52 protein-coding genes, 1 tRNA gene and 2 pseudogenes (2 of these 55 only partly in view) are annotated in these 57346 nt (G+C 66.9%); 23 read left to right on the top strand and 32 right to left on the bottom strand.

Annotation, left to right across the window (positions count from 1 at the left end; genetic code table 11):
* The 3 genes in view from AWC07_RS04525 to AWC07_RS04515 are tightly spaced (at most 9 nt apart) and all read left to right on the top strand, a layout consistent with a single transcriptional unit that may run on beyond the window.
* Positions 1-461: the 3' end of an alpha/beta hydrolase gene (locus AWC07_RS04525; protein WP_084293597.1), read on the top strand. It extends 916 nt beyond the left edge of the window; 461 of the gene's 1377 nt are visible here — the last part of the coding sequence; its start codon lies beyond the left edge, outside the window; its stop codon occupies positions 459-461.
* 6 nt (positions 462-467) lie between these two features.
* Entirely contained in the window at positions 468-908 is a 441-nt protein-coding gene (locus AWC07_RS04520) for a DUF6653 family protein (RefSeq protein ID WP_036415311.1), read from the top strand.
* A gap of 9 nt (positions 909-917) precedes the next feature.
* A complete protein-coding gene (locus tag AWC07_RS04515; RefSeq protein WP_036415276.1) occupies positions 918-1199 on the top strand; it encodes a PspA/IM30 family protein in 282 nt (93 codons plus the stop codon).
* Positions 1200-1318: 119 nt separating this feature from the next.
* Here the strand turns inward: AWC07_RS04515 and uvrA are convergent, their stop codons facing one another.
* Positions 1319-4228 (bottom strand): excinuclease ABC subunit UvrA, encoded by a 2910-nt coding sequence (gene uvrA / locus AWC07_RS04510; RefSeq protein ID WP_036415278.1) that lies wholly within the window; start codon positions 4226-4228, stop codon positions 1319-1321.
* Between the two features lie 179 nt (positions 4229-4407).
* Between uvrA and AWC07_RS04505 the strand changes: the two genes are divergently transcribed.
* Together AWC07_RS04505 and AWC07_RS04500 are read left to right on the top strand one after the other, a co-directional pair.
* Complete coding sequence (locus tag AWC07_RS04505; protein ID WP_036415280.1) at positions 4408-5085, top strand: MBL fold metallo-hydrolase; 678 nt, start codon at positions 4408-4410, stop codon at positions 5083-5085.
* A gap of 164 nt (positions 5086-5249) precedes the next feature.
* Positions 5250-6158, top strand: coding sequence for a 2-oxo acid dehydrogenase subunit E2 (locus AWC07_RS04500; protein WP_084293595.1), 909 nt, complete (start codon positions 5250-5252; stop codon positions 6156-6158).
* A gap of 98 nt (positions 6159-6256) precedes the next feature.
* Here the strand turns inward: AWC07_RS04500 and AWC07_RS04495 are convergent, their stop codons facing one another.
* Positions 6257-6697: a universal stress protein gene (locus AWC07_RS04495; RefSeq protein WP_036415284.1), complete on the bottom strand. Its 441-nt coding sequence runs from the start codon at positions 6695-6697 to the stop codon at positions 6257-6259.
* Between the two features lie 252 nt (positions 6698-6949).
* On the opposite strand from AWC07_RS04495, the gene AWC07_RS04490 reads away from it, so the two are divergent.
* Positions 6950-8593, top strand: coding sequence for a mannosyltransferase (locus AWC07_RS04490; protein ID WP_208622353.1), 1644 nt, complete (start codon positions 6950-6952; stop codon positions 8591-8593).
* Here AWC07_RS04490 and AWC07_RS04485 read toward each other — a convergent pair.
* Positions 8582-9994, bottom strand: coding sequence for an MFS transporter (locus AWC07_RS04485; RefSeq protein ID WP_036415288.1), 1413 nt, complete (start codon positions 9992-9994; stop codon positions 8582-8584). The two genes, AWC07_RS04490 and AWC07_RS04485, sit on opposite strands and share 12 nt — an antisense overlap.
* Positions 9995-10021: 27 nt before the next feature.
* Positions 10022-12190 carry an excinuclease ABC subunit UvrB gene (gene uvrB, locus AWC07_RS04480; protein ID WP_036415291.1) on the bottom strand — a complete coding sequence of 723 codons (2169 nt, stop codon included), beginning with the start codon at positions 12188-12190 and terminating at the stop codon, positions 10022-10024.
* Between the two features lie 252 nt (positions 12191-12442).
* On the opposite strand from uvrB, the gene AWC07_RS04475 reads away from it, so the two are divergent.
* From AWC07_RS04475 to AWC07_RS04465, 3 genes are all read left to right on the top strand, one after another.
* Positions 12443-12883: a ribonuclease FAU-1 family protein gene (locus AWC07_RS04475; protein WP_036415314.1), complete on the top strand. Its 441-nt coding sequence runs from the start codon at positions 12443-12445 to the stop codon at positions 12881-12883.
* 48 nt (positions 12884-12931) lie between these two features.
* The gene (locus AWC07_RS28400; RefSeq protein ID WP_036415294.1) at positions 12932-13222 is read left to right on the top strand and encodes a hypothetical protein; all 291 of its coding nucleotides are present in this window, start codon (positions 12932-12934) and stop codon (positions 13220-13222) included.
* Positions 13223-13283: 61 nt separating this feature from the next.
* On the top strand, positions 13284-13703 hold the full coding sequence (locus AWC07_RS04465) for a hypothetical protein (protein WP_036415297.1): 420 nt from the start codon (positions 13284-13286) through the stop codon (positions 13701-13703).
* A gap of 9 nt (positions 13704-13712) precedes the next feature.
* Here the strand turns inward: AWC07_RS04465 and coaE are convergent, their stop codons facing one another.
* The 3 genes from coaE to polA all read right to left on the bottom strand — a co-directional run bounded on the left by coaE (position 13713) and on the right by polA (position 19271).
* Positions 13713-14936: a dephospho-CoA kinase gene (gene coaE, locus AWC07_RS04460; RefSeq protein ID WP_036415300.1), complete on the bottom strand. Its 1224-nt coding sequence runs from the start codon at positions 14934-14936 to the stop codon at positions 13713-13715.
* A 6-nt stretch (positions 14937-14942) separates the two neighbouring features.
* Positions 14943-16388 (bottom strand): 30S ribosomal protein S1, encoded by a 1446-nt coding sequence (gene rpsA / locus AWC07_RS04455; protein WP_036415302.1) that lies wholly within the window; start codon positions 16386-16388, stop codon positions 14943-14945.
* Positions 16389-16598: 210 nt separating this feature from the next.
* Positions 16599-19271 (bottom strand): DNA polymerase I, encoded by a 2673-nt coding sequence (gene polA, locus AWC07_RS04450; protein WP_139829536.1) that lies wholly within the window; start codon positions 19269-19271, stop codon positions 16599-16601.
* A gap of 132 nt (positions 19272-19403) precedes the next feature.
* Between polA and AWC07_RS04445 the strand changes: the two genes are divergently transcribed.
* A complete protein-coding gene (locus AWC07_RS04445; RefSeq protein ID WP_036415307.1) occupies positions 19404-19847 on the top strand; it encodes a Zn-ribbon domain-containing OB-fold protein in 444 nt (147 codons plus the stop codon).
* A complete protein-coding gene (locus AWC07_RS04440; protein WP_036415309.1) occupies positions 19844-21046 on the top strand; it encodes a lipid-transfer protein in 1203 nt (400 codons plus the stop codon). The genes AWC07_RS04445 and AWC07_RS04440 overlap by 4 nt, the downstream gene beginning before the upstream one ends.
* Before the next feature lie 91 nt (positions 21047-21137).
* On the opposite strand, the gene AWC07_RS04435 is transcribed toward AWC07_RS04440, so the two are convergent.
* Positions 21138-21752, bottom strand: a complete 615-nt coding sequence (locus AWC07_RS04435) for an ANTAR domain-containing response regulator (RefSeq protein WP_036415317.1) — start codon at positions 21750-21752, stop codon at positions 21138-21140.
* Between the two features lie 125 nt (positions 21753-21877).
* On the opposite strand from AWC07_RS04435, the gene AWC07_RS04430 reads away from it, so the two are divergent.
* The 8 genes from AWC07_RS04430 (at position 21878) to cydC (ending at position 30792) form a co-directional block, all read left to right on the top strand.
* A tRNA-Leu gene (locus AWC07_RS04430) sits at positions 21878-21954 on the top strand.
* 7 nt (positions 21955-21961) lie between these two features.
* Positions 21962-22468, top strand: a complete 507-nt coding sequence (locus AWC07_RS04425; protein ID WP_085104970.1) for a DUF488 domain-containing protein — start codon at positions 21962-21964, stop codon at positions 22466-22468.
* 50 nt (positions 22469-22518) lie between these two features.
* On the top strand, positions 22519-23847 hold the full coding sequence (locus tag AWC07_RS04420; protein WP_036410966.1) for an adenylate/guanylate cyclase domain-containing protein: 1329 nt from the start codon (positions 22519-22521) through the stop codon (positions 23845-23847).
* Between the two features lie 379 nt (positions 23848-24226).
* A complete protein-coding gene (locus AWC07_RS04415) occupies positions 24227-24817 on the top strand; it encodes an HdeD family acid-resistance protein (protein WP_139829526.1) in 591 nt (196 codons plus the stop codon).
* Between the two features lie 103 nt (positions 24818-24920).
* Complete coding sequence (locus AWC07_RS04410) at positions 24921-26378, top strand: cytochrome ubiquinol oxidase subunit I (protein ID WP_036410962.1); 1458 nt, start codon at positions 24921-24923, stop codon at positions 26376-26378.
* Between the two features lie 58 nt (positions 26379-26436).
* The gene (gene cydB / locus AWC07_RS04405; protein ID WP_036410960.1) at positions 26437-27477 is read left to right on the top strand and encodes a cytochrome d ubiquinol oxidase subunit II; all 1041 of its coding nucleotides are present in this window, start codon (positions 26437-26439) and stop codon (positions 27475-27477) included.
* A gap of 62 nt (positions 27478-27539) precedes the next feature.
* Positions 27540-29153: a thiol reductant ABC exporter subunit CydD gene (cydD, locus tag AWC07_RS04400; protein WP_084293395.1), complete on the top strand. Its 1614-nt coding sequence runs from the start codon at positions 27540-27542 to the stop codon at positions 29151-29153.
* Positions 29140-30792, top strand: a complete 1653-nt coding sequence (gene cydC / locus AWC07_RS04395) for a thiol reductant ABC exporter subunit CydC (RefSeq protein WP_036410956.1) — start codon at positions 29140-29142, stop codon at positions 30790-30792. Before cydD ends, cydC begins: the two co-directional genes overlap by 14 nt.
* Here cydC and AWC07_RS04390 read toward each other — a convergent pair.
* The 3 genes from AWC07_RS04390 to pyk all read right to left on the bottom strand — a co-directional run bounded on the left by AWC07_RS04390 (position 30781) and on the right by pyk (position 34604).
* Positions 30781-32196, bottom strand: coding sequence for a bifunctional lysylphosphatidylglycerol flippase/synthetase MprF (locus tag AWC07_RS04390; protein ID WP_036414371.1), 1416 nt, complete (start codon positions 32194-32196; stop codon positions 30781-30783). The two genes, cydC and AWC07_RS04390, sit on opposite strands and share 12 nt — an antisense overlap.
* Positions 32197-32318: 122 nt before the next feature.
* Positions 32319-33185, bottom strand: coding sequence for an acyl-CoA thioesterase II (locus AWC07_RS04385; protein ID WP_036414368.1), 867 nt, complete (start codon positions 33183-33185; stop codon positions 32319-32321).
* Positions 33186-34604 carry a pyruvate kinase gene (pyk, locus tag AWC07_RS04380; protein WP_036414365.1) on the bottom strand — a complete coding sequence of 473 codons (1419 nt, stop codon included), beginning with the start codon at positions 34602-34604 and terminating at the stop codon, positions 33186-33188.
* A gap of 214 nt (positions 34605-34818) precedes the next feature.
* Between pyk and AWC07_RS04375 the strand changes: the two genes are divergently transcribed.
* Positions 34819-35568, top strand: a complete 750-nt coding sequence (locus tag AWC07_RS04375) for a cutinase family protein (protein ID WP_036414362.1) — start codon at positions 34819-34821, stop codon at positions 35566-35568.
* Between the two features lie 25 nt (positions 35569-35593).
* Here AWC07_RS04375 and AWC07_RS04370 read toward each other — a convergent pair whose 3' ends face one another.
* From AWC07_RS04370 to AWC07_RS29680, 9 genes and pseudogenes are all read right to left on the bottom strand, one after another.
* Positions 35594-36046, bottom strand: coding sequence for a DUF2752 domain-containing protein (locus AWC07_RS04370; protein WP_084293557.1), 453 nt, complete (start codon positions 36044-36046; stop codon positions 35594-35596).
* Positions 36036-36451 (bottom strand): annotated as a pseudogene (locus AWC07_RS04365) (TM2 domain-containing protein). Before AWC07_RS04365 ends, AWC07_RS04370 begins: the two are co-directional and overlap by 11 nt.
* 54 nt (positions 36452-36505) lie before the next feature.
* Positions 36506-38257, bottom strand: a complete 1752-nt coding sequence (locus AWC07_RS04360) for a prolipoprotein diacylglyceryl transferase (RefSeq protein ID WP_085104969.1) — start codon at positions 38255-38257, stop codon at positions 36506-36508.
* Complete coding sequence (gene trpA / locus AWC07_RS04355; protein ID WP_139829525.1) at positions 38254-39066, bottom strand: tryptophan synthase subunit alpha; 813 nt, start codon at positions 39064-39066, stop codon at positions 38254-38256. Before trpA ends, AWC07_RS04360 begins: the two co-directional genes overlap by 4 nt.
* A complete protein-coding gene (gene trpB / locus AWC07_RS04350) occupies positions 39066-40352 on the bottom strand; it encodes a tryptophan synthase subunit beta (protein WP_036413275.1) in 1287 nt (428 codons plus the stop codon). The genes trpA and trpB overlap by 1 nt, the downstream gene beginning before the upstream one ends.
* A 35-nt stretch (positions 40353-40387) precedes the next feature.
* Entirely contained in the window at positions 40388-41206 is an 819-nt protein-coding gene (trpC, locus tag AWC07_RS04345) for an indole-3-glycerol phosphate synthase TrpC (RefSeq protein ID WP_036413277.1), read from the bottom strand.
* Between the two features lie 140 nt (positions 41207-41346).
* Positions 41347-42006, bottom strand: a complete 660-nt coding sequence (locus AWC07_RS04340; protein WP_051507994.1) for a TIGR02234 family membrane protein — start codon at positions 42004-42006, stop codon at positions 41347-41349.
* Complete coding sequence (locus AWC07_RS04335) at positions 42003-43571, bottom strand: anthranilate synthase component I (RefSeq protein WP_051507995.1); 1569 nt, start codon at positions 43569-43571, stop codon at positions 42003-42005. The genes AWC07_RS04340 and AWC07_RS04335 overlap by 4 nt, the downstream gene beginning before the upstream one ends.
* Positions 43572-44615: 1044 nt before the next feature.
* Positions 44616-44912: pseudogene (locus AWC07_RS29680) on the bottom strand (PPE domain-containing protein); the annotation flags it as partial.
* A 340-nt stretch (positions 44913-45252) separates the two neighbouring features.
* Here AWC07_RS29680 and AWC07_RS04320 point away from each other — a divergent pair.
* Entirely contained in the window at positions 45253-45711 is a 459-nt protein-coding gene (locus tag AWC07_RS04320) for a peroxiredoxin (protein WP_036413282.1), read from the top strand.
* Between the two features lie 7 nt (positions 45712-45718).
* On the opposite strand, the gene AWC07_RS04315 is transcribed toward AWC07_RS04320, so the two are convergent.
* Entirely contained in the window at positions 45719-46801 is a 1083-nt protein-coding gene (locus AWC07_RS04315) for a calcium:cation antiporter (RefSeq protein WP_036413284.1), read from the bottom strand.
* A 215-nt stretch (positions 46802-47016) separates the two neighbouring features.
* On the opposite strand from AWC07_RS04315, the gene AWC07_RS04310 reads away from it, so the two are divergent.
* Positions 47017-48528, top strand: a complete 1512-nt coding sequence (locus AWC07_RS04310; RefSeq protein WP_036413286.1) for a serine/threonine-protein kinase — start codon at positions 47017-47019, stop codon at positions 48526-48528.
* Here the strand turns inward: AWC07_RS04310 and hisI are convergent.
* Genes hisI through hisD form a run of 8 tightly spaced genes read right to left on the bottom strand, consistent with a single transcriptional unit; the run spans position 48525 to position 54929 of the window.
* Positions 48525-48872: a phosphoribosyl-AMP cyclohydrolase gene (gene hisI, locus AWC07_RS04305; protein ID WP_036413288.1), complete on the bottom strand. Its 348-nt coding sequence runs from the start codon at positions 48870-48872 to the stop codon at positions 48525-48527. The two genes, AWC07_RS04310 and hisI, sit on opposite strands and share 4 nt — an antisense overlap.
* On the bottom strand, positions 48869-49654 hold the full coding sequence (hisF, locus tag AWC07_RS04300) for an imidazole glycerol phosphate synthase subunit HisF (RefSeq protein ID WP_036413289.1): 786 nt from the start codon (positions 49652-49654) through the stop codon (positions 48869-48871). The genes hisI and hisF overlap by 4 nt, the downstream gene beginning before the upstream one ends.
* A 1-nt stretch (position 49655) precedes the next feature.
* On the bottom strand, positions 49656-50468 hold the full coding sequence (locus AWC07_RS04295) for an inositol monophosphatase family protein (protein ID WP_036413291.1): 813 nt from the start codon (positions 50466-50468) through the stop codon (positions 49656-49658).
* Between the two features lie 7 nt (positions 50469-50475).
* The gene (gene priA / locus AWC07_RS04290; RefSeq protein ID WP_036413293.1) at positions 50476-51210 is read right to left on the bottom strand and encodes a bifunctional 1-(5-phosphoribosyl)-5-((5-phosphoribosylamino)methylideneamino)imidazole-4-carboxamide isomerase/phosphoribosylanthranilate isomerase PriA; all 735 of its coding nucleotides are present in this window, start codon (positions 51208-51210) and stop codon (positions 50476-50478) included.
* Positions 51211-51212: 2 nt separating this feature from the next.
* Positions 51213-51833: an imidazole glycerol phosphate synthase subunit HisH gene (hisH, locus tag AWC07_RS04285; RefSeq protein WP_036413295.1), complete on the bottom strand. Its 621-nt coding sequence runs from the start codon at positions 51831-51833 to the stop codon at positions 51213-51215.
* Positions 51830-52462: an imidazoleglycerol-phosphate dehydratase HisB gene (gene hisB / locus AWC07_RS04280; protein WP_036413297.1), complete on the bottom strand. Its 633-nt coding sequence runs from the start codon at positions 52460-52462 to the stop codon at positions 51830-51832. The genes hisH and hisB overlap by 4 nt, the downstream gene beginning before the upstream one ends.
* The gene (locus AWC07_RS04275; RefSeq protein WP_036413299.1) at positions 52459-53604 is read right to left on the bottom strand and encodes a histidinol-phosphate transaminase; all 1146 of its coding nucleotides are present in this window, start codon (positions 53602-53604) and stop codon (positions 52459-52461) included. Before AWC07_RS04275 ends, hisB begins: the two co-directional genes overlap by 4 nt.
* Positions 53601-54929: a histidinol dehydrogenase gene (hisD, locus tag AWC07_RS04270; protein WP_139829534.1), complete on the bottom strand. Its 1329-nt coding sequence runs from the start codon at positions 54927-54929 to the stop codon at positions 53601-53603. Before hisD ends, AWC07_RS04275 begins: the two co-directional genes overlap by 4 nt.
* A 113-nt stretch (positions 54930-55042) precedes the next feature.
* On the opposite strand from hisD, the gene AWC07_RS04265 reads away from it, so the two are divergent.
* Entirely contained in the window at positions 55043-55453 is a 411-nt protein-coding gene (locus AWC07_RS04265; RefSeq protein WP_036409395.1) for a nitroreductase family deazaflavin-dependent oxidoreductase, read from the top strand.
* Between the two features lie 137 nt (positions 55454-55590).
* Here AWC07_RS04265 and AWC07_RS29250 read toward each other — a convergent pair whose 3' ends face one another.
* The 3 genes from AWC07_RS29250 to AWC07_RS04250 form a co-directional block, all read right to left on the bottom strand.
* The gene (locus tag AWC07_RS29250) at positions 55591-55713 is read right to left on the bottom strand and encodes a hypothetical protein (RefSeq protein WP_279628853.1); all 123 of its coding nucleotides are present in this window, start codon (positions 55711-55713) and stop codon (positions 55591-55593) included.
* Positions 55714-56083: 370 nt separating this feature from the next.
* The gene (gene nadC / locus AWC07_RS04255) at positions 56084-56941 is read right to left on the bottom strand and encodes a carboxylating nicotinate-nucleotide diphosphorylase (RefSeq protein WP_036409397.1); all 858 of its coding nucleotides are present in this window, start codon (positions 56939-56941) and stop codon (positions 56084-56086) included.
* Positions 56941-57346, bottom strand: the 3' portion of a protein-coding gene (locus tag AWC07_RS04250; protein WP_036409399.1) for an L-aspartate oxidase. The gene runs 1169 nt beyond the window's last position; the window shows 406 of its 1575 coding nt (coding positions 1170-1575); the start codon falls outside the window, past its right edge; it ends in the stop codon at positions 56941-56943. The genes nadC and AWC07_RS04250 overlap by 1 nt, the downstream gene beginning before the upstream one ends.

The following is a 57346-nucleotide window of genomic DNA, read 5'->3' as shown; positions in this document are numbered from 1 at the left end:
TCTACCCCAACGCCGGAAACAAGGCGGAAACCATCGCCAGGCTGTACGGCGGAAACGCCGACGCCTGGGCCACATTCGATCCGACGACGGTGATTATCCGGCACGGCCCGTATACCGGGGTTTCGGGTTGGTTCGCCATCTCTGTCCCCGGTCAACCGGCTTGGCGTCGGGATACCCCGATCGTCGACACCACCGCCATGCGGGTGGCCGGGCGCGATGCCGCCGCAAATCCGAGCAACCAGACGGCGGCCGCCAATGCGCTGTGCGCACTGGGCCGCACCAACGGCATTGACTGCGCGGTGGTTCCCCAACCGGGCAGGCACGACTGGCCCTTTGCGGACCAGGTGTTCGTGCGAGCGCTGCCCTGGCTGGCCGGGCAGCTGGGCACTCCGGAGGCGCCACCGATTCCATTACCGGGCACCGGCGGTGCGGCCGCGCAGGTCGTCACCGCCGGGCGGTAGTTGCCGGTGTGGTCTGTCGCGCGGGTTCGCCGGGCGGTATTCGCCCGGCACTGCAATCCCTGGAGCGCCTGGACGCGCTGGGCGAGCACGCCACTGGCGCTGGTGCCCATATGGACGCGGCGCTGGGGCCACGCCGCGGTGATCGGAGTGTGGCTGGCGATCAATCCGTTTGTCTTCGGCAAGCCGAAACACCATCGAGCATGGGCAACGCGGGCGATGTTGGGCGAGGAATTGTGGATCGCCGAGCGTCCGGCCGACGCGGCGATGCTGGTCAGCGTGCTGACATCGGCCGTTTCGCTGAGTGCGGTGATCGCCGCCCGCCGCCGTCGACTCAAGGCGGCGGTTGTCGCGACCGCGCTGCAAATGGCGCTGACCATGGTGTATTGGGCGCAGATGGTGCGTTATCGCGAGCACCGCCGACGGGCCGATGCCTTATCGCCGCAGTAACGTGGCGGCATGCCCGACGAACCACGAGCCCCCATCCCCGACTCGGCCGACGCCGGATCCGACGCCGGATACGACCCTGGATATGACGCCGGATATGACGACTCCGGGGTCCCGACCTTCGAATCCGTGCGCGAAAAGATCGAGTCCCGATACGCCGCGGCGCTCGGCGCCGCCGAACTGGACGCCGAGACATCCGAGGGCCGATCCGTCGAGGAACAGTACGAAAAGCGCCAGCGCGCGGCCGCCGAACGACTGGCCCAGATCCGGGAGTCGATGCACACCGATCAGTGACACGGCAGGCGGGTCGGGCCGCCGGATCTGATCACCGCCGTCGATGCTGGCCGACTCCGAACTTGAACCGTTGCTACGCGTTTCGGCGTTGGCAACGAATCCAGTGCCGCGGACCCGGCTCAGGCGCTGACTTTGCGCCGGCGGTTCGACCGGGGTGGCCCCGCCGGCTGCCCGGTGTCGACGACTTCGGCCAGGAATTTGCCCGTGTAGCTTTCCGGCACGGCGGCGACGTCCTCCGGAGTGCCCTGGGCGACCACGGTTCCGCCCCCCGCGCCACCCTCTGGTCCCATGTCGACGATCCAGTCCGAGGTCTTGATCACGTCCAGGTTGTGTTCGATGACGATGACCGTATTGCCCTTGTCGACCAGACCGTTGATCACCTTGAGCAGCTTGCGGATGTCCTCGAAATGCAGGCCGGTGGTGGGTTCGTCGAGGATGTAAACGGTGCGCCCGGTCGAGCGTTTCTGTAACTCGGAGGCCAGCTTGACCCGCTGCGCCTCACCGCCGGACAGCGTCGGTGCGGGCTGGCCGAGCCTGACATAGCCGAGGCCGACGTCGACGAGGGTCTGCAGGTAGCGGTGAATGCCGGTGATCGGCTCGAAGAACTGTGCCGCCTCCTCGATCGACATGTCCAGCACCTCGGAGATGGTCTTGCCCTTGTAGTGCACCTCGAGGGTCTCCCGGTTGTAGCGGGCGCCCTGGCACACCTCGCAGGGCACGTACACGTCGGGCAGGAAATTCATCTCGATCTTGATGGTGCCGTCGCCGGTGCAGGCCTCGCAGCGACCGCCCTTGACGTTGAACGAGAATCGGCCCGGTTGGTAGCCGCGGACCTTGGCCTCGGTGGTGGCGGCGAATAGGGTGCGGATCTTGTCGAACACCCCGGTGTAGGTGGCCGGGTTGGATCGCGGCGTGCGACCGATCGGCGATTGGTCCACCCGCACCAGCTTGTCCAGGTGGTCCAGTCCGGTGACCCGGGTATGGCGGCCCGGAACCTGCCGGGCCCCGTTGAGCCGGTTGGCCAATACCGCCGCCAGGATGTCGTTGACCAGCGTCGACTTGCCCGACCCGGACACCCCGGTCACCGACGTCAGCACACCGAGCGGGAAAGACACGTCGATGCCGCGCAGGTTGTGTTCGCGGGCGCCGACAACGGTGAGCTGACGCCGCGGGTCGGCAGGTCGACGGATCGCGGGAATATCTATGCTTTCCCGCCCGGACAGATAGGCTCCGGTGATCGAGTTCTCGTCGGCCAGCAGTTCGTCGTACGGTCCGCTGTGCACGATGCGGCCGCCGTGCTCGCCGGCGCCCGGCCCGATGTCGACGATCCAGTCGGCGTGGGCGATGGTGTCCTGGTCATGCTCGACAACGATCAGCGTGTTGCCCAAATCCCGTAACCGGGTGAGGGTTTCGATGAGACGACGGTTGTCGCGCTGATGTAGGCCGATGGAGGGCTCGTCGAGCACATACAGCACCCCCACCAGGCCGGAGCCAATCTGAGTGGCCAGCCGGATGCGTTGCGCCTCGCCCCCGGACAGGGTGGCCGCCGCGCGCGACAGCGACAGGTACTCGAGCCCGACGTCGAGCAGAAACCCGAGCCGCGACTGGATTTCCTTGAGCACCTGCCCCGCGATCGCCTGCTCGCGCGGACCCAGGGTGAGGCGCTGAAGAAAGTCCGCGCACTCCGCGATCGACAGTTCGCAGACCTCGGCGATCGACTTGGGGCCGAGCTCGCGTCCGGCCAGCGTCACCGCCAGAATTTCCGGCTTGAGCCGCGTGCCTTCGCATACCGGGCACGGCACGTCGCGCATGAAGCCCTCGTAGCGTTCCTTCATCTGCTCGGACTCGGTCTGCGACATCTTGCGTTCCAAGAACGCCAGCACGCCTTCGAAATCGGCGTAGTACGACCGGGTGCGTCCATACCGGTTGCGGTAGCGCACGTGCACCTGCTCGTCGCAGCCTTCCAGAATCGCCTTGCGCGCCTTGGCCGGCAGCTTGCGCCACGGAGTGTCGACGTCGAAACCCATCGCCTCGCCCAGCCCGGCCAGCATTCGGGTGAAGTACTCCGCGGTGTGGCCCGTCGACCACGGGGCGACCGCGCCCTCGGCCAGGGTGCGTTCCGGGTCGGGCACCACCAGGTCCGGGTCGACCTCTTTGCGGATGCCCAGACCGCTGCATTCGGAGCAGGCCCCGTAGGGCGAGTTGAACGAGAACGACCGCGGTTCCAGGTCGTCCACGGCCAGGGCATGCCCGTTGGGGCAGGCGAGTTTCTCGGAGAACCGCTGCTCACGGTGCGGCGCGCCCGGTTCGTGGTCGGGGAACTCCAGCACCACGATGCCGTCAGCCAAGTTCAGCGCGGTCTCCACCGAATCGGTGAGCCGCTGCTTGGCGGCGGCTTTGACGGTGAGGCGATCCACCACCACCTCGATGTCATGCTTTTCCTGCTTCTTCAGCTTCGGCGGATCGGTCAAAGAATGCACGACACCGTCGACCCGGACGCGGCTGTAGCCCTGGGCGTTCAGCTTGTCGAACAGGTCGGCGAACTCGCCCTTACGGGTGCGCACCACCGGTGCCAGCACCAGAAAGCGGGTGCCCTCCGCCATGGCCAGCACCTGGTCGACGATTTGCTGGGGCGTCTGGCGCGCGATCCGCTCCCCGCAGACCGGACAGTGCGGCGTGCCGGCACGGGCGTACAGCAACCGCAGGTAGTCGTACACCTCGGTGATCGTGCCGACCGTCGACCGGGGGTTGCGGTTGGTGGACTTCTGGTCGATGGATACCGCCGGAGACAGCCCCTCGATGAAGTCGACGTCCGGCTTGTCCATCTGCCCGAGGAACTGGCGGGCATAGGCCGACAGGGATTCCACGTAGCGCCGCTGGCCCTCGGCGAAGATGGTGTCGAAGGCCAGCGACGATTTACCGGATCCGGACAGTCCGGTGAAAACGATCATCGCGTCGCGGGGCAGGTCGAGATCGACACTGCGCAGGTTGTGTTCGCGCGCACCCTTGACGATCAGGCGCTCAGCCACCCAGGCCCTTTCACTGACGGATTCCTTCTAGAGACGGAGTTCGTTCCCATGCTATGTGCCCGTACCGACAAGCATTCGGGGACCAGTAAGGTGACGCCTATGACCTGCGCCGACAACGTTAATGCCGGGGCAGCCGCGATAGTCGCGGGTACCACCGCTTGCTGGGGAGAGTGGCGCACATGACCACCGTCGATGATGACTACACCGGACACGTCGACCCGGGGACCGCGGCCCGACGCACGCTGCCGGGCGCGACCATCCTCAAGGCGTCGGTGGGGCCCGTGGACAACAACGCCTACCTGGTGACGTGCGCTGCGACCGGCGAAACGCTACTGATCGACGCCGCCAATGACGCCGACGTCCTCATCGACCTGATCCGGCGGTATGCGCCGAAAGTTTCGTTGATCGTCACCAGTCATCAGCACTTCGACCATTGGCAGGCACTGCAGGCGGTGGCCGAAGCCACCGGTGCCCCGACCGCCGCCCACCAAATCGACGCCGAACCGCTGCCGGTCAAGCCCGATCGCTTCCTGGCCAACGGCGACACCGTCCAGATCGGCGAGCTGACGTTCGATGTCATCCACTTGCGCGGGCACACACCGGGATCGGTCGCGCTGGCGCTCGAGGGATCCGCGACCGGCGGGGTCACCCAGTTGTTCACCGGCGACTGCCTGTTTCCCGGTGGAGTCGGCAAAACCTGGCAGCCCGGCGATTTCACCCAGCTGCTCACCGACGTCACCACCCGGGTATTCGACGTGTACGCCGACTCCACCGTCATCTACCCCGGCCACGGTGACGACACCGTGCTGGGCATCGAACGCCCCCACCTTCAGGAGTGGCGCGCCCGCGGCTGGTGAACGACGCATCGCGGTGACATAGGGCAGAACAAGGCCGGAAGGCAGCGGCGGTAGGGGACCTTGTTCCCTCGTCGGCGACCCCGGCGGCGGCGCACAATCGGCACGAAGCCCGGCGTGCAGTGAGGTTAGTGCCGGTCGCGGCGCGAAGGAATGGAGCTCCGACGATGTGGGCACCGTCATCTGTCCCGTTCTCCGTGTGGCGCAAGATCGCCATGGCCACCTGGCGCCCCAGAAAGGACCCGATCATCTGGGCGACGGCCGACATCGACGCTTCGCGGCTGCTGGACTACATCGCCCGGGTTCGCGAGGCCACCGGCCAGCATGTCACCCCCGTGGATCTGGTAGGCCGGGCGGCGGGCAAAGTCGTCGAAGCGCTGCCCGGCCTCAACGGTCGCGTGGTGTTCGGCAGCTTTCTGCCATCCCCGACGATCGACTGCTTTTTCGTCGTGTCGCTGCGAACAGACGTGGTGACGGGAGTCGAAGCGGCCAGGACGGATCTATCCGGCGCCGTCGTGCGTCGCATCAATGAGAAGCCGCCCTGGGTCATCGCCAAAGAACTGGCTGATCGTGCCGCACGGATCCGCCACAACGAAGATCCACAGTTCAAACAAGCCAAGGCCATGGTCAAAGGCCTCCCGCCGCTGCTGCTACGCCCGGTGATGGATGCGATCGCGTTCGTTACCGAAAGTCTCCAGCTGCCCCTGCCCTTCCTCGGGCTCGAGGCCCGTCCCTACGGTTCGATACTCGTCAGCAACGTGGGCACCTACGGCCTGGACACCGCCGCCGCTCCCTGGCCGACGTTTTGCCACGTGCCGTTCGGGATCCTGATCGGCGCGGTGACCGACAAGGTGCTCGCCGAAGACGGTCAACCGGTGGTACGCCCGGTGCTGCCGCTGACGATCGGTCTGGACCACCGGTTCGTCGACGGTTACCAGGCGGCGACGATGGCCCACGTATTTCGCCAGTATCTGGACGATCCCGCCGCGTTCGACCCGGTCCCCCGCCCTGCGCCGCCGCGCAAGACGCGCCGGTCGCCCGTCCAGTCGAATGGGAAGCGGCCGGCGATGGCTTAGCCAGGCTTAGGCGCCCTGTTCGCCGACAGCAGGACTACAGCAGGACTACCGGTGAAAATGCGCCGAACGGAAATCCGGTCGCCGCAGCACCCAGCAGGCTAGGTGGTGTGCACGATGAGCACGTCGACCTTGGCCCGACGCGAGACGTTGGCCGGCACCGAACCCAGCAACCGCCCCGCGATTGTGCTCAGGCCGACGTTGCCGACCACCAGGAGGTCGGCCTTCGCTTCTTCGGCGAGGGTGACCAGCGCGTCGACCGGCGCGCCCACGATAGCGCGTTCCTCGACGTTCTTCGCGCCGGCGTTGTGCGCCCGCTCCTTGGCGTCGTGCAGGATCTCGTAGATCGGGGCGGTGCCCGTCACCTTGTAGCTTTCGTCCTTCAGGACGTCGGCGGCTCGGGCGTCCTCGTGTTGAGGCAGGTACGCCGACGCGATGATCAACATGGCATCGGCCCCGGCGATCTGCGCGGCCCGGTCCACTGCCCGCATCGACGAGTCCGAGCCGTCGGTTCCTACCACCACGGTCCGATAGGCGCCCATTTACCCTCCCAGTGTCGGTTGCTACGCCAACCCCAGACAGTATCGCGTTGGTTGATCTAGATAGGTCAGATTAACCACACCGCGACGGCGTGGCGCAATCCGTGTTTTGCCGGGGCCCGCGCAGCCGGCGAACACCAGTGGCTGACGACAACGCAATCAGGAGCTTAGGTGCGTACCGAAAATGCTTGTGGCACAAGATGTTCCGCTAGATGTGGCGATCAGACGGGGTGGCCCTGGCGGCGGTGCGCCCCGATGCCCGGGCCGGGTGGCGGTACGACGGCTGGTGACCGGAATCATCGCCGGCGACCTACAGTGACAGGCATCATGTCTGCACCGACACTCGATCAGGACGCGGCGCCGCTGGCGGGCGAGGCTGCGCGCTCGCAGGCCCGTGGCCGGCGCCTCGACCCCTGGGCGATCGCTCTGCTGGCGACGGTTGTGAGCGGAGCCTGGGCCAGTCGGCCGTCGCTGTGGTTCGACGAGGGTGCGACGATCTCGGCTTCGGCGCGGCGCACCCTGCCGGAGTTGTGGAACCTGCTGGGCCATATCGATGCCGTACACGGCCTGTACTACTTGCTGATGCACGGCTGGTTCGCGATCTTTCCGCCCACCGAGTTCTGGTCGCGGGTTCCCAGCAGCCTGGCCATCGGGGCCGCCGCCGCCGGCGTCGTCGTGTTCGCCAAGCAGTTTTCCGGCCGCAGCACCGCAGTGTGTGCGGGAGCGGTCTTTGCCATCCTGCCGCGGGTGACCTGGGCGGGCATCGAGGCCCGCTCCTCGGCACTGTCGGTGACGGCCGCGGTGTGGCTGACGGTGCTGCTGGTCAGCGCGGTGCGGCGTAACAAGCCATGGCTGTGGCTGCTGTATGCGCTGGGGTTGATGCTGTCGATCCTGGTCAGCATCAACTTGGGACTGCTGGTGCCGGTGTACGCCGTGCTGCTGCCACTGCTGGTCCCGGCGCACTCGCGGAAAGCGCCCGCCATCTGGTGGGCGGTCGCCTCAGCGGCCGCGGTCGGGGCCATGACGCCCTTCGTCCTGTTCGCCCACGGACAGGTGTGGCAGGTCGGGTGGATCTCGGGGCTGAACCGAAACCTCTTCCTCGACGTGGTGCATCGCCAGTACTTCGACCACAGTGTGCCGTTCGCCATCTTGTCCGGCGTGGTCGTCGTCGCCGCCGTCGTGCTGCGGTTGGCCGGCGCGCCGGGGCCCGGGCAGGGCACCCGACCGCTGCTGCTTGCCGGCGTGGCCTGGGTCGTCGTTCCCACCGCTGTCGTCCTGATCTACTCGGCGAGCGTCGAACCCATCTACTACCCGCGCTACCTGATCCTGACCGCCCCCGGGGCGGCGGTCATCCTGGCCATTTGCATCGTCACCGTCGCGCGCAAGCCCTGGCTCATCGCCGGGGCGGTGGCGGTCTTCGCCGTCGCCGCGTTCCCGAACTATTACTTCACCCAACGCGGGCCCTACGCCAAGGAGGGCTGGGATTACAGCCAGGTGGCCGACGTCATCAGTGCCCATGCCGCGCCCGGTGATTGCCTGCTGGTGGACAACACCGTGCCGTGGCGACCGGGGCCGATCCGGGCGCTGCTGGCCACCCGACCGGCGGCGTTCCGGTCGTTGGTCGACGTCGAACGCGGCGCCTACGGGCCCAAGGTCGGCACGCTGTGGGACGGCCACGTCGCGGTGTGGCTGACGACCGCCAAGATCAACAAATGCACGACGCTGTGGACGATCACCAACCGCGACAAGTCATTGCCGGATCATCAAGTGGGACAACGCTTGTCGCCAGGAACAGCGTTCGGGCGCACGCCGGTGTACCAGTTTCCCGGCTACCTGGGCTTCCACATCGTCGAACGGTGGCAGTTCCACTACTCGCAGGTCGTCAAATCAACCCGGTGAACGACGTTGGCGCTGGGTCGCGCGGTAGGAGGCAACGAGCCCGAGGGCGGCCAGCGCGGTGAAGACCGCGAACAACCAGCGAGCGGCCGCCACTTCGCCCCCCTCGGTCGTGTTGACCACGACACCGGCCAGGCCGGCGCCGAAGGCCGCCGAGATCAGCTGCACGATGTTGATGGCGGCCGCGGCGGCGCCGCTCTCGGCCCGATCGTCGACGGAATCCATCGCCCACGCGGACAGATGCGGCCAGGCGATCCCGATCCCGGTCCCGGTGATCAGCAACGCCAGCGCCCACAGCGCGATCACCCCGAGGGGCGCATCGACACGCTGGGTGACGGCGCCCAGCGCCAACCCCGACGCCATCACCAACGGCGCTGCCGCCACCACATGCCCGATCACCCGGGTGTTGTTCACCGATGCGCTGACGATCTCGCTGGCCGTCCAGCCCACCGCCAGTGACGCACCGAGGAATCCGGCGGCCACCGGCGTGAGGTTGCCTAACCGCTGACCGAACAGTGGCACATAGGTGGTCACCATCGCGGCGACCATTTGCACCGACATGGTCAGATAGATCCATTTCAACGGTCCAGGGCCAAACACGCTGTGCGGCAACACTGCTACGTGCATCCGCCAGTCGACGATCACAAAGATCCCGATCAGCAGCACAGCGGCGGCGAGCAGCCCGGCGGTCTGCACCAGGTAGCGCGGGAGTTCGGCGACACTGACCGCCAGGGCGGCAGCGCCCATCAACAACACCGACCACACCGGCACCTTGTGCGCGGCGGTCACCGGCTGCCCACCGCTTGCACCGGCCCGGCTGCTCAGCACCGCCAGCACCAACACGGCCATCAGCCCGGACGTCACCGCCATCGCAGCGAACGCCCACCGCCACAACCCGAACTGCGCGAAAAGTCCGCCCGCGGCCGGCCCGACCAGCGTCGCCACCCCCCACATCGCCGACACCAGCGCCGAGCCGCGAGTCCACAGCCGATGCGGCAGCGCGGCGTTGATCAGCGCGTAGCCCAGTCCAGCCAGCAGTCCGCCGGCCACCCCCTGCAGGGTGCGTCCGGCGACCAGGGTCTCCATATTGGGCGCGGCCGCGCACAACAGGCTCGCGACGCCGAAGACGGTCAGCCCCATCAGATACGAGGTGCGGGCGCCGACCCGCAGCAGCATCGGGTTGACCGACGTCGCCGCCACCACCGAACCCACCAGATACAGGGTCGTCACCCAGGCATACAGCCGGCTGCCACCGATTTCGGCGATGGTGCTCGGAAGGAGGCTGACGGTCAGGAACTCGTTGGTGGCGTACAGCGCGACGCCGCCGGACAGCATGGTGGCCGTCCCCAAGTGCCTGCTCAGCAGTTCGCGCCAGCTGCCGGTCTCGCTCGCCGTGTCGGTCACAGCTACACCGTAGGCACCGCGTGCGAGTCACTTGAGCCCGGCAGCGTCCATCCCACGCAATTCCTTTTTCAGGTCGGCGATCTCGTCGCGGAACCGGGCGGCCAGCTCGAACTGCAGGTCGCGCGCGGCGGCCATCATCTGCTCGGTGAGGTCCTTGATCAGGTCGGCCAGCTCGGCGCGGGGCATGTTCGAGGTGTCGCGGCCCTCGAAGACCCCCGCGCTAACCGCGCGGCCGGGCTCGCCCTGCGCCCGACGGCCCCGGGACATGCTGCGCCCGGAGCCGATCTCGACAGTTTCCGAATCGTCAGCCTCCCGATAAACCTGGTCGAGGATGTCGGCGATCTTCTTGCGCAGTGGCTGCGGGTCGATCCCGTTGGCTTCGTTGTAGGCGATCTGCTTGGCCCGGCGCCGCTCGGTCTCGTCGATGGCCTCTTTCATCGAGTCGGTGATCTTGTCCGCATACATGTGCACCTCGCCGGAGACGTTGCGCGCGGCGCGCCCGATCGTTTGGATCAGGCTGCGCGTCGACCGCAGAAAGCCCTCCTTGTCGGCGTCGAGGATCGACACCAGCGACACCTCGGGCAGGTCCAGGCCCTCGCGCAACAGATTGATGCCGACCAGCACGTCGTAGTCGCCCAGCCTGAGTTGCCGGAGCAGCTCGACGCGGCGCAACGTGTCGACCTCGGAATGCAGGTAGCGCACCCGAATACCCATCTCCAGCAGGTAGTCGGTGAGGTCTTCGGCCATCTTCTTGGTCAGTGTCGTCACCAACACCCGCTGGTCGGCATCGGCGCGTTTGCGGATCTCCCCGATGAGATCGTCGATCTGACCCTTAGTCGGCTTGACCACGACCTTCGGGTCCACCAGGCCGGTCGGCCGGATCACCTGCTCGACGAACTCGCCACCGGTTTGGCTGAGCTCGTACGGTCCCGGCGTGGCCGACAGATACACCGTCTGCCCGATGCGGGTGGCGAACTCCTCCCAGGTCAGCGGCCGGTTGTCGCACGCCGACGGCAGCCGGAACCCGTATTCGACCAGATTGCGCTTGCGCGAGATATCGCCCTCGTACATGCCGCCGATCTGCGGCACGGTGACGTGCGACTCGTCGATGACGAGCAGAAAATCCTCCGGGAAGTAGTCCAGCAACGTCGCCGGCGGTGAGCCCGGTCCCCGGGCATCTATATGTCTCGAGTAATTTTCGATGCCCGAGCAGAACCCGACCTGCCGCATCATCTCGATGTCGTAGTTGGTGCGCATTCGTAGCCGCTGGGCTTCCAGCAGCTTGCCCTGCCCCTCCAATTCGGCGAGCCGCTCGGCCAGCTCCTCCTCGATGGTGGAGATCGCGTGCGCCATCCGCTCGGGCCCGGCCACGTAGTGAGTGGCCGGGAAGATCCGCAGCGAGTCGACCTGGCGGATCACCTCACCGGTTAGCGGGTGCAGGTAATACAGCGCCTCGATTTCGTCGCCGAAGAACTCGATACGAACCGCCAGCTCCTCGTAGGAGGGGATGATCTCCACGGTGTCGCCGCGCACCCGGAACGAACCGCGGGTGAAGGACAGGTCGTTGCGGGTGTACTGCACGTCGACCAGCAGCCGCAACAGCCCGTCGCGCGGCACCTCGCTGCCGACCCGCAGCTCGACCGAGCGGTCCAGGTAGGACTGCGGGGTGCCCAGGCCGTAGATGCAGGACACCGAGGCCACCACCACCACGTCACGCCGCGACAGCAGCGCCGACGTGGCGGAGTGGCGCAACCGCTCCACGTCGTCGTTGATCGAGCTGTCCTTTTCGATGTAGGTGTCGGTCTGTGCGATGTACGCCTCCGGCTGGTAGTAGTCGTAATACGACACGAAGTACTCAACAGCGTTGTGCGGCAACATCTCTCGTAGCTCGTTCGCTATCTGGGCGGCCAGCGTCTTGTTGGGTTCCATGACCAGGGTGGGCCGCTGCAGGCGCTCGATGAGCCACGCGGTGGTGGCCGACTTTCCGGTGCCGGTGGCACCGAGGAGCACCACGTCACGCTCCCCCGCGTTGATCCGGCGCTCCAGCTCGTCGATGGCGGCCGGCTGGTCGCCGGCCGGCGCATGCGGGCTGACCACCTCGAAGCGCGCGCCGGTGCGCACCAACCCTTCCACGTCCTCTGCGGCTGGGCGGTATTCGGAATGGGCAACTACTGGGTGCTCGGTGGCAAAAGCCATGTCATCAGGGTAGAACGAGGCACCGACACGTCTTAGCTGTGGCGGATCTCGACCACTTGTCGGGTCGTATCCGAGCAGGTAGCCGGCAGACACCGGGACGACGCGGCGCTGCGACGCCGGACTTGTCCCCTGTGGAACATCCCGCTTGCGCCGATAACGGACGGCCCCGGCCGGTAGGGTGGCCTCATCCACCCACCCAAGCATGAGACGTTCGACCTGGTGGCCCGCACCAATACCGATCCCAAAGGCATTGTGCGGGCCGTCGATGAGTACGCCGTGCATCCATGGGGGCTCTATCTGGCCCGGCCCACCCCGGGCCGTGCCCAGTTCCATTACCTCGAATCCTGGCTGCTGCCGTCATTCGGGTTGCGCGCCACCGTCTTTCACTTCAACCCTGGCCACGAACGCGACTACGACCACTACCTCGACGTGGGTGAATACACGCCCGGCGCCGCAGTGTGGCGTTCTGAAGATCACTACCTCGACATCGAGGTCCGCACCGGACGCGGAGCCAGATTGGCCGACGTGGATGAACTGCTGGATGCGGTCCGCCACGGATTGTTGCCCGCCGAGGTCGCTGAGCAGGCACTGCAGCGGGCGGTGACCGCCGTCGACGGCCTAGCCCGCCATGACTACGACCTGGTGCGCTGGTTGGCCGCCTACGGCATGGCCCTCACCTGGCGCTCGGGTTGATCGCCGGCCGCTGCGGGTCATTGCGGCCATCGCGGGTATCCGTGTCGTATGCAACTGACCGGATACCGGCGCATAGGGCTACCCGGCGCCATCACCGTGCGCCGCGGCGTACCAGGAGGACGGTACCGCCAGCGCGGCCATCTTCGGTTCCACCTGCACGGCCGGACACTGTGGCGCGGCTACGCGCTCACCCGGATCCGCGAGGGCGAGGACGAGACCTGGCTCCTGACCAAACGCAACGACGCCGTTCCGCACGGCGACGCCGGCGCACGGCCCAAACTCGGGCTGAGCCAACCCGAATCGGTGCTATCCGGCGCCAAGTTGGACAACTCGTCGTGACGGATTTCGCCAAACGTGCGATCCGCTGGGTGACCCGCACACCGGGCGTATCGTCATCGATATGAGTTCCACCACGCAGAAATGGTCTACGATCGCCGCCGTGACGGCCGTCGCGGTCGGCTCACAACTAGACCCCGCGACCGCGCTGGCCGACCTCCACAACGTCACCTACATCGCCAGGATCGACGGTGTCGCACCCGGTAGTCAGGCCACCTTCGTGCTCAACGACGGCCAGACATCCACCGCCCCGCTGAGCCCGATGCCCGGCAACGTGTTCGAGGCCAACGAGGTACTGGCCGATCCGCAGCAGGCAGGGATGCAGGTGTCGCTGCACTGGCCCTACTCGGCGAATGTCCACTGCGAAATCGACGTCGACGACAACGTCGCCACCCAAGTCGACCAGTTCGTCAGGCCGAAGCCGGGCAACAGTGATCCCCTGAGCGGGGTACTGCAGTGCGGCGCCCCGCTGCCCGGCACCTGACCCGCGGCGTTACGGGCGCCAGCCGACGGAATCGGCCCAGTCCCACGCCCGCCGGTAAGCGTCGAGAAACCACGGCTCTTTGGCCGTCACGTAGTGCGCGATGTCGCCGGCCCCTGATGCCGCGCTCTGCTCGGCGGCCCGCTTGAGCGACAGGTAGTCGGCCCGCACACCGGGGTTGGCCCGTAGCCAGTCCACGAATAACAGCGCGAACTGCTGATTGGGCCAACCGTCCACCCGGATATGTACGTTCGTCGGCCGCCCCGGATCTGCGGAAGCGTGAAAGCGCTTGTGCCACAACGTAGCATCCGAAGTGTGGTCGAAGTGGTCCACGGTGCTGCGCGCATCGGCTTTGGCGACGTCCCGGGTGATGTGCTCCAGACGCGGATAACCGGCGGACAGTAACGACTCGGTGAGTTCGTCGGCCGCTGCCAGTGATTCGACGGTGATCTGGATGTCGATGACGTCCTTGGCGCAGTAGTCCGGCACGGCGGTGGACCCGATGTGGTCCACTCGCAGCGCCCGGTGGCCGGCGGCCATCCTGAGCCGGTTGACGATGCGGCGGGCCTGGTCCGGCCAACTCGGATCGGCCGGCACCAGCCGTGCCGGGGGGCGGACGATCCGACGCTCGCTGAGGTTGTGGGCGAACGGCAGTATCCGGTTGTACCAGACGTCGCGGGCCCGCTCGACCAAAGCGTCCACGCTGCCCGAGTTGTCCAGCCAGACATCGGCGACTTCACGGCGCTGCTCGTCGGTGGCCTGCGCGGCGATCCGGGCGCGGGCGTCCGCTTCGGACATCCCGCGTTGCTCGACCAGCCGTGCCACCCGGTGTTCGGCGTCGGCGTGCACGATCACCACCAGCGGGAACAGCGGCGCCATCCCCGATTCGACCAGCAGCGGAATGTCTTCGACGACCACCGCATCCTGCGCCACCGCCGCGATGATCTCGGCGCGGCGGCGGGCCACCAGCGGATGAACGATCCCGTTGAGTTTCGTCCGCGCCTCGTCATCGCGAAACGCCTTGGCGGCCAACGCCGGTCGATCCAGCGCCCCGCTAGGCAGCAGAATGTCGTCGCCGAAGGCGTCGACCAGTGCCGCAAGTCCCTCGGTGCCCGGCTCGACTACCTCGCGGGCCAGTACATCCCCGTCGACGATGATTCCACCGCACTGCGCGAACGTGGTGGACAGCACCGACTTGCCGGCGCCGATGCCGCCGGTGAGTCCGATGCGCAGCATCGGCGACTAAGCGTTGCCGGCGAGTTTTTCCCGCAGCGCGGCCAGCTGGGCGTCGCTGGCCAGTGACCCGCCCGCGGCCTTCTCGGTCGATGCCGGGCTGCCCGAGGGCTGCTCGCCACCACCGTGGCCGGCCGCCTCGGCCGCGGCGAACTTCTCCATCTGCGCGGTATGCATCTTGTGCCGCCGCTCGGCCTCGGCGTAGCGCGCTTCCCATTCGGTGCGCTGCGCGTCGAATCCTTCCATCCATTCGTTGGTGTCGGGATCGAAGCCCTCGGGGAAGATGTAGTTGCCCTGCTCGTCGTAGCTGTCGGCCATCCCGTACTTCGCCGGGTCGAACTCCTCGGTGTAGTCCTCGTTGGCCTGCTTGAGTGACAACGAAATCCGGCGACGCTCCAGGTCGATGTCGATGACCTTGACCATCGCGTCGTCGCCGACGGCAACCACCTGGTCGGGCACCTCGACGTGGCGCTCGGCCAGCTCCGAAATGTGCACCAGCCCTTCGATGCCCTCCTCGACGCGAACGAACGCGCCGAACGGCACCAGCTTGGTGACCTTGCCCGGCACGATCTGCCCGATCGCGTGGGTACGCGCGAAGTGGCGCCACGGGTCTTCCTGAGTTGCCTTGAGCGACAACGAAACCCGCTCGCGATCCATATCCACGTCGAGCACCTCGACGGTGACCTCGTCGCCCACCTGAACCACCTCGGACGGGTGGTCGATGTGCTTCCAGGACAGCTCGGAGACGTGCACCAGACCGTCCACACCGCCGAGGTCGACGAAGGCGCCGAAGTTGACGATCGAGGAGACCACGCCCTTGCGGATGGTGCCCTTCTGCAGGTTGTTGAGGAACTCGCTGCGCACCTCGGACTGAGTCTGCTCCAGCCAGGCCCGCCGCGACAGGACCACGTTGTTGCGGTTCTTGTCCAGCTCGATGATCTTGGCTTCGATCTCCTTGCCGATGTACGGCTGCAGGTCGCGGACCCGGCGCATCTCGACCAGCGACGCCGGCAGGAAGCCGCGCAGCCCGATGTCGAGGATCAGGCCGCCCTTGACGACCTCGATGACGGTGCCCTTGACGGCCTCGTCCTTCTCCTTGAGCGCCTCGATGGTGCCCCAGGCGCGCTCGTACTGGGCGCGCTTCTTGGACAGGATCAGCCGGCCCTCTTTGTCCTCCTTGGTGAGCACCAGGGCCTCGACCTTGTCGCCGACGGAAACGACCTCGTTTGGGTCGACATCGTGCTTGATGGACAGTTCGCGGGCGGGGATGACCCCTTCGGTTTTGTAGCCGATGTCGAGGAGCACCTCGTCCCGGTCCACTTTGACGATGGTGCCTTCCACGATGTCGCCATCGTTGAAGTACTTGATCGTTTTGTCTATTGCTGCGAGGAAGTCCTCGGAAGAGCCAATGTCGTTTACGGCTACTTGCGGCGAGGTGACGGCGGGACTCGGCATATTGTTGGGTTGCTCCGGACAGGGTCGGTCGTAGGGACTGGGACGTTGAATTGTTGGTATGACCCGCCATCGAGCACCGACGGGCATCTGTCGAGGCTACTCGACGGTGTACATGCTGGACAAACCGCACCATCCGTCGCGTGTGTAACGCCACGGCGAACTTCAGCGCGATTTTCCGCCGCCACGTTACACTCGGCGCTCGATTGCCTCTCAGTGAGCCGCGGCATCCCAGCTGCGCCCGAAGCCCACCGACACGTCCAACGGAACATCCAGCGGGTAGGCGCCGCCCATCTTCTCGCGCACCAGCGCCTCGACCTGCTCGCGTTCGCCCGGCGCGATTTCGAACAGCAATTCGTCGTGCACCTGAAGCAACATGCGCGACGCCAGGCCGGCCTCGGTGAGCGCCTTGTCCACCTCGATCATCGCCACCTTGATGATGTCGGCCGCGCTGCCCTGGATCGGCGCGTTGAGCGCCGCCCGCTCGGCGGCCTCACGCACCTGGCGATTGCTGCTGTCCAGCTCGGGCAGATAGCGCCGGCGGCCCAGAACGGTCGAGGTGTAGCCGTCCTTGCGGGCCTGCTCGACGACGGCGTGCAGGTAGTCGCGGACCCCGCCGAACCGGGCGAAGTACTGGTCCATCTGGACCTTCGCCTCCTCGGTGGAGATCTTCAGCTGGGTGGACAGCCCATAGGCGCTCAACCCGTAGGCCAGCCCGTACGACATCGCCTTGACCCGGCGGCGCAGGTCGGCGGTCACTTCGTCGATGGGCACGCCGAACGCCCGGGACGCCACGAATGAGTGCAGATCCTCCCCGGTATTGAAGGCTTCGATGAGGCCTTCGTCCCGGGACAGATGCGCCATGATCCGCATCTCGATCTGGCTGTAGTCGGCGGTCATCAGTTCGCTGTAGCCGGCGCCCACCACGAAAGCGTCGCGGATCTGGCGTCCGGCGTCGGTGCGGATCGGAATGTTCTGCAGGTTCGGCTCGGTAGACGAAAGCCGGCCGGTGGCCGCGATCGTCTGGTTGAACGTGGTGTGAATCCGGCCGTCGGAGGCCACCGCGCTCAGCAGCCCGTCGACGGTCACCTTCAGGCGGGTGACGTCGCGGTGCGCCAGCAGATGCTGCAGAAAAGGGTGCCCGGTCTTCTCAAAAAGACCCTGCAGCGCGTCCGCGTCGGTGGTGTAGCCCGTCTTGGTCCGCTTGGTCTTCGGCATGCCGAGTTCGTCGAACAGCACCACCTGCAGCTGCTTGGGTGAGCCGAGGTTGATCTGCTTGCCGATGACGGCGTATGCGGCCTCGGCGGCATCGCGGATCTGGTCGGCGAATTGGCTTCGCAGTTCGGCCAGCATGGGCATGTCGACGGCGATCCCGGCGCGCTCCATCTCGGCCAGCACCCGCTGCACCGGCAGCTCCATCTCGGCCAGCAAGGCGGTGGAGTCGATGCGGGCCAGTTCGGCGTCCAGGGCTTCGGCCAGGTCCACCACGGCCCGGGCGCGCAGAATAGCCGTCTGGACCGCCTGGTCGTCCACTCCCTCGATGTCGTCGAGCAGTGAAAGCTGTTGCTGCTCAGGGGTTTCCGCCCGCAGCTCACGACGCAGGTAACGCAGCGAAAGGTCGTCGAGGGTGAAGCTGCGCTGTCCCGGCCGCACCAGGTAGGCCGCCAGCGCGGTGTCGGAGGTGACGCCGTCCAGCGTCCAGCCGCGGCCGGCGAGGTCGTGAATGGCCATCTTGGCTTCATGCAGCGCCTTGGGTTTGGCGGGGTCGGCCAGCCAGGCCGCCAGCGCGGCGTCGTCGTCGGGAGTCACGGTGGAAGTGTCGACGTAGCCGCCATCCCCGTCGGCGGCGGCGATCGCCAGCGCGGTTGCGTCCCCGCCGTACGGCAGATGAGTGCCCACCACCGTCAGGCCGGAGCGACGTCCATCGCTGGCGTGCTCGGTCAGCCACTGCGCGACCGTGCCCGGCTCGAGCGCACCACCGCGAACGTCGAACCCCTCCTCGACCTCGGGTACCCGCCCCCCAGCAGCGGCCAGGGTGTCGAACAGCCGGTCGCGCAGCACCCGAAATTCCAAGTCGTCGAAGAGCCGGTGGATGTGGTCGCGGTCCCAGGGCTGCAGCCGTAGCGTGTCCGGGGTTTGGGCCAGCGGCACGTCGCGGACCAGGTCGGTGAGTTCGCGGTTGCGCACCACGCTGGCCAGGTTGGCGCGCAGCGCGTCGCCGACCTTGCCGCGCACCGAGTCGACGTTGTCGACCAGCCCCTGCAGCGAGCCGTATTCGGCGATCCACTTGGTCGCGGTCTTCTCCCCCACCCCGGGAATGCCGGGCAGGTTGTCGCTGGGGTCGCCGCGCAGCGCGGCGAAGTCCGGGTACTGCGCCGGGGTGAGCCCGTATTTTTCGACGACGGCCTCGGGGGTGAAGCGAGTCAGTTCGCTGACGCCTTTGCGCGGGTAGAGCACCGTCACGTCGTCGCTGACCAGTTGTAGCGAGTCGCGGTCGCCGGTGACGACCAGCACCCGATACCCCTCCTTCTCGGCCTGAGTGGCCAGCGTCGCGATGATGTCGTCGGCCTCGAATCCCGGTTCGGCGAGGACAGTTATGCCCAGCGCGCCCAGAACTTCCTTGGTGATGTCGATCTGGCCGTGAAATTCGTCCGGAGTCGATGACCGGTTGGCCTTGTACTCGGGGTAACGCTCGGAGCGGAAGGTCTGGCGGGAGACGTCAAACGCCGCGGCGATGTGCGTCGGGGCTTCGTCGCGCAGCAGGTTGATCAGCATGGCGGTGAAGCCGTAGACCGCGTTGGTGGTCAGCCCGCCGCGGGTCTTGAAGTTCTCCGCGGGCAGTGCGTAGAACGCCCGAAATGCCAGTGAGTTGCCATCCAGCAACATCAACGTCGGCTTGGCCTGATCCTCACTGGCGGTGCTCACGGATCACACTCTATGCACCTGGTCCGACGCGGTATGCGGCGCCGGAACTGCAACACGTTTCAGTTTTGTGCGTCTGCTCGGTAGTCTGGGCCGGTGCCCGAGGTCACCAGCCAAGCACCAGCCATCGACGGGTGGTTTTCCACCGACGACACCGGCAAAGCCCATTTGATCGGCGGCAAGTGCCCGCAGTGCGGTACCTATGTCTTTCCGCCCCGCGAGAACAACTGCCCCAACCCGTCATGCGAAAGCGACACACTGGAGTCCGTGGCGCTCTCGACGCGCGGAAGGCTCTGGAGCTACACCGAAAACCGTTATGCCCCACCGCCTCCCTATCCCTCGCCGGACCCTTTCGAGCCGTTCGCCGTCGCCGCGGTGGAGCTGGCCGACGAGGGGCTGATCGTGCTGGGCAAGGTGGTCGAAGGCACGCTGGCGGCCGACTTGAAAGTGGGCATGGAGATGGAGCTGACCACCATGGCGCTGTTCACCGACGACGACGGTGTGCAACGCATCGTCTACGCGTGGAGGGTCGCAGCATGAGCCTGCCCGAACCGCTCTACATCCTGGGCGCCGGGATGCACCCGTGGGGCAAGTGGGGTAACGACTTCACCGAGTACGGGGTGGTCGCCGCACGGGCCGCGCTGCGCGACGCCGGGTTGGAGTGGCGTCAGATCCAATTGGTGGCCGGTGCCGACACCATCCGCAACGGGTATCCGGGCTTCGTCGCCGGTGCGACCTTCGCCCAGAAGCTGGGCTGGAACGGCGTGCCGGTCAGCTCCAGCTACGCCGCGTGCGCCAGCGGTTCGCAGGCGCTGCAGAGCGCGCGGGCCCAGATCCTGGCCGGTTTCTGCGATGTGGCGCTGGTGATCGGCGCCGACACCACCCCGAAAGGCTTTTTCGCCCCGGTGGGCGGCGAACGCAAGAACGATCCCGACTGGCAGCGGTTCCACCTCATCGGGGCCACCAACCCGGTGTACTTCGCGCTCTTGGCGCGGCGGCGGATGGACCTCTGCGGCGCCACACTCGAGGACTTCGCCCAGGTGAAGGTCAAGAACTCCCGTCATGGCCTGCACAACCCGAATGCCCGGTTCCGCAAGGAGGTGTCCGTGGACGACGTGCTCGCCAGCCAGGTGGTGGCCGACCCGTTGCGGCTGCTGGACATTTGCGCCACGTCGGACGGCGCGGCGGCGCTGATTGTGGCCAGCGCGAAGTTCGCCCGCGAGCATCTCGGCTCCCTCAACGGGGTGCCGTCGGTGCGCGCGGTCAGCACGGTCACCCCGCGGTACCCCCAGCATTTGCCCGAATTGCCGGATATCGCAACGGATTCCACTGCGGCGGTACCGGCACCCGACCGGGTGTTCAAGGATCAGATCCTGGACGCGGCCTACGCGGAGGCCGGCATCGGGCCCGAGGACTTGAGCCTGGCCGAGGTCTACGACCTGTCTACCGCGCTGGAACTCGACTGGTACGAGCACCTGGGGCTGTGCGCCAAAGGCGAAGCCGAGTCACTGCTGCGCAGTGGTGCGACCACCATCGGCGGCAGGATCCCGGTCAACCCCTCGGGCGGACTGGCGTGCTTCGGCGAAGCCATCCCCGCGCAGGCGATCGCCCAGGTGTGCGAGCTGACCTGGCAGCTGCGCGGCCAGGCGACCGGCCGGCAGGTGGACAACGCGAAGGTGGGTATCACCGCGAACCAGGGCCTGTTCGGTCACGGCTCGTCGGTGATCGTGGCGCGTTAGACGCTGCGGAGCAGACACAGAATCGCACTCCGCCGCGCGGATCCGTGCGATTCTGTGTCTGCTCGCCGCACGGCTGTTGAGCGCAAGGCGGCTACTTGCCAGATGTGTCCAGGGTCTCCAGGACGACTTCGGCCACCCGCTTCATGGTGGTCCGCCGATCCATGGCGGCGCGCTGGATCCACTTGAACGCCTCCGGCTCGGTCATGCCCTGCTTGGCCTGCAGCAGGCCTTTGGCGCGTTCGACGAGCTTGCGCGTTTCCAGACGGTCGGACAGCGCCGCCACTTCTTGTTCCAGCGCGGTGATCTCGCTGAACCGGCTGACGGCCAATTCAATGGCCGGGATCAGGTCGCTGGCGGTGAAGGGCTTCACCAGATAGGCCATGGCCCCGGCGTCGCGGGCGCGTTCCACGAGGTCGCGCTGGCTGAACGCGGTGAGCACCACGATCGGCGCGATGCGCTTACTGGCGATCTCCGACGCCGCGTCGATCCCGTCGCGGCGCGGCATCTTCACGTCCATGATCACCAGATCGGGCTTGTGCCGCTCGGCCAGTTCGACGGCTTCCTGACCGTCGCCCGCTTCCCCGACGATGTCGTACCCCTCCTCTCGCAGCATTTCGGCGAGGTCCATTCGGATGAGCGCTTCGTCTTCCGCGATCAGGACACGGTGTGGCGTTGCGGCATCGGCGTCGTTGGTGGGGCCGGTCATGACGGACATTGTGGCGTGAGCGGCTGAGGTGGGAAACCTTGGGGGGCGGCGAGTCGGGATGACGGCATGAATCCGCTATGGTTGGAGGCTGCTCTGAGGTGGAAAGCCGAAGCGAAACAACCTCAGCCCTCGTATCCCAACTGGCAGAGGAAACGGACTCAAAACCCGTCCAGTGTGGGTTCGAATCCCACCGAGGGCACCACGGGATCATGCTGTACACCATTGGCCACGGCGCCCAGACGGCCGGGCAACTCACCGACGCGCTGCACCAGCACGACATCAAGCTGCTGGTCGACGTCCGCAGTTTCCCCGGCTCGCGCCGCAACCCCGACGTCTCCAAACAAGTGATGCCCGACTGGCTGGGCGCCGCCGGGATCGGCTACCGGCACGACCCTGATCTCGGTGGCCGCCGCAAACCGCCCGCGAGCCCGGTACCGCGTGACCTGTGGTGGGAAAACCCGGCCTTCGCGAATTACGCTGCGCACACCCGTACACCCGGATTTCGCGCGGCATACCAGCGGCTGCTACAGGATGCCGACACCTGCGACGTGGCGGTGATGTGCGGGGAACCGACGTGGTGGCGCTGTCACCGGCGCATGATCGCCGACCTGGCCGTCCGCGACGGACGCCGGGTGCAGCACATCATGCCCAACGGCGCGCTGTCGCAACATCGCCTGTCGGAATGGCTTACCCATGACATCGCCAACGGGTCCTGAGTCTTGGCAGGTGGCCGACAATATCGAGCTCAACGGCTACGCTTTTGATCGTGGTGGCTAAGAAACGCGGTACCCCACGGAAACTATCCGAGGGCTCATCCCGCCACGACTGCGTCACGGTGGTGCGCGAGCAAACCCGCGAGTTCGACCAGCACTACGCCCGCAGTGCGGCGCGCCGCGCCCGGCTGCTCAGTATCGCGGCCTGGCTGGCCGTAATGGTCAGCGCGAGCTTCGTGCTCGTGCAAGTACTGACCAATGGCTGGGTCTGGCCGCTGAGTTGGATCAACATCGCCGCGGCCGTGGTCTTCGCGATCGTCCCGATGCTGCACCGCTTCGGGGAATTGGTAGCACCGCTGACGTTCATCGGAGCCGCGTATGTTGCGGTCTTCGCCAGTTGCTGGATCATTGGCACCGGGTCCGGCGCCCAGTTTTTCTTTCTCGTGGGCGCCTGCCTGGTGGTGCTGGTGCTGGGCATTGAACACATCGTGCTGGCCAGCGGACTGGCGGCCCTTGCCACGGCGTTGATCATTGCGGTGGAATTCCTGGTCCCCCGCAACACCGGAATCGAGCCCGCCTGGGCCCAGTCGGCGGGCTTCGTCGTCACCACGGTCTCGGCCTGCGTGGTGGTGGTCGTGTCCGTCTGGTTTGCCCTGCGGGACACCGCCCGCGCCGAAGCGATCATGGAAGCCCAATACGATCGCTCCGAGGCCCTGCTGGCCAACATGTTGCCGGCCAGCATCGCCGAACGGCTCAAGCATCCCGAGCGAGACGTCATCGCCGACAAATACGACGAGGCGTCGGTGCTTTTCGCCGACATCGTCGGCTTCACCGAGCGGGCCAGCAGCGCAGCGCCGGCCGACCTCGTCCGATTCCTGGACCGGTTGTACAGCGCTTTCGACGCATTGGTGGACAAGCACGGCCTGGAAAAAATCAAGGTGAGTGGCGACTGCTACATGGTTGTCAGCGGCGTGCCACGGCCGCGGCCCGACCATGTGCAGGCACTCGCCGACTTTGCACTCGACATGGTCGGCGTCGCAGCCGGATTGACGGACCCACAAGGCGGCCCGGTACCGCTGCGGGTGGGCCTGGCCACCGGTCCCGTGGTCGCCGGCGTGGTGGGTTCGCGCCGCTTTTTCTACGACGTATGGGGCGACGCGGTCAATGTCGCGTCGCGGATGGAGTCCACCGACTCGGTGGGCAAGATCCAAGTGCCGGATGAAGTCTACGAACGCCTGAAGAGCGACTTCGTGCTGCAGGAGCGCGGGCACATCAACGTCAAGGGCAAAGGCGTCATGCGCACCTGGTACCTGATCGGCCGCAGGCCGGCGGAGCAGCCCGACGACCTACTTACCGAGGAGCCAAGCGCGGCCAGCGTCTGAAAACTCAACGCACTGGATCGGTACTTCCCAACTGCTCACCGAGTGTGCACCGGCTGCGCCGAGCGTGCACTGGCGGCGGCGACACGCCGGGCGGTGCCGCCGTGGTTGCACTCTCGGCGTGTCGGCTTGTGAAGGATGCGGCTGGAGGGCACCGATGGGCAGTTGTGAATACAGACCTCGATGCCCTCCTGAGCGAACTGACCACGTGGTGCACCCCGACCGGCGGCGCGCGGGACGGCCGAAGCAATAGCCGACGATCTAGGCCTGATTGACAGCACCCCAGTGCCGTGCGATGCGTCGCGGGAGACCGCGAAACGCTTCGAACTGGCCGGTTTCGCCAACTACGGGGGCGGTTCACCACTATGCCAAAACCCGTCACATGCGTCACACTGGTGCCATGCAAACCGCACCCGTCTCGGGCCCCGTCCCCCGCTTGTTGCCGCATCTGTGGAAGTCAACGCTGTTATCGGGACTGCTGGCGCTGATCCTCGGCGTCCTGATCCTGGTCTGGCCAGGAATATCGGTCCTGGTGGCCGCCGTCACATTCGGTGTCTACCTCCTCGTGACCGGCATCGCTCAGGTTTTCTTCGCGTTCAGCCTGCACGTTTCGGCCGGCAGCCGAATCCTGCTGTTCATCAGCGGCGCGGCCTCGCTGATCCTGGCCGTGCTGGCGTTCCGTCATTTCGGCAATGCAGTCCTATTGCTGGCCATTTGGATCGGCATCGGGTTCATCTTCCGCGGCGTCGCCACAACCGTGTCCGCGATCAACGACCCGACTCTGCCGGGACGCGGGTGGCAGATCTTCGTCGGCGTTGTCAGCCTGATCGCCGGTGTCGTCGTGATTGCCGCGCCGTTCGAGTCGATCATCACGTTGGCCATCGTCGTGGGCGTGTGGCTGGTCATCATCGGCGCCTGCGAGATCGTCTCGGCGTTCGGCATCCGTAAGGCCGCCAAACGCCTTGGCCTGTAACCCTGCGACGAGCACTCGAATTGCCCGTAGCGTCAGCGCCGATCGTCCTACTACACTTTGTCGTAGCCCACAGGTAACGGCCCGCAACCTCCGGAGATGACAGATGAATGTCGTCGACATTTCGCGCTGGCAGTTCGGTATCACCACCGTCTACCACTTCATATTCGTGCCGCTCACCATCGGCCTGGCGCCCCTGCTGGCCGTCATGCAGACGGTGTGGGTGGTCACCGGTAACACGGCCTGGTATCGGCTGACCAAGTTCTTCGGCAAGCTGTTCCTGATCAACTTCGCCATCGGTGTAGCCACCGGGATCGTGCAGGAATTTCAATTCGGGATGAACTGGAGCGAGTATTCGCGATTCGTCGGCGACATCTTCGGCGCGCCGCTGGCGATGGAGGGCCTGATGGCCTTCTTCTTCGAATCGACGTTCCTCGGCTTATGGATCTTCGGTTGGAGCAGGCTGCCCCGGCTGGTCCACCTGGCCTGCATCTGGATCGTCGCGATCGCGGTCAACGTCTCCGCGTTCTTCATCATCTCGGCGAACTCGTTCATGCAGCATCCGGTCGGGGCGCACTACAACCCGGCGACCAAACGCGCGGAGTTGAACAGCATTACCGCGTTGCTCACCAATAACACTGCGATAGCGGCATTTTCACACACCATTATGGGCTCGTTGCTGACCGCGGGAACCTTCGTCGCCGCCGTCAGCGCATGGTGGCTGGTTCGCTCGAACACCGCCCCCGTCGGGCCGGGTACCCGCGCCATGTATCGCCCAGCGACCATCCTGGGCTGTTGGGTTGCGCTGGTCGCCACCGTCGGGCTGTTTTTCACCGGTGACCACCAGGGCAAGCTGATGTTTGCGCAGCAACCGATGAAAATGGCGTCCGCGGAATCGTTGTGCGACACCCAGACCGATCCGGACTTTTCCATCCTGACGGTCGGCCGGCAGAACAATTGCGACAGCCTCACCCGGGTCCTCGAGGTGCCCTACGTGTTGCCGTACCTTGCCCAGGGCCACACCACCGGTGTCACATTGCAGGGTGTCCGCGATCTGCAGCAGGACTACAACCAGCGATTCGGCCCGAATGATTACCGGCCCAATCTGTTTGTCACCTACTGGTCATTTCGCGCGATGATCGGCTTCCTCGCGATTCCGGTGCTGTTCGCATTGCTGGCCCTGTGGCTGACCCGCGGCGGACGGATCCCGGGTCGCCGGTGGTTCGCCTGGTTTGCGCTGTTCACGATTCCCGCGCCGTTCCTGGCCAACATGTTCGGGTGGGTATTCACCGAGATGGGCCGTCAGCCCTGGATCGTGGCACCCAACCCGACCGGTGACCAGCAGGTTCGACTCACAGTGGGAACCGCTGTCTCGAACCACCCATTCGGCGTGGTGGTCACCTCATTGGTGACGTTTACGCTCGTCTACGCCGTGCTCGCGGTCATCTGGTTCTGGCTGTTGAAGCGCTATGTCGTCGAAGGTCCGCAGGAGCACGACGCGGAGCCGGCGGCGCCGCTGGCGCCCGGCAGCGACGAGGTGGCACCGCTGTCGTTCGCTTACTGAATTTACCGATGCCAACCGATGCTTACTGAGAGCCACTGACCCAGAAGGGAGATGACCGGTGGGACTCCAACAAGTGTGGTTCGCTGTCATCGGTGTGCTGTTCCTCGGTTTCCTGGTTCTCGAGGGATTCGACTTCGGTGTTGGCATGCTGATGGAGCCGCTGGCTCGGGTGGCCCCGGGCGAGCCTGAACTCCAAAGGCGAGCCGTACTGAACACAATCGGCCCGGTCTGGGACGGTAACGAGGTCTGGCTGCTCACCGCCGGCGCGGGAATGTTCGCCGCATTTCCCGGCTGGTACGCGACCGTCTTCTCGGCGTTGTATTTACCGCTGCTGGCAATCTTGTTCGGCATGATCCTGCGCGCGGTGGCCATCGAATGGCGCGGGAAGGTCGATGACACCAAATGGCGGGCCTGGGCCGATTTCGGTATCGCCGCGGGGTCTTGGCTGCCCGCTGTGCTGTGGGGCGTCGCATTCGCCATCCTGGTGCGCGGACTCCCGGTCGATGGCGATGCTCACGTGCATCTGGCCATCGGCGACGTGCTCAACGCCTACACACTGTTGGGGGGCCTCGCCACTGCCGGGTTGTTCCTGCAGTACGGTGCGGTGTTCATCGCCTTGAAAACCGCCGGGCCGATCCGCGACAGCGCCTACCGGATCGCGCTGTGGCTCGCTCTTGCGGCGACTGTGCTGGTTGGGGGGTTCGGAGTTTGGACCCAGCTGGCGTATGGCAAGCAATGGACCTGGGCGGCGCTGGGCGTGGCGGTGGTCGCCCAGGTGGCGGCCGTACTGCTGGTATGGCGGCGCGCATCCGACGGGTTTGCGTTCCTGAGCACGCTTGTGGTCGTCGCGGCCGTGGTGGTCTTGTTGTTCGGCGTGCTGTACCCGAACCTGGTGCCGTCGACGCTGAACGAGCGGTGGAACGTCACGATCTACAACGCCTCATCGACGCCGTACACCCTGAAGATCATGACCTGGGTGACGGCCATCTTCGCGCCGCTCACGGTCGCGTACCAGGCCTGGACGTATTGGGTTTTCCGGCAACGCATTTCGGCTGAGCGGATACCTGCGTCCATCGGTCTGGCGAGGCGCCCGTCCTGAGCGCGACGGACAGGTCCGCCCGGGCGCCGCTGGATCCGCGGCTGTGGCGGGCATCGGCGGCCCTGCGCCGCTACCTGATCGCCGCGGTGGCGTGTGGAGTGGCGATATCCGGCTGTGCGATCGGCTCGGCGGTAGTCCTGGCGAGCATCGTCGCGCGGATCGTGACCGATCCCTCGAAGCGACACCTGGACTGCTGGCTGGGGCCGCTGGCAATATTGTTGGCGCTGTGGACAATTCGCGCCCTGACGCACTGGCTGCAGGCACGTCTGGGGCAGCGGGGAGCCAGCGCGGTGATCGCGGATCTCAGCGGCCAGGTGCTGACGGCGGTAACCGGCCGCCAACCCAGGCAGCTTGCGGCCCAGCGTGATGCCGCCGCGGTGCTGGTCACTCGCGGACTGGACGGTTTGCGTCCCTACTTCACCGGGTACCTGCCCACCTTGCTGCTCGCGGCGCTTCTGACACCGGCTACCGTCGCGGTCATTGCGGCTTATGACGCGAAATCGACGGCGATCGTGGTGATCACGCTGCCCCTGATTCCGATCTTCATGGTGTTGATCGGGATGGCGACGGCCGACCGGTCGGCAGCCGCGCTGGCCGCGATGGGCACGCTGCAGGCCCGGCTGTTGGACTTGATCGCCGGCATCCCCACGCTGCGGGCGCTGGGCCGCGCGGTGGGACCGGAGCAGCGCATCGCAGAACTCGCTGCCGCGCACCGCCGTTCGGCGATGGCCACGCTGCGGGTCGCCTTCCTCTCGGCGTTGGTGCTCGAATTGCTGGCCACGCTGGGTGTGGCCCTGGTCGCCGTCAGCATCGGTCTTCGCTTGGTGTTCGGTCAGATGAGCCTGGCCACCGGGTTGACGGTACTGCTGCTGGCGCCCGACGTGTACTGGCCGCTGCGGCGCATCGGTGTGGAATTCCATGCCGCCCAAGACGGCAGAGCCGCGGCCGCCCAGGCTTTCGCCCTCATCGGCGAACCGGCGTCCACGACGGCGGGCACCCGCACGGTGGCGGCCCGCGGATGCGTGATCCGCATCGAAAAGCTCAGCGTCGCAAGCAGAGACGGCCGCTCACCGGATCACCTGACCGCGGTGCTCGAACCCGGCCGGGTGACGGTGCTGACCGGGCGAAACGGCGCGGGCAAGAGCACCGCCCTGCAGGCGATCGCCGGCCTCACCGTGCCCTCGTCGGGACAGGTCACCGTCGCCGGAATCGACGTCCGCGAATTGGACCCCGCCGACTGGTGGTGCCAGCTGTCCTGGCTGCCTCAACGCCCGGTGCTGGTTCCGGGAACGGTCCGCGACAACCTGGTCCTGCTCGGTGATCTGGACAACCTTGACAGTGCTTGCGCGGCAGCAGGATTCGACACCGTGCTGGCGGAGCTGCCGGACGGATTGGACACCGTGCTCGGCCGCGGCGGCGTCGGCTTGTCGCTTGGGCAGCGGCAGCGCCTCGGGCTGACCCGTGCCCTCGGATCAACCGCCCCGGTGCTGCTGCTCGACGAACCGACCGCGCACCTGGACGCGGCCACCGAGAGCCGGGTGTTGCGGGCCGTCGTCGAACGGGCCTGCCAGGGTGCGACGGTGGTGGTCGTCGGCCACCGGGCCCCTGTCGTGGCCATCGGCGACCGGGTCGTCGAGGTCACCGCTGCCAGCGAGGTCGGTTATGTCCCGGTCTGATCCGCTGCCGGCCGGCTATGAGCTGCTGCGTCCGCGACTGGGGCGCGTCGTGGCCGCGATTGTTCTGGCGGCGTTGTCGTTGGGCAGCGGCCTGGCCTTGGCCGGCGTTTCGGCGTGGTTGATCACCCGCGCCTGGCAGATGCCGCCCGTGCTGGACTTGTCCGTCGCGGTCGTCGCCGTGCGGACGTTCGCGATTTCGCGCGGGATTCTGCACTATTGCGGGCGACTTGCCACCCACGACACCGCGCTGCGCGCGGCCGGCGCCGCCCGCGCCCGGATCTACCACCGGCTGGCCGTGGGGCCGCCGGCGGCGGCGGTCCGGCTGCACAGCGGCGAGGTGGTGGCCCGAGTCGGTGCCGACGTCGACACCTTGGCCGACATGCTGGTCCGTGCGGTGGTACCGATCGGCGTCGCCGCATTACTGGCGCTGGCCGCGACCACGGCCGTCGCGATCATCTCGGCGCCGGCCGCAGCGGTCCTGGCGATCTGCCTGCTGGTGGCCGGGGTTGTCGCGCCCTGGCTTGCCGGCAGAGCCGCCGTGCGACACGAAGCTCTGGCCCGCCGGCATCATGGCGAACGCGACACCTCGGCCATGGTCGCATTCGAGCATGCACCCGAGCTTCGGGTGGCCGGAGTCCTCACCGACGTTATTGCCGAATCCCAACGGCAACAACGTGCTTGGGGTAAGGCTCTCGACGCCGCGGCCAGGCCGGCGGCGATCGCCGAGGCGATACCAACCGCGGCGATCGGGATCAGCGTGTTGGGTGCGGCGGTGGCCGGGATCGGCATGGCTCCCACGGCCGCGCCGACGACGCTGGCCGTGTTGATGTTGTTGCCGTTGTCGGCCTTCGAGGCGACGACCGCACTACCGGCGGCCGCGGTCCAGCTGACCCGGTCACGCATCGCCGCACGGCGGCTGCTCGACCTGGCCCCGCCCGAGGTCAATCGCCCGGACCTGCTCGCGCCAACACCGGCGGGGCCCGCGATCACCGGCCGGCTGTCCGCCGACGTCTGGTGCGGTCACTCGGCGGTGCGGTCGTGCCAGGCGGTGCTCGACCTGCCACCGGGCGCCCGGCTTGCCGTCACCGGCCCCAGCGGCTCCGGCAAGACGACGCTGCTGATGACGCTCGCGGGGCTGCTGCCGCCGCTACGTGGCCGGGTGCTCGTGGACGGAACCGACGTGAGCGGCTTCGGTGAAATCGAACTGCGAAGAGCCGTCACCTTTTTCGCCGAAGACGCGCATGTCTTCGCCACTACCGTACGAGATAACTTGCTGGTTGTCCGCGGCGATTGCGGCGATGACGAATTGACGGCCGCCTTGGCGAAGGTGGGTCTCGGCGGCTGGCTGGCCGGCCTGCCCGAGGGCTTGTCGACCGTGTTGCTCGGTGGTGCGCAAGGACTTTCAGCAGGACAGCGCCGACGGCTGCTGCTCGCGCGGGCGGTGCTCTCCCCCGCCCGAATTGTGCTGCTGGACGAGCCAACCGAACACCTTGACGCGACCGACGCCGAGGCCGTGTTGCGCGATTTGCTGGTGCCCGGTCCCGGCCCGATTCTGGGCGACAGGACGGTTGTGGTGGCTACCCACCACCTGCCCGACGACATCCCGTGCGCCCGACTGCGCGTCGGCTCACCGGCGTGACCCTTCGGGTAGTCCTCGGCGTCGCGGCATGAACTCCAGGGACAGCAGCACTATCAGCAGCGGAACAATCTGGGTCAGCGAGACCAGCGCATAGCGCCGTTCGTCCAATGCGTGAAATTTACCCAGGTACCGGTACAAGGACTCCAGGGAGATGAACGGGTCAAGCAGATGGATCAGCAGATAGAACACGCGTTGCGGCCGGCTCCGGTGTGCCGCGTCGAAGATCTCCGGAAACGCCGCGAAGGCTAGCGACAGCCGCTGCGCGCCAGCCTCTTTGGCGGCGGTGATCATGTCGACGCTGAGCCGCTCGTCGATCCCGTTCGGAGCGCCACGGCGCCGCCACGGCACATCGAGGGAGAAATCACTGCCGCCACCCGCGGTCGTGAATCGGTCGAAGCCCTGCACCCGCCCCGAAGCGTCCCTGGCGATGATCAGCTGAACGCCTGGGTATTTGCCTTCCAGCACGCCGTCGAGGTTCATGCAGAAGCCGCGATCGGTGTGGGCCCCCTTGGGTGACGCCAGCAGCATCTCGGTCAGCTCTGCGCGCTGCTTGTCGTCGAGTTCCTGCTCCGCCACGATCTCGGTGGTGATGCCGGCGTTATGGGTCCGTTTGACGGCCTGACGCAGGTTGCGGAACTTGCGGCCCACCATCGCGAAGTTGGGGACATCGATGACGACGTCCCGCCCGATCGGTACCGCCCGCAGCGACCGTCCCGGCACGTCGGGGTCGGTCCACAGGCTCAGCCGTCGCTCACTGCAGGCCAGCACCGCAATCCGCCAGCCGCGGGCATGACAGGTGGCGACGAAGTCGGCAATCAGCTCGGGAAACTGCGATTCGTCACCAATCGGGTCCCCGGCGACCACCGCAAAGCCCAGCCGCGTCCGGTATGCCAGCGCCGCGGTGCCGACCGCGCTGAAGTGGTAGCACTTGCCCGCCTGCATGGCGAACGGTGCCAACGGATCCTCGCTGGTGGCGTTGATCAATGCCCACACCCGGGGCAAGTCACCAGGTCGTGGATGCGACGACGTCGGCCACATCAACACCAACCCCGATCCGGCGATCAGCATCTCACCGGCCAGGTCGAAGGACAGCACATGCAGGCCCAGCCCCGCGACCAGGAATAGCGCGGCCGCAGCCGCATGCATGGCCGTGACCGGACGCCCGAGGAAGATACCCCGGGCTATCAACGCCACCGCCGCCAGGATCGTCAGCGACCAACTCAGCCGCCCGGCCGCCTGCCAATCCTCGTGCCGGTAGTTATGCGCGAGCAGCGCAATGAGCCAGCACGCCGCGCAGAACACCGCAAGGGCGCCGACAAGGCGAGCCCTGAATGTATCGACGTGCACGACGACGCGTTCGCGGGCACGGACCCTCGGCGCGACATCGACCGACGGTTCGTTCACACTCACCTCCCGCTGACCTGCCTCTCAGCTGCCGGACGGGTACCCGCTACCTGGAACGGTACGCCTGCGCGTGGCCGGGTTGAGCCGAAACCGGGCGGTTGTCCTGCGGTTACCCCACCTGTCTATCGGCGAGCCGCGGGAAAGTATTTCAGGACGCCCTCCTGCACCACGGTCGCGATGAGTCGCCCGCCGCGGTCGAAGAAATGCCCGGTACCCAGCCCGCGCGAATCCGCGGCCACCGGCGACGATGTCGAATACAGGACCCAGTCGTCGAAGTCGACCTGCCGATGAAACCACACCGAGTGGTTGGCCGACGCCGCGAAAATCCGGTCGAAGCCCCACGACAGCCCATGGGTGGTGATCACCGAGTCCAGCACGGTGGTGTCGGAGGAATACAGCATCGTCGCGGTGTGCAGCACCGGGTCGTCAGGCATCGCGCCCAGAGCCTTGAGCCAGACCCGGTTGTAAGGAAGCCGATCGCCCTTCTCCCGCATCACCCAGGACGGGTCATTGGTATAGCGCCACTCGATCGGTTGCAACGCGTTGACGAAGTGCGGGACGGTGTCCTCGTAGCCGCGCAACAGCTCGCCGATCGGTGGCCGCATGTGCGGCTCGTCAACCTCCGGCGGATCCACGGCGTGCTCGAGCCCGGGACCGCCGGACATGTAGGAGATCATCGCCGACGACAGCAACGTGCCGTCCTGTACCGCGTCGACGCGCCGGTTGGCGAACCGACGCTCGTCGCGCAAGCGCACCACATGGAATTCGATGTCCTTGGTGGTGTCGCCACCGTTGATGAAATGCACCGAGAGCGCGCTGGGTGGTAGGCCGTCGCGGGTCAGCGTGCGGGTGCTGGCGACGAACGACTGCGCCACCAGCAACCCGCCGAAGGTGCGCAGCGGGTTCTTGCTGGGATGAGATCCGATGAACCGGTCGTCGGCGACCCGGTGGAGATCCAGCACCGCCAGCAGTTCGTCAAAATCGGACAACTAAACGTCGTCCTCACCGATCCGGTGCACATGGATCAGGTTGGTGGAACCGACCGTGCCCGGCGGCGCACCCGCGACGATCACCACCAGGTCGCCCCGCTTGTAGCGGCCGAGTTCCAGCAGCGACTTGTCGACCTGGCGGATCATGCCGTCGGTGGTATTCATGTGCGGGACGATGAACGTTTCGGTGCCCCAGGTCATGGCCAGCTGGCTGCGTACCTCGGGCAGATCGGTGAAGGCCAGCAGCGGCAGCGGGGTGTGCAGGCGGGCCAATCGCCGCACGGTGTCGCCGGATTGGGTGAAGGCGACCAGGGCCTTGGCGTCCAGTCGCTCGCCGATGTCGCGGGCCGCATAGGAGATCACGCCCCGCTTGGTGCGCGGCACATGCGTCAACGGCGGAGCCGCCGTCGAAATCTCTTCGACCGCACAGATGATCCGCGACATGGTCCGCACCGCCAACAGCGGATACTTGCCGACCGACGTTTCACCGGACAGCATCAGCGCGTCGGCGCCGTCGAGCACGGCGTTGGCGACGTCGGAGGCCTCGGCGCGGGTCGGCCGCGAATTCTCGATCATCGAGTCCAGCATCTGGGTCGCCACGATCACCGGCTTGGCGTTCTCCCGCGCCATCTGGATGGCGCGCTTCTGCACCAGCGGGACCTCTTCCAGCGGCAGCTCGACCCCGAGATCACCGCGGGCCACCATCACGGCGTCGAAGGCCAGCACGATGGCCTCGAGGTTGTCGATCGCCTCGGGCTTTTCCAGCTTGGCGATCACCGGCACTCGCCGTCCGATCCGATCCATCACCTCGTGGACGAGCTCGACATCGGACGGCGAGCGCACGAAGGACAGAGCCACCATGTCGATGCCGAGGTTCAGCGCGAACGTGAGATCCTCTATGTCCTTTTCCGACAACGCGGGCGCGGAAACACCCATGCCGGGCAGCGAGATTCCCTTGTTGTTACTCACCGGGCCGCCCTCGACGACAGTACAGACCACGTCGTCGCCGTCGACGTGATCGACTATCAGTCCGACTTTGCCGTCGTCGACCAGCACGCGGTCACCGGCTGTCGCGTCCTGAGCCAACCTCTTGTAAGTGGTGGACACCCGGTCGTGGCAGCCATCGCAGTCCCGGACGGTGATCCGGACCGTTTCACCATCAGCCCAATAGGTCGGCCCGCTGGCGAAGCGCCCCAACCTGATCTTCGGGCCCTGCAGGTCGGCGAGCAGGCCAACGGCGCGCCCGGTGGCATCCGAGGCTGCCCGCACTCGTTTGTAGGCCGCCTCGTGATCCGCATAATCTCCGTGGCTGAAGTTCATTCGGGCGACGTCCATTCCGGCTTCGACCAGCGCTCTGACCATGTCGTCCGATTGGGTGGCCGGCCCGAGAGTGCAGACGATCTTCCCGCGTCTTGTCACGACGACAAAGCATAGTCGCGGTCGTGTGCCTTCGGTGCGCCTCACCGATACCCGCGCATCGGACCACAGCCGAACCTGGGCGTCGCAATACCGGTGCGCGCGCGCCGGCCGGATGCCGGTCGGTCACGGTTACGCCGACCCGTCGATAGCCGTGCGCGCGCAACTTCCGCGCGGAAAAGGTGCCGAAAATTTCCCAATTTGAGAAACTTCTCGTATGGACACCAACCGCACGGTGATTGCGTCTCCCGTCCTCCGCATCCTTGGCCCCGCAATGCTCACCGCGTGGAGCTTCAGCGCTTCCGTCCTTTCCGGTGTCGTCATCCCGGCGGCGTCCGCACAGCCCTGCCCCGATGTCGAGGTGGTGTTCGCCCGCGGCACGGGTGAGGCTCCCGGTGTCGGCCCCACGGGGCAGGCATTCGCCGACTCCTTGCGCTCACGGGTCGGCGGCAAATCGTTCGGGGTCTATCCGGTCAACTACCCGGCAAGCGATCAATGGGATACCGGGCTCGACGGCGTTCGAGATGCCGGCACTCATGTCGTTTCCATGGCGGGCAGCTGTCCGCAGACCAAAATGGTCCTCGGCGGCTACTCGCAGGGAGCGGCCGTGATGGGCTTTGTCACGTCGGCCGCGGTGCCCGATGGAGTCGATGCTTCCTCAGTACCGAAGCCGTTGGCGCCCGATATTGCTGACCACGTTGCCGCGGTCGTCTTGTTCGGGCTGCCCAATCACCGGGCGATGGACTTTCTCGGCCAGCCCGCGGTCGCGATCGGTCCGGCGTATCAGGCCAAGACCATCAAGGTGTGCGAGCCGGAGGATCCCGTTTGCTCTGACGGGCTGAACTTCGCCGCCCATGACGCGTACGCAGGCGACGGACTGGTGGTGGAGCAGGGGGTGGCCTTTGCCGCCAGTCGGCTCAGCGCGGCTGCCGGCGGGCCGGCCCCGCTATCGGGCTTCGGCAACTGAGCTACCCCGCCGGCGCCGGCTGAGGTCATACGCCCACAACGGTGGGCACCAACGGGAAGCCGGGCAGGTTTCGCAGCACCGTCCACACCACCGTCGCCACCGCGAGGGCGATGATCGCGGGTGGGGGCAGCCACGACCGGCCGTTGCGGCGGCGCAGCAGCATCCAACCGGCAATCATAGGGATGGCGGCCAACAAGAAAACCAAGAAAACATTGTCATTGATGGCGGCCACGACATCACCGTGCAGCAGATCGTGCGTCATCCGCAGTCCACCACACGCGGGGCAATTCCAGCCGGTGAGCCACTTGAACGGACATTGCGGGTACAGCGAGTGGCTGCGGTGCGGATCGACCACGCCGACATAGCCCAGGGCGCCGGCCAACAGTACGGCCGAGCCCGCGGCACCGTAGAGATGACGAAACCCGCGAGCGTGCTTGTCGCGCGCCCCCGATGCGGTGGCGAGCCGATCAGGTTCCATCGCGTAATGGGCGACCCCACGGGTCGCTGACTTTGTCAGTCAGGATCAGCACCGCGTCGATGACGCCCCAGATAACGGCGCCGACCCCGCAGGTCAGCCAACCGACGAGCAGCTGTGCGATGCCCATCCCGGTGTGCCCTAGGTAGATTCGGCCGATACCGGCGATGCCGAACAGCCCCAACAACTGTAACAGCCCCGCGACCGTCTTCGATTTGTCCGAAAGTGGTTGCCCGGTAACAGGATGCCGACCGAAGGGAGCCGACGGATCCGCTGCGGGGCCGTAGTAGCCGCCGGGCCGGGAGTATTCCGGATAGTACGGCGGCGGAAAAGGCGGTGGATATCCCGGTTGCCGCTCCGGTGAACCGGGCTGGGCAGCCCACGACTGGTCGGTCACCGCTTCAGCATGCCAGATTCAGTGGGTCTGTGCCCGAGCCGCTGGTGCCGCAGGTTGCCCGGCAGCTACCGGCCTGACCGCTGTCGGCGGTTCCGCAACCGAGCCCGCCAGCCCTGCCATGATGTGCCGGTGCTGTCCGACGGCGACGAGCTGGGAATGGGCGGCGCCTGGTCGCCAACCTGGTGGTCATCCTGGTCCTCATCACCGCCGGAACCGCGGGAGGCATCCTCTTCCGCCGCTTTCGCCGCGGTGGTGTCCTCCGCGTCAGTCTCCGAAACCTGCGCCTGGACCGCCGGCTCTTGCGACTCGGCCTCTTCGGCGTCGGTCTCTGCGGCTTGCGACTCGGCCTCTTCGGCTTCAGCCTCCGCCGGCTCGGCTTCTTCAGCAGCGGATTCTGCTTCGGGCTCTTCGACTTCGGACTCTTCCGCGCCGGTTTCGGTCACGGCTGGCGCAGCGAGTTCTGGCTCCCCGATCTCTGATTCGCCTTCAGCCTGTGCAGCCCCCGCCTCATCAGTTACCGACTCGGCCTCAGCCTCGTCGGCACCGGCCTCCGATTCTTCGGCTCGGGCTTCGTCGACATCATGCTCCTCGGGCACACGCTCCGGCTCGACCTCCGCCTCCTCGGCTTCTTCGGCCTCAGCCGGCTCGACATCATGCTCCTCGGTCTCGGGGGCCACCTCTGCCGCTTCCTCACCGGCTTCCGGCTCCGCAGTCTCCGCTTCTTGAGCCTCAGTTGCGCCGTCCTCAGCCACCGCGGCCGGGGCTTTCACGGTTTGCGGCTCGGCGAGTTCGCCAGCTCGCTGCGTTTCCGCCGACTCAGTCGTTTCGTCGTCTTCCGCACCGGCAATCGCAGCCGCCGCGGTGACAGCCGACGAGCCCGAAGCCACCGCCGCGAACTCTGCCTCAGACTCGCCCGCTGGTTCAGGCTCGGCCGCTGTCTGGTCAACAGCGGTGCCGCGTACCGCGGCCGGATCTTCACGGCCCTTTGGCGCCAAGATCACATACACCACGGCGCCGATGAACACAAAAGTCGATGTGAACACATTGATCCGGATTCCGGCGATGTGTGTGGCGGTATCGTCACGCATCAGCTCGACACCGAATCGCCCGACGCAATAAAGCGCGACGTAAAGCCCGAACAGTCGCCCATGGCCGATCGTGAATCGCCGATCCAGATAGATCAGCACCCCGAATACCAGTACGTTCCACAGCAATTCGTAGAGGAACGTGGGGTGCACGACGACCGCGAGCTGCCCGGTCGAGACACCGTCAAGGGAATGAACGTCGACGAATCCGGCGGGATCGCGCCGGTAGAAGATCTCCAGTCCCCACGGCACTGTGGTCTCGCGACCGTAGAGCTCTTGATTGAAGTAATTTCCGAGCCGGCCGATCGCCTGCGCCAAAACGACCGCGGGGGCCACCGCGTCCAGGAAAGCCGGCAGCGGAATTCCGCGGCGCCGACAGGCGATCCACGCCCCGACGGCGCCGAGGGCGATCGCCCCCCAGATGCCCAGGCCACCATCCCAGATTCGCAGTGCCGCGGCAAACCCGGCGCCACCGTGGCCGAAATATGTCCGCCAATCGGTGGCCAGGTGGTAGAGCCTGCCGCCGATCAAGCCGAAAGGCACCATCCACAGCGCGATGTCGTAGATCACGCCGCGCTCGCCGCCGCGGGCCACAAAGCGTCGGTCGCCGACCAGTAAGGCCACGATGATGCCGGTGATGATGAACAGCGCGTAGGCGCGGATAGGCAGCGGCCCGAGGTGCCAGACGCCGCGCGACGGGCTGGGGATGTACGCGAGCCAAGTCGTGGTCATGAGGCCGGCCTTTCGCGGACCCCGGCGGCAAGTTCGTCCGTCAGCGCGCGCAACCTCGGCAAGCCCGCGCCCAGTGCCGACACCAACGCCGAGCCGACAATGACACCGTCGGCGTAACGCGCGATCTGCGCGGCTTGCTCTCGTGACCGCACCCCCAACCCGACCCCGACCGGTATGTCCGACACTGCCTTCACCCTCCCCACCAGCTCGGGCGCGGCCTTTGAAACCACATCGCGCGCCCCGGTCACCCCCATCGTCGACGCCGCATAGACGAACCCACGCGACGCCTTGACCGTGATTGCCAATCGTTCGGGCGTCGATGACGGCGCCACCAGAAAGATGCGGTCCAGCCGATGCTCGTCGGACGCGGCGAACCAGGGTTGCGCCTCGTCGGGAATCAGGTCGGGAGTGATGAGGCCCTGCCCGCCGGCCGCCGCCAGGTCCCGGGCGAATGCGTCGACTCCGTAGCGCAGCACCGGGTTCCAGTACGTCATCACCACGGCATTGCCACCGGCCCGGCCAATCGCCTCGACCGCCGCCAACGTGTCCCGGACCCGCACTCCCCCACGCAAAGCCGCCTCGGTAGCCCGCTGGATGGTGGGTCCGTCCATACCCGGGTCCGAATACGGAACACCGACTTCGACTATGTCACAACCAGATTCGACCAGCGCAGTCATTGCTTCCACCGACGTGCGCACGTCGGGATACCCGGTGGGCAGATAGCCGATCAGCGCCGCGCGACCAGCTGCCCGGCACGACTCGAAAAGTGGCCCCAGCCGGCTAGTTTCACGTTGTTCGACAGTCATCATCAAACAAACCTGTCCGCGTCCGCGCCGGGTGTCAGCAGGCCGAACCATCTGGCGGCTGTCTCGACGTCCTTGTCGCCGCGTCCTGACAGATTCACCACAATGACTGCGCCCCTTCCTAATTCAACACCCAGCTGGAGCGCACCGGCCACCGCGTGCGCGGATTCGATGGCGGGGATGATCCCTTCCATCCGGCACAGCAGGCCGAATGCCTCCATCGCCTCGGAGTCGGTGATCGGTTGGTAGCTGACGCGTCCGGTCTCCTTGAGCCATGCATGTTCGGGGCCGACTCCGGGATAGTCCAGACCTGCTGAGATCGAATGCGATTCGATGGTCTGGCCGTCTTCGTCCTGCAACAGATAGGAGTACGAGCCCTGGAAGGCACCGGGCGAACCTCCGGTGAATGTTGCCGCGTGCCGACCGGTCTCGACGCCGTCACCGGCCGCCTCGTATCCGACCAATCGCACCCCCGGATCGTCGAGGAACGCGTGAAAGATACCGATCGCATTGGATCCGCCGCCCACGCATGCCACGACCGCGTCCGGCAACCTGCCTGCCTGGTCCTGGATCTGGACGCGGGCCTCCATGCCGATGATTCGCTGAAAGTCGCGCACCATGGTGGGGAAGGGATGCGGCCCGGCGGCCGTGCCGAAGCAGTAGTACGTGCTGTCGGCGTTGCTGACCCAATCCCGGAACGCCTCGTTGATAGCGTCCTTGAGCGTTTGGGAGCCGGTCTGCACGGAGACGACCTGCGCCCCGAGCAGTCGCATCCGTGCCACGTTGAGTGCCTGGCGCGCGGTATCGACGGCACCCATGTAGACGACGCACTCCAGGCCCAGCAGTGCGCATGCGGTGGCGGTGGCCACCCCGTGCTGGCCGGCCCCCGTCTCGGCGATCACCCGGGTCTTACCCATCCGGCGGGCCAGCAACGCCTGGCCGAGGACGTTGTTGATCTTGTGAGAACCCGTGTGGTTCAGGTCTTCTCGCTTCAAGAACAGTCGTGCCGACCCGGCATGTTCGCTGAGTCGGGTCGCTTCGTACAGTGGCGACGGACGGCCGGCGTAGTTGGCTTGCAACGTGTCCAGGATGTCCAGGAAGTCCTGGTTGACGCGTTCCTTCTCGTAGGCGACGGTGACCTCCTCGATCACCGCCATCAGCGCCTCGGGAACGTAGCGGCCACCATAACCACCGGGGCCGCCGAAATGACCGCCGGAATCCGGATCGTGGCTGGTCCGTTCGGCGATGGCAGCACTCGTGCGCGGAAGGTCCGGGCGAGATAGATCTGCCATCACCGACGCTCGAGGTGCACGCGGGTCATCAACGACTAACGAGCCGGCTTCGGGCAGGACGGGTGGGTGCCCGCGGTGACCAGATCGGCAACCGCCGCACGAGGGTCACCGCTTTTCACCAGACCTTCACCGACCAGCACCGCATCAGCGCCCGCGCCGGCGTACGCCAATAGATCACCGGTGCCGCGGACCCCGGACTCGGCGATCCTGATCACGTTGCTGGGTAGCCCGGGAGCGATTCGCGCGAAGCAGTCCCGGTCGACCTCCAGGGTCGTGAGATCGCGGGCGTTGACGCCGATGACCTTGGCGCCGGCCTTCAACGCCCGGTCGGCTTCCTGCTCGGTGTGCACTTCGACGAGCGCGGTCATACCGAGTGATTCGGTGCGGTCCAGCATCGACACCAACGCCGACTGGTCGAGTGCGGCGACGATGAGCAACAGCATGTCGGCGCCGTGCGCACGCGCCTCGTGAATCTGATACGGCTGCACCACAAAGTCTTTGCGTAACACCGGAATCGAAACAGCCGCACGTACCGCGTCGAGATCATCGAGGGAACCGTGGAACCGCCGCTCCTCGGTCAACACGCTGATGATGCGGGCGCCGCCACCTTCGTAGGCCCGAGCCAGCTTCGCCGGATCGGCGATGGTCGCCAGCGAGCCCGCCGATGGGCTGGCGCGCTTGACCTCGGCGATCACCCCGATGCCGGGCGCGCGTAGCGCGGCCATCACGTCAAGCGGCGGCGGCGCCGCGGCCGCGGCAGCCTTGATCTCCGGCAGGCTGATACGTGCTTCGCGCGCGGCTACGTCGGCCCGGACTCCCTCGAGGATGGAGTCAAGCACGGTTGCCGGACTCATGCCTGCTGTTTCCTTTCCCAACGGTTCCCAACGGTTCCCAACGGTTCCCAACGGTCTCCAACCGTCACCACCGTGACCCACGCCTCACAGCCGATTGCGACGACGTTCATGAAGGGTAGCGACCCTCGGCGCGCCCTTCGTCACCGACCCTCGGTGTCCGACCCGTCCGGTCGGTCGGTCGGGTCGACACCGTGGTCTAGGGCATCCCAAATCATTCGTTCCGACATGGGTCCGTCGTCGTCGCGGCGCGCCGTAGCCTGGCGCGCCGCAGGTCCGGTGTATTTCGTAGTGCCCGGATGAGCCGGCCCGGCAACCGACGCCGAGCGCAGCAGCACCGCGGCGGCCATCAGGGTGCACACCGCAGCGCCCACCGCCACCGCCGCACCCCAGTAGGAACGTCCGCTGCCTACCAGGGCCATCAGCGGGACATGGGCGAGTTCGGCTCCGCGCGCCGCGACGTCGGGAATCACCCACAGACTGATACCGAGATAGCCGACCGCAAAACTCGCCGCCGCCAGCAGAGCGGCCAGCACCCGCAGCGGCCAACCGCGCACTGCGAGTGCCGCCACCGCGGCAGCCAACAGCAACATCGCTACCGGCAGCAACGCAGTCGACCACGTCGCGCCGGTCAACGTCACCTGCCGGGGCGGCCCCAGCCCGTCGAACGAGCGGATAGTGACCCACGGCAGCCGCGATGCCGCCCACAGCGCCCCGGCGGCAATCACCAGCAGCAATTGCGCGATTGCGATCGTCGGCCGAGTTGTCAGTCGACGTGGCGGGGCGGACCGGGAGTCGGTCACGGCGGCACGCCTCGATCGGGCCGTTTCACGACGTCCGGGCTGGCCAGCGTCTCGGCGGCGGCAATCGCATTGAGCACCGCCCGCGCCTTGTTGCGCGCCTCGTTGTATTCGTAAGGCCCGTTGGAGTCGGCCACCACGCCGCCACCGGCCTGGACGTAGGCGGTGCCGTCACGCATCAGCGCGGTGCGGATGGCGATCGCGAAGTCAGCGTTGCCGGCGAAGTCGAGGTAGCCCACCACGCCGCCGTACAGACCGCGGCGGGTCTTCTCCACCTCTTCGATCAACTCCATGGCCCGGACCTTGGGTGCGCCCGACAGCGTGCCCGCCGGGAAGCAGGCGGTCACCGCGTCCAGGGCGGTGTGGTCCTGGTCGAGCAGGCCGGTCACCGTCGACACCAGGTGCATGACGTGGCTATAGCGTTCGATGTGGCTGTAATCCTCGACCCGAACGGTGCCCGGCGTACAGACCCGGCCCAGGTCGTTGCGGCCCAAGTCGACCAGCATCAGGTGCTCGGCCAGTTCTTTCTCGTCGGCCAGCAACTCCTTCTCCAGCAGCTGATCCTCTTCGTCGGTGTTTCCGCGCCATCTCGTCCCGGCGATGGGGTGGGTCGTCGCTCGGCCCTCATGGACGGTGACCAGCGCCTCGGGACTGGATCCGACAATCGAAAAATCAACTGCACCAGCGCTATTCGGTATCTGAAGCAGGTACATGTAGGGACTCGGGTTGGTCACCCGCAGGATTCGGTAGACATCGATCGGATCGACGTCGGTGTCCATCTCGAAGCGCTGCGAAGGCACTACCTGGAAGGCCTCGCCGGCAGCGATTTGCTCGACCAGGTACTCGACGATCGCGCCGTACTCTTCGGCGGTGCGCTGCGCGCGGTAGCGCGGCTCGGGTCTGCTGAAGGTGGCGACCGTCGACGGTAGTGGTTGACCCAGTGCCGCGGTCATCACGTCCAGGCGCGCGACCGCGTCGTCGTAGGCCCAGTCGACCCGCTCATCGGTGCCGTTCCAGTTCACCGCGTTGGCGATCAGCGTGATGGTGCCCTCGTGGTGGTCGACTGCGGCCACGTCGGTGGCCAGCATCAGCAGCATGTCCGGCAGCTGCAGATCGTCGACTGACAGTTCGGGCAACCGCTCGAGGCGCCGCACCATGTCGTAGGCGAAGAAGCCGACCATGCCGCCCGATAGTGGCGGAAACCCGGGATCGGACTGGCTCGGGGCCGCGGTGGCCAAAAGGTCAAGGGTCGCCTGCAGCGCGGCCAGCGGGTCGCCTCCGGTTGGGGCATCCTTCGGGACGGTGCCCAGCCACACCGCTTCGCCGTCGCGTACCGTCAATGCCGTTGGCGCTCCGGCCCCGATGAAGGACCACCGCGACCACGACCGGCCGTTCTCCGCGGACTCCAGCAAGAACGTCCCGGGTCGGTTTGCGGCGAGTTTGCGGTACGCCGACAGTGGAGTTTCGCTGTCGGCCAACACCTTGCGGGTCACCGGTACCACCCGGTGCTCTGCGGCCAGCACGCGGAAATCCGCCCGCGTGGTCGTGGTTGCAAGGTTGGCGTGCACCGACCCATCCAACCAGATTCGCGGATCGGCACCGGTCTAACCCGGTGACCGGAAAGCCGGAGACACGGCTTGGAGCTTCGGATAAGACCGGAGCGAGACCCTGTTCGGCCGCACCGACCCCTACGGCCCGAAGGGATCCAGTGCCGGCGGCAAGAACCTGAAGCTGGTGGCAAAGCCGCCAGTAGCCGTCGATGTGAGGTTGTTGGCGAAAGGTAGCAAGCCGGATACCCCGGCCACGTTGAAGTTGCCGGAGCCGGCGTGGGCAGAACCGCCGGTGCCGGCATAGACGCCGGCGAGGTTGGCGTTGCCAACGCTGGCGGAGGCGGAATTGCCGGTGCCGGCGACGACGGTGGCGATGTTGGCGTTGCCATCACCAGAACTGGCAAAGCCGTTGTTGGCCAACAAGATACCGGCGACATTACCGTTGCTGGAGTTGGGGTTGAGGGTCCCGGCGTTGGCGATGTTGCCATTGCCCTGGGCGAAGGCGAGGTTAAGGTTGCTGGCGGGGCTGCCGGCGACGGCCGGGTTCCCGCCCGCCCTCACCGAGCTGTGGTCGCCGAAAGCCACGGCCCCGTTGCCGTTACCGGTCCCAGCCAGGGCCGAGCTGTAGTTACCGGAGACGGCGGCGACGTTGCCGAAGTCGCGATTGCTGAACCCGGCAGAAGCTCCCGAGTGGTCGCCGGTGACGAAGGCGGTGCTGCCGATCCCGCCGAAGCCCCCGGTGGCATTGCTGTTGTTGCCCAACACGGTTGCCGTGCAAAGGGTGCCGTTGGCCACGGCAGTGTTGTTGTTGCCGACGGCCGTGGCGAAGGATCCGAAGCCCGGGGTGAGCGTGGTGGTGTTGGCGGTGGCGTTGCTATTGGCGCCGAAGGCAAACGCGACACCCCCGAAACCGGAGGTGGCGTGCGCCGTGCCCGACTGGAATAGCGTCGTCCCGAACATCGACAAGGCGATGTCCGGACCCGCCGGGGCGGCCGCCGGGGCGGACGCACTGACCTGGCCGGGCAGGCTTTGCGGCATCCGCTGGAACGGGGTCAGCCGCGCGGCCACCGCCGAGGCGCAGCCGTGATAGCCGGCCATCGCGGCCACTCCCGCCTGCGCCGCCGCCGCGGTCAACCACCCCATGTAGGGTGCGGCCGCGGCTGCCATCGCCGCCGACGCCAGCCCCTGCCAGGCGGCGCCCGCCAGCTCCGAGGTCACCGACGAAAACGAGGTTGCCGCGGCCTGCAACTCGGCGGCCAGCCCATCCCAGGCCGCCGCCGCCGACAGCATCGGACCCGGGCCTGCACCGACAAACATCCGCGCCGAATTGACCTCCGGCGGCAATACCGAGAAATTCATCACAGCCGTCCCTTCTTAGGTGGCCTGCCGGGCTGACCCCCCAAATCCACGGTGACGGCCGTGGCGCTCCCAGTTGACGCGAGCAGTTCGGTACCAGAACTTCATGACAATCACGGCATCAAATCCCGGTAGTCAGCAAACTGGTGCAGGTCTTTTCGGAAACGTTTTCCGACCGCGCTTCCCGCCCCGTCGGCCCGCAAACCGCGAGCCGATCCAGCGCCGCCACCTCGAACCCCGCGACCACCCGGCTACCGCCGGCCCTGCCGACAAATCTCTTCGACCACCTGCCGGTCGAGATCCTCGCCGGGCAGAGTCGGCCGGTCGGCGTAGCCTGACGGCCATGAAAACTGGTGACACCGTGGCCGACTTCGAGCTTCCCGACCAGACCGGCTCGCCTCGCAAGCTCAGTACGCTGCTATCCGACGGACCGGTGGTGCTGTTCTTCTACCCGGCGGCCATGACGCCGGGCTGCACCAAGGAAGCCTGCCACTTCCGCGACTTGGCGGCAGAATTCGCCGCCGTTGGCGCCACCCAGGTCGGCATCAGCGCCGATCCCGTCCACAAGCAGGCCAAGTTCGCCGACATGCAGCACTTCGACTACCCGCTGCTGTCCGACACCGACGGCACCGTCGCCACCCAATTCGGCGTCAAGCGAGGCCTGCTGGGCAAGTTGCTTCCGGTCAAGCGGACCACCTTCGTCATCGACACCGACCGCCGGGTGCTCGAGGTGATCTCCAGCGAATTCAGCATGGACACGCACGCCGACAAGGCACTGCAGACGCTGCGCGCGCGGTCTTGACGCCGCGTCACGGGACGATCGAAAGAAAGAGATACGCGGCCAGCAACACCAAATGCACCTCGCCTTCCAGCCGGGTGGCCCGGCCCGGCACCACCGTCAGCATGCTGACCGCGACGGTCAGTATCAGCAGCACCAACTGGGTCGGACCGAGACCAAGTAACAGCGGGCCGCTCAGCCAGAGCGAGGCCAGGGCGATCGTCGGGATTGTCAGCCCGATGCTGGCCATCGCGGAGCCGTACGCCAGATTCAAGCTGATCTGCAGGCGACCCTGCCTGGCCGCGCGCGCTGCCGCCAGCGTCTCTGGGAGCAGCACCAACATGGCGATCACCACGCCGACGAACGACGGCGGAAACCCAACCGCCGCGACGCCGCGCTCGATAATCGGCGATTCCACCTTGGCCAGGCCCACCACCGTTACCAGCGCGACCAGCAGCAGCCCGAGGCTGCGCAGCGCCACGCGGGTACTCGGAGGGTCCGCATGGCGATCGTCATCGACGGCGCCTTTTTGGGCCACCGGCAAAAAGAAATCTCGATGCCGGACCGTTTGAGTGAACACGAAAAGTAGATACAAGCCCAACGAGGCGACCGCGGCGAACGCGAGCTGGCTGGGGGAAAACTGCGGCCCCGGTTTGCTGGTGGTAAACGTCGGCAGTACCAGGCTCAACGTTGCCAACGTGGTGACCATCGCCAGGGCGGAGCCGCTGCCCTGGTCGTTGAACAGGGTCACACCGTAGCGGCGGGAACCAAGCAGCAGCGCCAACCCGGCGATCCCGTTGGTCGTGATCATGACCGCGGCGAACACGGTGTCGCGGGCAAGCGTGGCCGTCTCGTGTCCCCCGCCAGCCATCAGCGTGACGATGAGAGCCACCTCGATCACGGTCACCGCGATGGCCAACACCAGTGACCCGAACGGCTCGCCGACCCGGTGCGCGACCACCTCGGCGTGATGGACCGCGGCCAGGACCGCACCGGCAAGCAGCACCGCCACGAGCAGGCCCATCACGGGCCCGATTTTCTGGCCCCACGTCAATGCCAGCGCGATGAACGCAAGCACCGGCGCCACCACGCTCCAGGGCATCCGTTTGACCATCGACCGCCATTGTTGCCGATGCCATCAGCCGGCCGATCATCCCCTAAGCCGGTTGGCGGGACCCGAAGTGGGTACCTGTCATTTCGGGACGGTATTCGCGGCGGACCGAAAGAGGTCGCCGAGCGCCGAATTGCGGGCCCGACGCAGCGGTGTTAGCACCGCGGTCGTCCGCAAGCGCGCGGTGGGCCATGGCGCCGCGTCAGTAACATGCTCACATGCCGACCAGCGACGGCCAGAGTGACGGCCTCAGTGAAGGCGAGTTGTTCGCCGGATACACCATCGTGCGCCGGCTCGGCACGGGTGGGATGGGCGAGGTTTACCTGGCGCAGCATCCGCGGTTGCCGCGGCGCGATGCCCTCAAGATTCTGCCCCGCGAACTGACCGGCGACCTCGAGTTTCGTCAGCGCTTCAACCGCGAGGCCGATCTGGCCGCGAGCTTGTACAACGAACACATCGTCGGCATTCACGATCGCGGCGAATTTCAGGGACAACTGTGGATCTCGATGGACTACGTCGAGGGCACCGACGCAGCCCAATTGCTGCGCAGCCGGTACCCCTCCGGGATGCCGCACGGGGACGTCGTCAAGATCATCTCGGCCGTTGCCGACGCGCTCGATTACGCCCATTCGCGTGGTCTGCTGCATCGTGACGTCAAACCCGCCAACGTTCTGCTGGGCGAAGCCACGCCCCAACGGCGGATTCTGCTGGCCGACTTCGGGATCGCCCGCCGGCTGGGCGAATTCAGCGGGCTGACCGCGACGAACGTGCTGATGGGAACCATCGCATATTGCGCCCCCGAGCAACTGCGGGGTGCAGATCTGGACGGACGGGCCGACCAGTACGCACTCGGGTGCACCGCGTTTCACCTGCTGGCAGGCTCGGCTCCGTTCCAGCACTCGAATCCGGCGGTGGTCATCAGCCAGCACCTGTCGTCGCCACCGCCGTCGATCAGTACCCGGCGTCCCGAACTGGCCCACCTCGATGGCGTCATTGCCAAAGCGCTGGCCAAGGACCCCGCCGAGCGTTACCCGACGTGCACGGATTTCGCTGCCGCACTCGCCGGCCGGCCCGGCGCCGGCCCGGCAACCGTGACGAGTCCCGCGGCGGCGACGGACTTACCGACGCAGGTCAGCACGTCCCCGGCGGCATCGCCCGAGGCGGGCCGTAACCGGGTCAAGCCGGCCACATTGATTGCGGCCCTGGTCGCCCTGGTGCTGGTAGTGGTCGCGGTGGTCCTCGGGGTCCGATTGCTCCGCGGCCCCTCCGCCCAGCCGGGCAGCGGCACCCAGTCCGCGTCGGCGACACCAGGCGGCAGGGCTACGCCTTCGCCGACACCGGCGCTGCGGTTGTCCAACTACCTCACCGATGAATCGAACGTGTTGACTCCGGCCGAGTACGCCGTCGTCGACCGGGCGCTGGTGAAGCTCTACAACGTGCGCGGCATCCGGCTCTGGGTCGTCTACGTCAAGGACTTCGGCGGCCTCAAACCGGCCAGGTGGGCCGAAAACACCATGCGCGCCAACGGCTTCGCCGACACCGACGCCATGCTCGCGGTTGCCACCGACGGGCCGGCCTTCTCCTTCCGGGTGCCGGCGGCCGTCACTACCGGGCGAGTCATCGACGTCGAGGTCATCCGCCGCGAACGTATCCAGCCGGCGGTGTTCCGGCGCGAGTGGATGCGAGCGGCGCTGGAGGCCGCCAACGGCCTGGACGTGGCCGCCCGCTAGCTCTCGGGTTCCAGCAGCACGACCGCGTCAAAGCAGGTGCGATCGCCGGTGTGGCAGGCTCCGCCGACCTGGTCGACCGTCAACAGCACGGCGTCCCCGTCACAGTCCAGGCGCACGGTATGGACGCGCTGAGTGTGCCCCGAGGTTGCGCCCTTGACCCATTGTTCGCCGCGGGACCGCGAATAGTAGGTGGCCTCACGGGTTTCCAGGGTGCGCGCCAACGCGTCGTCGTCCATCCAGGCGACCATCAGCACGTCGCCGGTGCCGCGCTCCTGCACGACCGCGGTGAACAATCCGTCGGCGTTGCGCTTGAGGCGCGCGGCGATCGCGGGGTCGAGGCTCATCGCACGGTGATCCCTGCTGCGGCCATGGCGGCCTTCACCTGCCCAATCGTCAGTTCCCGGAAATGAAAGACGCTGGCGGCCAATACCGCATCGGCTCCCGCGGCGACCGCGGGCGCGAAGTGCTCCACGGTGCCGGCGCCGCCGCTGGCGATGACCGGCACGGTGACCGCGGCCCGAACCGCGCGCAGCATCGCAAGGTCGAATCCGGCTTTAGTGCCGTCGGCGTCCATCGAGTTCAGCAGGATCTCCCCTACGCCCAGGTCGGCACCGCGGGCCGCCCACTCCACGGCATCGATGCCGGTGCCGCGGCGGCCGCCGTGGGTGGTGACCTCCCAGCCCGACGGAGTGGGGGGTGAGCCGACGGGCACGGTGCGCGCGTCGACGGACAAGACGATGCACTGGGAGCCGAATTGCCTTGCCATATCAGCCAACAGATCGGGGCGGGCGATCGCGGCGGTGTTGACCGAGACCTTGTCGGCCCCGGCGCGTAGCAACGCATCCACGTCGGCCACGGTGCGCACCCCGCCGCCGACAGTGAGGGGAATGAATACCTGCTCGGCGGTGTGCCGCACCACCTCCAACATGGTGGCCCGACCCGACGACGACGCGGTCACGTCGAGAAACGTCAGCTCGTCGGCGCCTTCGGCGTCATAGGCGGCGGCGAGTTCCACCGGATCGCCCGCATCCCGCAGGTTCTCGAAGTTGACTCCTTTGACCACGCGCCCGCCGTCGACGTCCAGGCACGGGATCACCCGCACCGCAAGGCCGGTATCGGCGTACATGTCAGTAGTCCTCCGGTTCCCCGGTACCGCGCAGCATTTCGAGGATCTCGTCATGCACGCCGGGCGCCGCGGCCAGCACCGAACGCGCTGCCGGCGTCCATGGTTCGCCGGCCAGGGTGGTGATGATGCCGCCGGCGGCCCGCACCTGCGCCACGCCGGCCGCATGATCCCATACGTGACCGCCGAAACTTATTGCACCACCGAGGATTCCGTCAGCCACGTAGACCAGGTCGATACCGGTCGACCCGTGCATGCGCAACCGCGACGAGACTCGGCTGAGGTTCTCCAGCACCGCCAGCCGATAGCGCCCGGGGAATCGGCCCCGGGAATCCGCGCTGAACGTGCCGACGCCGATAAGGCTGTCGGCCAGCTTGGCAGGCGCCAACCGCGGCCGCGAGACACCGTTTTTCATCAGCGGGCCGCCGGTGACAGCGGTGTAGCGCTCGTCGATGAACGGCAACCAGGTCAACCCGGCCACGGGATCACCGTGGTGCAGCAGACCCAACAAGATCGCGGCCATCGGCGACCCGGCGGCGTAGTTGAACGTGCCGTCCACCGGATCCAGTACCCAGACCCAGGGCGAGTCGACGGGCGTGCCACCGAACTCCTCGCCGTGCACGCCGATCCCGGTGGCCGCCACCAGCGCGTCAACGACTTGGCGTTCGATCGCCAGGTCGACCTCGGTGGCGAAGTCGTTGCCCTTCTTGCGGACCGCGGAATCGGCGCGGTGACCGTCCAGAAACCGCGGCACCGCGGCATCCAGGATTGCCGATGCCTGCTCGACCAACGGTTTCAGCTGCGCAGCCAGATCCATGGCAGGCCTATTCCCGTACCGCGGCCAACGCCTGCGGCAAAGTGAATCGCCCGGCGTAGAGGGCCTTACCGACGATGGCGCCCTCGACACCGTCGCCGGTAAGCGTGGCGATGGCCCGCAAATCGTCCAGGCTGGATACCCCGCCCGAGGCGATCACCGGCGCCTCGGTGCGGTCTGCGACCTGCTGCAGTAGCTCGAGGTTCGGACCGCGCAGGGTGCCGTCCTTGCTGACATCGGTGACGACGAACCGCGAACACCCTTGCCTATCAAGGCGTTCCAGTACTTCCCACAGGTCTCCGCCGTCTGTCTCCCAGCCGCGTCCGCGCAACCGGTGCCGCCCGTCGACGATGTGGACGTCCAACCCGACGGCGACCTTGTCGCCATGCTCGGCGATCACCCGGGCGCACCATTGCGGGTTTTCCAGCGCGGCCGTGCCCAGGTTGACGCGGGCGCATCCGGTCGCCAGCGCAGCGGCCAACGAAGCGTCGTCGCGGACACCGCCGGACAACTCGACCCGGACGTCGAGCTGGCCGACCACGTCGGCGAGCAGCTCCCGGTTGGAGCCGCGCCCGAACGCGGCGTCGAGGTCGACCAGGTGAATCCATTCGGCGCCATCACGCTGCCAGCCCAGCGCGGCGTCCAGGGCCGAGCCGTACTCGGTTTCACTGCCGGCCTTGCCTTGCACCAGGCGCACGGCACGACCGTCGACCACGTCGACGGCGGGCAACAAAATCAGCGGCATTTTTACAGTTCCCCAACCCAGTTGCTCAGTACGGCCGCACCGGCGTCCCCGCTTTTTTCCGGGTGAAACTGGGTGGCGGCCAGCGGTCCGTCTTCTACGGCGGCCAGGAACGGCACCTCGTGGGTAGCCCAAGTCAGCAGCGCCCCCGGGTGCCCCTCCCAGCGCTGGGCGGCATAGGAGTGCACGAAATAAAAGCGGGCGTCGGGGTCCAAACCCTGGAACAACGTGCTCCCCGCAGCAGCCTTGACCACGTTCCAGCCCATGTGCGGGATCACCGGGGCCTCCAGTCGGGTGACCGCGCCGGGCCATTGCCCGCAGCCGCGGGTCTCCACTCCGAATTCGACGCCGCGCGCGAACAGGATCTGCATGCCGACACAGACGCCCAGCACCGGTTGCCCGGCCGCGACCCGCTCGGCGATGATCTGTTCCCCGTTGATCTTTCGCAGGCCCGTCATACACGCTTCGAACGCACCAACGCCGGGCACCAGCAGTCCATCGGCGGCCGCGGCCGCCTTCGCGTCCGCGGTCACTTCCACCGCCGCACCGACCCGCTGCAGCGCGCGTTGAGCCGACCGCAGGTTGCCCGAGCCGTAGTCCAGGACAACGACCGATTTGCCTGTCACAGAACACCTTTGGTGGACGGCACACCCGAAACCCGGGGATCGGGTTCGACGGCCTGACGCAGTGCGCGCGCGACCGCCTTGTACTGGGCTTCGGTGATGTGGTGTGGATCGCGACCGTATAGGACGCGCACATGCAGGGCGATGCGAGCGTTCATCGCCAGCGACTCGAACACATGCCGATTGATCACGGTGTGATAGGGCACCGAGCTGCCGGCGATCGTGGTGTGCTGCAAATGATCCGGCTCTCCGGTGTGCACGCAGTAGGGCCGGCCGGACACGTCGACCGCGGCGTGGGCCAGTGTCTCGTCCATCGGGATGAAGGCATCTCCGAAGCGGCGAATGCCCTTTTTGTCGCCCAAGGCCTGAGCCAGCGCCTGCCCCAGCGCGATCGCGGTGTCCTCGACGGTGTGGTGCGCTTCGATGTGAACGTCGCCGGTGGTACGCACGGTCAGGTCGAAGCTGGCGTGACTGCCCAGCGCCGTCAGCATGTGGTCGTAGAACGGCACTCCGGTGTCGACGTCGACCTGCCCGGTGCCGTCGAGATCCAGCTCGATGACGATGTCGGATTCGCGCGTGCGGCGTTCGATGCGCGCACGACGGGTTGCGTTGCCTGTTGGGGGGGCGGTCATGGCGCTCCTACGGGGCTGGTGGCGGGGACCAGTTCGGTGGCGGCGATTCGCGCGCTCGCCCGCAGGAACGCGTCGTTCTCGTCGACCAGGCCGGTGGTGGCGCGCAGGTAACCGGGAATACCGACATCGCGGATCAGGACCCCGGCATCCAGATAACGCTGCCAGGCGGCCGGCGCGTCGGCGAATTTACCGAACAACACGAAGTTGGCATCACTGGGGACAACCCGGAAACCCGTGGCCGCCAATGCGGTTGACACCCGCTCGCGTTCGGCGATCAGCGCGGCCACGCTAGCCAGGGTGTCGTCGGCGTGCCGCAACGCGGCGCGGGCCGCAACTTGCGTGAGCGCGGACAGATGATAGGGCAGCCGCACCAGCAGCATCGCGTCTACCAACGCCGGCGTGGCAATCAAGTACCCGAGCCGGCCGCCGGCGAAGGCGAACGCCTTGCTCATGGTACGGCTGACGACCAGCTTGGTCGGATACTCTGCCACCAATCGCACCGCGCTGGGCTGCGACGAGAATTCACCGTAGGCCTCGTCGACGACCAAGATCCCGGGCACCACGTCGAGCAGCCTGCGCAGGTCGTCCAGCGAAACACTTTGTCCCGTTGGGTTATTGGGGCTGGTAACAAAGACCACATCCGGTCTTAGCCGGACCACGGTGGCCACGGCGGCGTCGATGTCCAGGCTGAAGTCATCGGCCCGCGCCGCCTCGATCCACTCGGTGTGGGTGCCGCCGGCGATGATCGGGTGCATCGAATAGGACGGGACGAAACCGATCGCGCTGCGCCCCGGCCCACCGAACGCCTGTAGCAGCTGCTGCAGGATCTCGTTGGATCCGTTGGCGGCCCAGACATTTTCGACGCCAAGCCGCGTGCCCGTCTGTGCCGTCAGGTAGGCAGCCAGGTCACGACGCAACGCCACCGCGTCCCGGTCGGGGTAGCGGTGTAGAGCGACGGCGGCCTCGCGCACCGACCGCACCACGTCGTCGACCAGCGCCTGGGTGGGCGGATGCGGGTTCTCGTTCGTGTTCAGCCGTACCGGGACGGCCAATTGTGGTGCACCGTAAGGTGTTTTACCGCGCAGGTCGTCGCGCAACGGCAAATCGTCAAGCGTGGGCCCGGCTTCGGATGCGCCCGTCACCGCTCGAACCTCCGCCGTACCGCCTCACCGTGGGCCGGCAGGTCTTCGGCCTTGGCCAGGGTGATGACGTGCCCGGAGACGTCTTTCAGAGCCGCCTCGGTGTAGTCGACGACATGGATGCCGCGCAGGAAGGTCTGCACCGAGAGCCCACTGGAATGCCGGGCACAGCCGGCCGTCGGCAACACGTGGTTGGACCCGGCGCAATAGTCGCCCAGACTTACCGGTGCCCAGGGCCCGACGAAAATAGCTCCGGCCGAACGTATTCGGTTGGCGACCTGGGCCGCATCGGCGGTCTGGATCTCCAGATGCTCGGCGGCATAGGCGTTGACGACCCTGACGCCGGCCTCCACATCGTCGACCAGGATGATCGCCGATTGGCGGCCGCTCAGGGCGGCCGTCACCCGTTCGCGGTGCACCGTGGTCTGCAATTGGGCGGCTACTTCGCTGTCGGTGGCGTCGGCCAGATCCGCACTCGGGGTGACGAGCACGCTGGCGGCCATCTCGTCGTGTTCGGCCTGGCTGATCAGGTCGGCGGCGACGTGCGCCGGATCGGCCGTGTGGTCGGCGAGGATGGCGATCTCGGTCGGCCCCGCTTCGGCGTCGATGCCAACCTGGGAGCGGCACAGCCGCTTTGCGGCCGTGACATAGATATTGCCGGGCCCGGTGATCATGTCGACCGGTGTCAATTCAGCGCCGTCGGTGTCGGTGCCGCCGTAGGCCAATAACGCCACGGCTTGCGCCCCGCCGACGGCCCAGACCTCGTCGACTCCCAACAGCCGCGCCGCGGCCAGGATGGTGGGGTGCGGCCAGCCGTCAAAGCCGGTTTGGGGAGCGGCTTGCGGTGGACTGGCCACCACCAGCGAGTCGACGCCGGCGACCTGCGCTGGTACCACGTTCATCACTACGCTCGACGGGTACACCGCGTTGCCACCGGGCACGTACAGGCCTACCCGCTGCACCGGTACCCACCGCTCGGTGACGGTCGCACCCGGGCCCAGAATCGTCGTGACGTTGTTGCGGCGCTGGTCGGCGTGCACCGTGCGGGTCCGCTCGATCATCACCTGCAGGGCTTCCTGTACCTCGAGTGCAAGTTCAGCCAGCGCGGAGTCCAACGCGTTATCCGGCACCCGTACGGCCGCGGGGCGCACCCCGTCGAATGACTCGCCGAAGTCCAACGCGGCCGCAGCACCGCGCTCGGCCACTGCTTGTACGATTGGCCGGACCTTGGGCAGCACGGTCTCTACGTCGGCGCCGCTGCGCGGCAGCGCCGCCCGCAGCCGCGCAGCCGTCAACTGTGCTCCCCGCAGATCGATACGGGTCAGCAGCGCGGGCGGTGTAGTCACGTCGACCATTGTCCCAGAGCAGCTCAAGTCGATATCCGGCCGGTACAGTGCCGGTAGAGCGGCTCCACCGTCCGCGTTCGCGAAAGGCAGCCAACATGTCGGCAAAGGACCACCCGAACAACGCCCCGGGCGTCCCCATGGTGTTCCCGCCCTGGTTTGAGAACTTCCAGATCAAATACATCAATCCCGCGCTCAAACCGGTCGCCCGTTACCTGCCCGGCGCCGCGACCATCACCCACCGCGGCCGCAAATCCGGCAAGCCGTACCGGACCATCGTCACCGCCTACCGCAAAGGAAACGTGCTGGCGATCGCGCTGGGCCACGGCAAGACCGACTGGGTCAAGAATGTGCTGGCCGCCGGCGAGGCCGATGTGCTGTTCACCCGGCGTCAGGTGCACATCACCAACCCGCGGATTCTGCCCGCCGGTTCTGACGGCACGGGCTTGCCGTTTATGGCCCGCATTCAGGCGGGTCGGATGGGGATATTCGTCGCCGACATCGCCTGACTTCGCCGCGGCGGCGCGGGCCGCGCCGAGTGTGCGCCGACGGCTTTCGGTGTGCGCCGAGGGCGCAATTTCGGCGATTTTTCCGCCCAAGATGCCCACTCGAAGCCAAGGATGCGCACTCGCGCCGCCGTCTGGGCCTATGCCCTGGTGAAGACGGTCTTGCGGTCATCATCGGCCAGGCCGAAGGAGCGTTCTCCCAGGCGGTCGAGCACCTGCGGGATGACCGCCCTCGCGTTAACACGTCCGGTCACGAACCTCACGCCGCGGGTGTACATCGCCAGCAACAGCATCTCTACGGGGCGTCGAAAGTAAACCCCGGCGTCGGTGCAGACGCCGTCTGGCCAGGTTGCACGCAACGTCGCGGCCAGCCCTTCATGGCCGACGGCGTGCCCCGAGGGGATCGGCAGACGGCCCTCCCACTGGTGCGCGAAGCCTCCGCACGGGCATTCAAAGGATGGTTGTACGGCGATCGCGAAGCAGATGCACGCCTAAGGTTGGGCGGCCACCGATGCGGAATCGGCTGCGCTCGCGGTGGTCTCATTGATCGAGGGAGCCTTGATCCTGTCCCGTGTAGCCGGTGATGCGGCCGCGCCGCAATCCGTCAAGCCGGCCGCACGCACACTGCTAGACCTACATATCCAAACCGATATCGAGGACGCGCACCGAGTGTGTCAGCGCCCCCACCGCCAAGTAGTCCACACCTGTCGCGGCGTAGGTTGCCGCGGTTTCCAGGCTGAGCCCGCCGGACGACTCGAGCAGCACGGTGGGTGCACGTGCATCGCGTCGCTGCACCGCCGTCTGGGTTTGCCACACCGGGAAGTTGTCCAACAGGATCAATTCGGGTTTTTCGGGCAATACCGCATCGAGTTGCTCGAGCGAGTCGACTTCCACCTCGCACGGCAGCTCAGGCGCGGCAGTGCGCACCGCCCGCAACGCCTCGACCACCGATCCCAAGGCGGCGACGTGGTTGTCCTTGATCAACGCCGCATCCCCCAGGCCCATCCGGTGATTGACGCCACCGCCGACGCGTACCGCATATTTCTGCAACGCACGCAGACCCGGCAAGGTCTTGCGGGTGTCGCGGATCTTGGCCTTGGTGCCGTGCACCGCGTCGACCCAAGCCGCGGTCACCGTGGCGATTCCCGACATGTGGCAGATCAGATTGAGCATGGTGCGCTCGGCGGTCAGCAGTCCGCGTACGTCGGCCCGGAGAGTCAGCAACGGCTCACCCGGCTGTAGCCGCACGCCGTCATCGACGCGGTCGAGCACCCGGTATCCGCCCTGGCCGATCACCTCGTCCAGCACCATCAGCGCGACGTCCACTCCGGCGATCACCCCGACTTCCCGGCAAACCATCGACGCTGTGGCCACCGAGCCGGCGGGCACCGTCGCGATAGTGGTTACGTCCGGTCCGAGGCTCAAGTCCTCATCGAGTCCGCGCCGAATGGCCTCCCGGGCGGCATCCCGCTCCCGGTCAGAAAGCGTCATCAGCCCACCGCAGCCAACGCCGGCACACAGACCGTGTGGTGGTCATCGGCCAACCGAACCACGATGCTGCGCGCCTGCTCCGGGGCGGCGTCCGGGTACTCGGCGCGATGGTGACAGCCCCGGCTTTCGATGCGCGCCAAGGCGGCGGCAGCAACGACGCGGGCGGCAACCGCCAACGACAGGTCTTCGAAATCTCGACGGCCCGCGACCCTGCGCACCGGTCCGGCCAGCGATCCGGACAGCCGCCGCAGCCCGTCGGCGGTACGCACCACCGATGCTTCCCGGCTCATCGCCCGCTGCAGCTCCGCACGCTTCGGCGCGGTGTGCAGGATCGGCTCAGGCAAGCTCGCACGGCGCCGCCCGACTACCGCCGCATGTACGGCCGCGGCCTTTCCGGCCCGGCCA

Origin of the sequence: Mycobacterium gastri, from assembly GCF_002102175.1 — a bacterium.
Lineage (GTDB): Bacteria > Actinomycetota > Actinomycetes > Mycobacteriales > Mycobacteriaceae > Mycobacterium > Mycobacterium gastri.
The sequence above is the reverse complement of the archived record's forward strand: the minus strand, read 5'-3'. Positions and strand labels throughout refer to the sequence as shown.

What these genes read in the sequence shown, in the direction of transcription:
- trpB (WP_036413275.1), bottom strand. Translation starts at nt 40,352, where the DNA reads ATGGCAGATCTATCTCGCCCGGACCTTCCGCGCACGAGTGCTGCCATC.
- AWC07_RS04310 (WP_036413286.1), top strand. Translation starts at nt 47,017, where the DNA reads ATGCCGACCAGCGACGGCCAGAGTGACGGCCTCAGTGAAGGCGAGTTG.
- hisF (WP_036413289.1), bottom strand. Translation starts at nt 49,654, where the DNA reads ATGTACGCCGATACCGGCCTTGCGGTGCGGGTGATCCCGTGCCTGGAC.
- AWC07_RS04315 (WP_036413284.1), bottom strand. Translation starts at nt 46,801, where the DNA reads ATGGTCAAACGGATGCCCTGGAGCGTGGTGGCGCCGGTGCTTGCGTTC.
- AWC07_RS28400 (WP_036415294.1), top strand. Translation starts at nt 12,932, where the DNA reads ATGCAACTGACCGGATACCGGCGCATAGGGCTACCCGGCGCCATCACC.
- AWC07_RS04320 (WP_036413282.1), top strand. Translation starts at nt 45,253, where the DNA reads ATGAAAACTGGTGACACCGTGGCCGACTTCGAGCTTCCCGACCAGACC.
- AWC07_RS04265 (WP_036409395.1), top strand. Translation starts at nt 55,043, where the DNA reads ATGTCGGCAAAGGACCACCCGAACAACGCCCCGGGCGTCCCCATGGTG.
- AWC07_RS04295 (WP_036413291.1), bottom strand. Translation starts at nt 50,468, where the DNA reads ATGGATCTGGCTGCGCAGCTGAAACCGTTGGTCGAGCAGGCATCGGCA.
- AWC07_RS04515 (WP_036415276.1), top strand. Translation starts at nt 918, where the DNA reads ATGCCCGACGAACCACGAGCCCCCATCCCCGACTCGGCCGACGCCGGA.
- polA (WP_139829536.1), bottom strand. Translation starts at nt 19,271, where the DNA reads ATGTTGCTGGATGGCAACTCACTGGCATTTCGGGCGTTCTACGCACTG.
- AWC07_RS04495 (WP_036415284.1), bottom strand. Translation starts at nt 6,697, where the DNA reads ATGGGCGCCTATCGGACCGTGGTGGTAGGAACCGACGGCTCGGACTCG.
- trpA (WP_139829525.1), bottom strand. Translation starts at nt 39,066, where the DNA reads ATGATGACTGTCGAACAACGTGAAACTAGCCGGCTGGGGCCACTTTTC.
- AWC07_RS04490 (WP_208622353.1), top strand. Translation starts at nt 6,950, where the DNA reads ATGCCCGGGCCGGGTGGCGGTACGACGGCTGGTGACCGGAATCATCGC.
- trpC (WP_036413277.1), bottom strand. Translation starts at nt 41,206, where the DNA reads ATGAGTCCGGCAACCGTGCTTGACTCCATCCTCGAGGGAGTCCGGGCC.
- cydC (WP_036410956.1), top strand. Translation starts at nt 29,140, where the DNA reads ATGTCCCGGTCTGATCCGCTGCCGGCCGGCTATGAGCTGCTGCGTCCG.
- nadC (WP_036409397.1), bottom strand. Translation starts at nt 56,941, where the DNA reads ATGACGCTTTCTGACCGGGAGCGGGATGCCGCCCGGGAGGCCATTCGG.
- AWC07_RS04360 (WP_085104969.1), bottom strand. Translation starts at nt 38,257, where the DNA reads ATGACCACGACTTGGCTCGCGTACATCCCCAGCCCGTCGCGCGGCGTC.
- hisB (WP_036413297.1), bottom strand. Translation starts at nt 52,462, where the DNA reads ATGACCGCCCCCCCAACAGGCAACGCAACCCGTCGTGCGCGCATCGAA.
- AWC07_RS04410 (WP_036410962.1), top strand. Translation starts at nt 24,921, where the DNA reads ATGAATGTCGTCGACATTTCGCGCTGGCAGTTCGGTATCACCACCGTC.
- rpsA (WP_036415302.1), bottom strand. Translation starts at nt 16,388, where the DNA reads ATGCCGAGTCCCGCCGTCACCTCGCCGCAAGTAGCCGTAAACGACATT.
- uvrB (WP_036415291.1), bottom strand. Translation starts at nt 12,190, where the DNA reads ATGGCTTTTGCCACCGAGCACCCAGTAGTTGCCCATTCCGAATACCGC.
- AWC07_RS04440 (WP_036415309.1), top strand. Translation starts at nt 19,844, where the DNA reads ATGAGCCTGCCCGAACCGCTCTACATCCTGGGCGCCGGGATGCACCCG.
- AWC07_RS04415 (WP_139829526.1), top strand. Translation starts at nt 24,227, where the DNA reads ATGCGTCACACTGGTGCCATGCAAACCGCACCCGTCTCGGGCCCCGTC.
- AWC07_RS04465 (WP_036415297.1), top strand. Translation starts at nt 13,284, where the DNA reads ATGAGTTCCACCACGCAGAAATGGTCTACGATCGCCGCCGTGACGGCC.
- AWC07_RS04375 (WP_036414362.1), top strand. Translation starts at nt 34,819, where the DNA reads ATGGACACCAACCGCACGGTGATTGCGTCTCCCGTCCTCCGCATCCTT.
- AWC07_RS04505 (WP_036415280.1), top strand. Translation starts at nt 4,408, where the DNA reads ATGACCACCGTCGATGATGACTACACCGGACACGTCGACCCGGGGACC.
- coaE (WP_036415300.1), bottom strand. Translation starts at nt 14,936, where the DNA reads ATGCTGCGCATCGGACTCACCGGCGGCATCGGCGCCGGCAAGTCGGTG.
- AWC07_RS04500 (WP_084293595.1), top strand. Translation starts at nt 5,250, where the DNA reads ATGTGGGCACCGTCATCTGTCCCGTTCTCCGTGTGGCGCAAGATCGCC.
- hisI (WP_036413288.1), bottom strand. Translation starts at nt 48,872, where the DNA reads ATGAGCCTCGACCCCGCGATCGCCGCGCGCCTCAAGCGCAACGCCGAC.
- AWC07_RS04425 (WP_085104970.1), top strand. Translation starts at nt 21,962, where the DNA reads ATGCTGTACACCATTGGCCACGGCGCCCAGACGGCCGGGCAACTCACC.
- AWC07_RS04435 (WP_036415317.1), bottom strand. Translation starts at nt 21,752, where the DNA reads ATGACCGGCCCCACCAACGACGCCGATGCCGCAACGCCACACCGTGTC.
- priA (WP_036413293.1), bottom strand. Translation starts at nt 51,210, where the DNA reads ATGCCGCTGATTTTGTTGCCCGCCGTCGACGTGGTCGACGGTCGTGCC.
- AWC07_RS04370 (WP_084293557.1), bottom strand. Translation starts at nt 36,046, where the DNA reads ATGGAACCTGATCGGCTCGCCACCGCATCGGGGGCGCGCGACAAGCAC.